Genomic DNA, 57,333 nt, shown 5'->3' with positions numbered 1-57,333 from the left:
CGACCGCCGACCACGGCATCGTAAAATTTCATTGGCTGACCTGTACTATCTAAAAACAGTTCAGGTGTGGCGTTGAGTGGCGCGGTTTCGCGGCCATCGAACGTAGTGAGCGCTTTTTTCTTGGCATCCCAGTAGACCAAAAACGATCCACCGCCAATGCCGGATGATTGAGGCTCAACTAGGCCCAGCATCAGTTGTGTCGTCACCATGGCATCTATCGCGTTGCCGCCTTGGCGTAAAATCGAAGCCCCTGCTTCGCTCGCCAGTGGGTTAGCCGCCGTGACCATCCAGTTTTTGGCTTTGACTAACGATTTGTGCTCAAAGCCGGTGGCTTGTTCTGGCGCAACCGCATCGGTGGCTTGATTCGGGGTAGCTTGTGCAGCCATCGCAAACATCAGCGCAGGAAGCGCCAAAGGGGTATGAGTCCAATTCATGCCCATCTCCATTTTCGTTGTTATGAAGAGGTCATGTTAACGTTGGGTTAAAGTTTTGTTCTAGCGGCTTGTTGGCTAATTCGATGATTTATGCAGCAATGTCTCAGGATTGAACGAGTTAGACGAGGTGGAATAGGGAGGTAAGCCGGGATCGCTTACCTCGGTAGCGAGCTCTAACGTGCACGCCGTGCGGCGTGTCCTGCTTTTAACCCATCAACACTGAAGATGACCAAGGCACTCCAAATGAAAGCAAAGGTGATCGCTTTATCGCTGGTAAAGGCTTCACCGTAGACCAGAACTGCGAGCAAAAACATCAAACTCGGGCCGATATATTGGAAAAACCCAAGCGTTGAGAGTTTGAGACGCGCTGCGGCTCCGGTAAAACAGAGCAGGGGCAAGGTAGTCACGACGCCCGCGCAAACCAAGAGCAGATTGAGCTGCCAAGTGTTGAGTGCCATATCACTGGTTGGTGTATCGGCGAGCCAGATTAGGTAGATGGCGGCGGCGGGCAGCATAAACAGGGTTTCAAGGAACAAGCCTGTTTGCGCATCGACTTGGATCTTTTTACGCAGCAGACCATAAAAGCCAAAGCTGGTGGCAAGGGCAATGGCCACAATCGGCACTGAGCCAAACACCACTAACTGAATGCCCACGCCAATGGCGGCAAGCGCGACCGCAAACCACTGCAATTTACGCAGGCGCTCGCCGAGAAACAGCATGCCGAGCAGCACATTGAGTAGCGGATTAATGTAGTAGCCCAAACTGGCATCCAGCATATGGTTAGCGTTGATTGACCAGATAAAAATCAGCCAGTTACCCCCCACGAGCAAAGCGGTCACTAACAGCAGCCAAAATTTGCGCGGAGTGTGTACTACGCCAACGACGCTGCGCCAGCGACGACCAAGGTGAATCAGTACTGCGAGCAACACAAATGACCACACGACCCGGTGGCTAAGGATTTCCAGCGCCGATACGGCGCCAAGTGCTTTGAAATAAATCGGCGCAATGCCCCACATGGTGTATGCGCTGATCGCGAGCAAAATTCCTTTTTTGGCATCTTGTTGGTCGGGTGTCATGAACAACTTCTCTGGTTATGGTGATGACCGCTTTGGCGGCGGTAGCAGCGAAGTATAACCTGAGAATCGTACACTGTACGTATTTTGCGGTTTTATTCACCGAGTAACCCCTCTACAATAGCCAGCTTGTTGGCGACCCATGACTCTTACTTTGCACTCTATTGATATGACCGCGACTTTAATGGCTGAATCTTCTGCTCTCTTTGCCACTCCTGAACGTGTTTTGCACGAGGTGTTTGGCTATCAGCAATTTCGCGTCGGTCAGCAAGAGGTGATTGAGGCGGCGCTGGCTGGGCGTGATAGCTTGGTCATTATGCCGACTGGCGGTGGTAAATCACTCTGTTACCAGATCCCTGCGTTGGTGCTGGAAGGGGTCACGTTAGTGATTTCTCCCCTGATTTCGCTGATGAAAGATCAGGTTGACCAGCTTAAAGCCAACGGTGTCGCCGCTGAGTGTGTCAATTCCACCTTGGCGCGCGAGGAGCTGATCGCGATTTATAACCGCATGCATGCTGGCCAGCTCAAGCTGCTGTATGTGTCGCCAGAGCGGGTATTGACCGCCGAGTTTATCGAACGGCTCAGCCATCTGCCGTTAGCCATGATTGCGGTTGATGAAGCGCACTGTATTTCGCAATGGGGACACGATTTTCGCCCGGAATACGCCTCATTAGGCCAGCTTAAGCAGCGTTTCCCGAATGTGCCGGTGATGGCGCTGACGGCGACTGCGGATGACGCGACCCGTCACGACATTATGCAGCGTTTGCAGCTCAATGAGCCGCATCAGTATCTGGGCAGTTTTGACCGCCCGAACATCCGCTACATGCTGGTGGAAAAACATAAGCCGGTTTCGCAAGTGATTCGTTATCTGGAAACGCAGCGTGGGCAGTGCGGCATCATCTATTGTGGCAGCCGTAAAAAAGTGGAAATGCTCACTGAAAAGCTGTGCGGCAACCACATTCGCGCCGCCAGTTACCATGCCGGGATGGACGCCGATGAACGCGCTTGGGTGCAAGAGGCGTTTCAGCGTGATGACCTGCAAATTGTGGTGGCGACCGTGGCGTTTGGCATGGGGATTAATAAACCCAACGTGCGCTTTGTGGTGCATTTTGATATTCCACGCAACATTGAATCCTACTATCAGGAAACTGGCCGCGCAGGGCGTGATGGCCTGCCTGCTGAAGCCATGATGCTGTACGACCCTGCCGACATGAACTGGCTGCGCCGCATGCTGGATGAAAAGCCCGATGGCGCGCAAAAACAGGTTGAAAGCCACAAACTCACCGCCATGGGCGCGTTTGCTGAAGCGCAAACTTGTCGCCGCCAAGTGTTGCTCAATTATTTTGGCGAATATCGCGATAAGCCATGTGGTAACTGCGATATCTGCCTCGACCCGCCCAAGCGTTTTGATGCCACGGAAGAGGCGCGCAAAGCGCTGTCGTGTGTCTATCGCGTCAATCAAAACTTCGGGATTGGCTATGTGGTGGAAGTGCTGCGCGGGATGCAGAACATCCGTATTCGCGAGCATGGCCACGACAAAATCACCACCTACGGCATCGGCCGCGATCACAGCCACGATTACTGGGTGAGTATTTTCCGCCAACTGATCCACAAAGGCATGCTCTACCAAAACATCACGCGTAACTCGACATTGCAACTGACCGAAGAAGCGCGCCCTTTGCTGCGCGGTGAAATGAATATTGAGCTGGCGGTACCGCGTTTAGATACCGCGGCGCGCGCGGCAAAATCCGATAAGTTGTCGGGCAAAAACTACGACAAAAAGCTGTTTGCCAAACTGCGTAAGCTGCGTAAATCGATCGCCGATGATGAAGGCTTACCACCGTATGTGGTGTTCAGTGACGCCACCTTGATTGACATGGCGGAGATCATGCCAACCTCTTACGGCGAAATGTTGGCGGTGAATGGGGTTGGGCAGCGCAAGCTGGAAAAATACGCCGACCCGTTTTTGGATCTGATTCAGGAGCATTTGACCTATCATGGCTGAGTTTGGTTTAGGTGAATACCTTGCCGCGGAAGGGCGCTTGATTGTGCGCGCCGAAAACTTCGATTTTGAGGCTTTTGCTGAAACCGCTTTGCGTTTGGTGAACCTGCTTTCCGCTCGGGTGTTGGAAAAGCAGTGCGATGCGGATCTGCACACTTGGCTGATCGATTTCGAAGGTTGCCATTTGCTGCTGCGCGGCGAGCATTACAGCCAATCATTGTGGCTGGAAACCCTAACCGCAGGTCAGGGCGATGAGGAGCTGGCGTTTATTGCCAAGCTCTTACCGCCGACCTGCAACGCCAAGTAGTTTGGGTATAGGTATCACATTCAACGCATCTGGCGAATGTCGGAAGAAATGTCATCGATCAACTGCCGCGCGGACGTTTCACGCTGCTGAGTGAGGGTGAGAAAAATCAGGTCGGTCAGCACGTTTTGCGCGGTACGCGAAGCAATCGCAGAGCTGCGGTGCTGCGTTTCATCGGCAATCGTATCCAGCGCCAGATCGGCCAGTTCACGTAAGCGATTTTTGTTCGGTGTGGTCAGGGCAATCACTTTCGCACCTTGCTGTTTGGCCGCTTGTGCTGCAATCAGAATTTCGCGCTTTTCTCCCGAAAATGAAATCGCAATCAGCACATCTTGGCTATGTAAGGTGCGAGCGGTCGCGATCTGCACATGGCTATCTTGCTCCGTGAGCGCGGTAATACCGAGCTTGAGCAGCTTAAATGCGAGATCTTTGGCGACCAGTGCTGAGCCACCAATCCCGATGATCTGTACCCGCACCGCTTGCTGAATCCAGCTGATCGCCTCACTAAACTCATCCAAACGCAGGGCATTGGTCGTGTGAAACATGGCTTCGGTTTTGGTTTGCACCAGTTTTTGGGCAATTACGGCGACGGGGTCATCGGCCAAGATGTTGCTGTGTAAAGGCTGGTTGACCATGACTTGTTTGCGTCCCAGCTCTTCGGTGAGGGCGAGTTTAAATTCGCTGTAGCCTTTAAAACCAAGCCGTTGGGTAAATTTGACTATGCTCGATTGGCTCACATTGGCCCACGCGGCCAAATCTTGGCTGGTCATTGCTGCCGCCTGCGCCGCATTGGCGAGAACCCAATCACCAATCTGGCGGCCACTCTCGGAAAGTTGGGTGCGACGGCTGACGATGCGTTGTAGTACGGACATTTTTTACACTCCTAATGAATAAATTATTCCATTGTAGGAATAATGCCTGCCACGCTTCACTCTTTCTCAATCAATAGCTTCATGGTTGAACATTTATTTTTCTTGATGCTTTTCACGATTATTCCAAAAAACGACTGCTTAAAGAATAACCTTAATTGTGATTCTTATCACCAAAATGGAATATTTTATTCCATAGAATCGCCTCAATTCGAAATTTGCCGAGAAGCCTTATGAAGATTGATTTAACCCGCTTAGTGACCGAAAGCCGTAATCCAGCCAGTGAGCAGATTGATACCTTGTCCACGTTGGACATGCTGCAAGTGATTAACCGACAAGATCAGTTGGTCGCCTTGGCGGTCGCGCAAACCTTGCCACAAGTCGCGCAAGCGGTGGAAGCGATTACCGCTGCTTTTGCTCAAGGAGGACGCTTGATTTATATGGGTGCAGGCACGTCTGGTCGTTTAGGGATTCTGGATGCGAGTGAATGTCCGCCGACCTACGGTAGCAAGCCTGAGCAGGTGATTGGCTTGATCGCCGGTGGACATACGGCGATTTTGAAAGCAGTCGAAAATGCTGAAGACAACCGCGAGCTAGGCCAAAGCGATCTCAAGTCCCTGAACCTTAATGAAAAGGATGTGCTGGTTGGCATCGCGGCCAGTGGCCGTACCCCTTATGTGATTGCGGGAATGGAGTACGCACGCTCAGTCGGTGCCACCGTTGTGTCACTGGCGTGTAATCCGGGCTGCCCGATGGAGGCGTGCGCGGATATTGTGATTACCCCGGTAGTGGGTGCGGAAGTGGTTACTGGCTCATCACGCATGAAAGCGGGCACTGCGCAGAAACTGGTGCTCAATATGCTGACCACGGGAGCGATGATCAAAAGTGGCAAAGTGTTTGGCAACTTGATGGTGGATGTGGAAGCGACCAATGCCAAGCTCATCCAACGGCAAACCAATATTGTGGTGGAAGCGACGGGGGTGAGTGCTGAGCAAGCGGAAGCGGCATTGGCCGCGTGTGGTCGCCACTGCAAGACTGCGATTTTGATGATTTTGGGCGGTTTTAGCGCAGAGCAAGCCGCACAAAAACTGGCGCAGCACCAAGGCTTTATCCGCGCAGCGCTCAACCAAGAATAAACAGCAGAGAGAAGGAGCCGATGATGGCCAAAATAACCCAAACCATGATGGCACAAGTGCTGTCTCTGGTGGGCGGCAGTGGTAACGTCGCCAAATGTGGTAACTGCATGACTCGCTTGCGTTTAACGCTGAATAATTCTGCGCTCGCCGATCATGCGGCGTTGAAAAAAATTTCCGGAGTGATGGGTGTGGTTGAAAGTGACGCGCAACTGCAGATCATCCTCGGTCCCGGTAAAGCACAAACGGCCGCGGATATGATGAATGCCTTGATTGAATCGGGCGACAACGTGGCACCTTCAGTGAGCGAGGCGGATCTCTCCACGATTGCCGCGCAGCAGAAAAAGCAGATGAAGAGCAAGCAAACCAGTGCGGTACAACGCTTTTTGAGCAAGTTTGCCACCATTTTTACCCCGCTGATCCCCGGATTTATTGCCGCAGGCTTGCTGCTGGGCATTGCGACTCTGCTTGAGCAAATCTATGTGGTTGGCCAAACCCCGAGCGAGTTTATGCTCGATCTGGTGGCTTACCTCAAAGTGTTTGGCAAAGGGCTGTTTGCGTTTCTTAGTATCTTGATTGGCTATAACGCGCAGCAGGCATTTGGCGGCTCTGGCGTGAACGGAGCGATTCTGGCTTCGCTGTTTGTACTCGGTTATGACCCAGAAGCAACCAAAGGCATTTACTCGGGGATGAGTGAGTTCTTCGGCTTTGCAATTGACCCGCGTGGCAACATCATCGGGGTATTACTGGCGGCAATTTTAGGCGCGCAAGTGGAACGTAAAGTGCGTGAATACATGCCGGATGATTTGGATATGATCCTGACATCGGTGGTGACTTTGCTGATCATGGGCGCGGTGACTTTCCTTATCATCATGCCTATCGGCGGTGAGCTGTTTAAAGGCATGTCATGGCTGTTTTTAAACCTCAATGATAACCCACTCGGTGCTGCCATCTTGGCCGGTTTGTTCTTAATCTCGGTGGTGTTTGGTATTCATCAAGGTTTTGTGCCGGTTTATTTCGCGCTGATGGAAGCGCAAGGCTTTAACTCATTGTTCCCGATCCTTGCCATGGCAGGCGCTGGGCAAGTGGGTGCTTCACTGGCGCTGTACGCGAGAGCCAAAAAAGAGACCACGATTCGCACCCAAATTAAAGGGGCGATCATCTCGGGCATTCTCGGCATTGGTGAGCCACTGATTTATGGCGTGACGCTACCGCGGGTGAAGCCTTTTGTCACCGCCTGTATTGGCGGTGCGGCGGGCGGCTTCTTTATCGGTCTCATCTCTTATTTGGGGCTGCCGGTTGGCCTCAATACGGTGTTTGGCCCATCCGGTGTGGTGGCGATTCCTCTGATGACGTCAGCCGAAGGTATTTTTGCGGGTATGGCGGTGTTTGTCGGTGGTTTGCTTATCTCGTATACCGTTGGCTTTGCGGCTACCTACTTCTTCGGTTGTAAAGACATCGATCTGAGCTAAGTGGGTTCCCTGTAGGTTATCCCCTCATCAAATTGGGGATCGCAAAAGCGCCCAATCTAGGGCGCTTTCTTTTCAACGATTCAAGCTTTTCAACGATTCAAGACGCTACTTCTTGGTGATTTTATCTAAGTAGCCCATCGCAAAAGCCGATACCACAAAAGTAATGTGCAGCAGCAAGTACCATTTGATTTTGTCACTTTCGATGTTTTCGGTATTCATAAACACTTTGAGCAGATGAATGGATGAGATGGCCACAATCGAAGCAGATACTTTGTTTTTCAGCGAGCTGGTATCAAGCTTGCCTAGCCAACCGAGTTTATCTTCGCTCTCATCGACATCGAGTTTAGACACGAAGTTCTCATATCCGGAAAACATCACCATCACGATAAGGCCGCCCACCAGCGACACATCAATCAAAGAGAGTGCGACTAGGATTAGGTCCACTTCTTTGATGGTAAAAATGTTTGGCAGTAGGTGGAAAATTTCTTGGAAGAATTTAATACCTAGCGCGAGCAGCAGCAGGCTTAAGCCAAGATAAATCGGCGCCATAATCCAACGTGAAGAATAGAGAAGTTTTTCGATCAAACGTTCCATAGGTTTCCAAGTACTAATAGCTAATAGGTTAGGGGATTAAATAAAAGCCCCGAATCAACGAGGCTTTAAGGGTTATTCGATGTTTTGGATCTGAATATCTAATTATAGTTAATTTTTTATTATTTATCATAATCTTATTTTTTGTTTTGTTGCTTTTTTTCATTTATGTAACCAATTATGTAACCAGTCTGTAGATGCGTATCTCTGGATAAATATGGCGATAATTTAAATAACAGCAATATCAATTAGCCCTGCTTTCTTATAATTGAGTTCATTCTTAGCTAAGTTTAAGATCGATTCGACTTTATCGTGTCTGCCTTTTTCATACCAAATGGCTGTGATACCAAGGCGTAAAAGCTCCGCATTCCTTTTCACTAGGTCTTCTTGCGTTTCTGGTGCCTGCTCGATTGCAAAGTGCTGAGGGAAGAGAAAATCACCCTCCAGCTCCTTTACATGCTTGAATACCTGGATGGTTCTGTCATTGCTTAGACTGCATCCAACAAACAGCAGACTACTGTTTTTGAAGTAATATCGCAGTACTTTTGGAATCGGTCGCTGCAAGTCTAATTCTTCTTCGCCATAAGCTGTATCGTATTGTGCCTTACCCAAAATGCACCTTTGGGGGTACTTGATGTCTCCATGAATTTTGATGATGGTTACACTTTCTGGATTAGCTTTATCCATTGCAGTCATTCCATTGATGACCTGTAGGCTGCCCTCTGAACCAGTATCGAACACCTGCTCCAGTAGGCGATCATAGTTCGTTGTGATTAGAGTGTCCGAAAAAAGTTCAGCGATACGCAATGTGATATCTTCAATACTGCCTGTTTTAGAGAAAACATCTCGTATTTCTTGAGCAAATACATCTGGCCCGCAGGTCTGCTCAATATGTTCAATTACTTGTTCATATTGACCAGCAGAAAGCCAGCTTTCTATCTGATCAGCTGCTATACCTGCTGTTTTTCCTTGTTGGCGCAGGTGGTTTGCCCATGTAGGGAAACCTCCAGCTACAGACACACCTGCACCTACAAAGGGAACAACTATTTCATCACAAAGCCTTTCAACTAGCTGGTTAAAGTGCTGTTCATTCCGCTCGAACCAATGCTCACCGTCAACGTAATTTTCTTGGAAAAATTCCTTACTCAAAACGTCATGACGGCAGTCTAAGCGATATGCCCTCAATGCTTGATCATAAGCTGCTTTATCACCTGCGTAGAATGCTTTACTTGGATGAGATAGATTACCTATGCCTAATTGTTTCAGTAGTGCGCTAGATACTTCTGCACTGCCTTTATCAATCCATTCATTAAAATCGCTAAATAACTCAAATAAGTGATGTTTGTCATCTTTACACCAGCCTTCCATTTGCTCAGTCATAAAAACCTCTAACTCAAAGACTGATAAGCTATTGCGTCTGCGATATCTAACTGAGTACTTTGTGCACTGTTAATTCGCTTTATCAGTGAATCGCAAATAGATAAAAGCTTTTCAGATTGAACAGCAATTCTCTTTTGCTCTTCAATTGGACTTATTGGAACTAAAAGTTCCTCCCACTTTCCTCTATTAAGGATTGGAGTAGCAGAACCCGTTGCCTTATCCAAAACGGATTCATAAAAATATTTTGTAGATAAAGCAATATTCAAAAAAGTTGGGGATATAAATAAAGGGCGAATTGCATTTATTTGTTGATTAAAAGCTATTCTTTTTTTAGAGATTGTACTTTTACCTATAGAGCCACCTATACAAACCATTAAGATATCACCAGGTAAAGCCTCGGTGCTGTTTTCCATTCCAAGTTCAGAAATATGCTTCTCCGACTCTAACATTTTACCATTTGGTGTTATTTGCCCAGGCCCAATAAATTCAATGTTTCCATCGAAATATTCAGGGTTCTTAGTGCTTGGGGTTTTTCCTGTTGCTCCAATTCCTAAACTACCGAGCCTAGCCCATTCCCACCCAGAAGGTAGTGGAAAAGGTTTCTCGTCTTCTGTAATTTCAGGCAATTGTTTTTGTTTCTTTATTTTTTTTTCTTTGATTAATTGTGCTTTTTCGGTGGCTATTTTTTCTAACAGTACAGATGCTGGTTCATCGTTTTGTTCTTGTTGAACAAGTTTACCCATTACAGCTAGCTGCAAGATGGTTTGTTTGAGCTGTTCGACGCTGTTCTCTGTAGTGAACAAAACATCGAAATTTTCAGAAATTCGCTCCCAAGCTTGTTGGAATTGTTCAGCACCATTTTCACTGCTAGACGCACTATCGATAAGTGCTTTGAGCAGTGTTGAAACTAATATTTCATGGGCATCAATGCTAGCATCAGTTTGTTGTTCAAGCTGATCACAGAGAATATTCAGAGATTCTAAGCAGTTAACAATTTTTATTTGCTCAGATTTTGGTGGCAACCCGACTACAATAGGATAGATTTTTCTTCCAGAAATCACAGGTTGTGCTGTAGCATTTTCATTTTCTTTTAAATTCGTACCTTTTAACAGCCAGAATAAAAATTTTATATCAATGTTCTCTTCAGAAAATGTTGTGATAAATGCGTTATCAGTTACCCACGCTTCCTCAGGTGTGATATGGATAGAGCCACAATAAAAACCAACGCGTCCTATAACAATTGTTTGTTTATCTACATTACCTGAGTCATGGTAACCAGTAATCCCATTTCCCCCAAAAACTGGGATGCTCCCTTCATTATTCATCTGTGCAGCGGTCAAGCCGTTACCTGATGATATTTGAATAATATCATTAAGACGAACAAACTCCCAGCCTTGAGGCTTCTTATATGGCATTTCATCTTCTGATATTGTTGGCAGTTTCTTTTGTCGTTTTAATTTTTTTTCTTTTATTAATAAATCCCTTTCTTCAGATATCCTAACCAGAAGTTCACTTGCTGGCTCGTTGCTTGAGTCTTGTGGCACTAATAAGCCGCGAACTGCTAACTCTAATATCAGTTCTCTAAGTTTTTTTATTCCGTATAGCTCAAGTTTTGCACTACTTCCACGTCCCGCTGATGACTTTGTTTTTATCGCTGAAGTCCAAATATCGATCTGCTCAGTAATTAGGTTTTCAACTTTGTTCATTAAGCATCAGCTCCTTCGCTAGAAAGAGCATCTGACAAAATGTTTTTTAGTTGATCACGCAGTGATTGTATCTCATTTAATTGTTCCGCATATTCTTTCAAAAGTTCTTCAGGATCGTGATTAACTTGTTCACCAACATGAGGGTTCTTTATATCCAAGTTGTAGTTTCGAGTGATGATATCTTCAATACTCACTTTCCAAGCTTGCTCGGTTTCAACTCTGTCTTTGAAATTGTCTTCTTCGTTGCCCCACCAGTCAATTTCAGTGATGAATTCCTCAAACTTCATTGGCTTTGACTTATTGTAACTAGTCACGCCATCAGGGTATGGATGTTCATAAAACCAAATGTGGGGAGTAGCAGGATGCTGAGCTTCGGGCTTTTTAGTGAAAAATAGAATATTAGTTTTGATACCTGTGTAAGGTGCGAATACACCATTCGGTAAGCGAACAATGGTATGCAGATTACATTTCTCGACTAACTCTTTCTTAAGCCGAGTTTTCATACCTTCGCCAAATAAAAAACCATCAGGTAAAACAACGGCAGCACGACCATTGCTTTTTAATAGTTTTACAACTAGTGCCATGAATAAATCAGCAGTTTCACGGGTTTTGTATGTCGTTGGAAATTGATTTTCTACACCATCTTCTTCCATTCCACCAAATGGTGGGTTAGTTACAATAATATCTACACGATCTTTTTCCCCGTAGTCTTTATATGCTCTTCGGCTAAGCATATTGTCATGCTCAATTTGAGTCGGAGTGTCAATGCCATGTAAGATCATATTGGTAGTACAAAGCATATGAGGCAAAGCTTTCTTCTCGACTCCATAAATACTTTTAGCAAGTATTTCCTCATCAGCATTCCCATTAACGTAATTTTTCCGCTTATGGTCGATTGAACATGATAAGAAACCACCTGTTCCGCATGCTGGATCTAGTACGCTTTCATCAAGCTTAGGGTCAATACGATTCACTATAAACTGGGTTACCGCTCGTGGTGTATAAAATTCACCTGCGTTACCTGCACTTTGTAAATCTTTTAGTATTTGTTCGTAAATGCTGCCAAAGGTATGGCGGTCTTTAGTATTGTTGAAGTTAATCTCACATATCTTATTGATAACCTGACGCAATAGTGTGCCAGACTTCATATAGTTATATGTGCCTTCAAACACATTACGTATTACTTTCGCTCGTTGTACTTTAATAATTTCAGATTCATCTTCTGACGTAGTTTCGATGGCTAAGGTTTGAAGCTTAGGGAATAATTTCTCATTAACTAATTTACTTAGCTCGTCACCAGTTTCTCCTTCAGGGTCTGCTGCCCAGTTTCTCCAACGCAAATCTTCTGGAATAGGAGACTCAAAATCATCTTCCAGTAGTTCTAGCTCAGCTTCTCTATCATCATAAATTTTTAAGAAGAACATCCACACGAGTTGACTGATACGCTGCGCATCACCGTCTACACCGACGTCTTTTCGCATAATATCTTGGATTGACTTAATAATACTGCTTACATTACTCATGCTGTTTGTTCCTGACTAAATAGCTCTTTTTCAAGTTCTTGTACTGCGTCTTCGTAGTTTGCCTTGCCACCAAAAACGTCATTAATTATTTCTACAGGGGTGCCAACATTATCGAAAGGCTTCAACTTCAATACTTTAGGGCTTTCAATAGTGGTAATGCCTTCATCAGCATACTTCTCTAGTAAGCCCTCTATGACCGCTCTCGCTTTATCGCCGTACTTAGTAAAGTAGTTACGCTTCTTAACATTATTAGCACGCTCAGCTCGCGTTAAAGGTGGTTGGTCGAAGGCTATATGGCATATAAGATCGAAGTCGTCATAACCTTTGCCAATTTCCTGAGCTAACTTAGGAAGTTCGATGCCATACTCTTCCAGTTCTTTAATAATGGCTTCCTTCTTTTTTGTTTCATTCCACTTTTTCAAGAAGTCATCCAGTGAAGTGTATTCTTTCAATATGCTTTTTCGACTGTAGTCTCTATACGATTCGGTAAAAAGTTTCCCGTCTTCCCCCAGAACCTCTACACGTTCGCCCTTGATTTTTACTTCAAGGCCGCTGACTCGAATTTTTTTAACACCTTCGCTTTCACCCGCGTCATCACCGCTATTATCGTCATCATCGCTTGGCTCTGGATCAGGCGGAACAGGATCATCATCATCGCCTGGTTCATAAATTACTACTGGTTCGCCATCAAAATCAGGGTCTCTAAATAGCTCTGTAGCATTTTTAAAGTCCATAATGGTAAAAAAGTATTTGTTTTGTTCTTCTTCAATGCGAGTACCACGACCAACGATTTGCTTGAAGGTTGTCATGGACTTTATGCTTTTATCTAGAACAATAAGCTTACATGTTTTGGCATCAACACCTGTTGTCAAAAGTTCAGACGTTGTAGCAATGACAGGGTACTTGCTTTCAGGGTCAATAAAATTATCTAGTTCAGCTTTACCTTCCACACTATCCCCTGTAATTCTCATTACGTACTTATCATTTTCAAGCGCAAGAGGGCCTGCTGCATTCCGAATAGCCTTACGCATACGCTCAGCGTGGTCTATGTCTTCACAAAAGATAATAGTTTTTTGGTATGGGTCATTTGTCGCTCTGAGTAGTTTCATAACTCGTTCTGCGACTAATTTCGTTCGTTTATTGAGTACCAATATACGATCCATATCAGCTTGGTTGTATTCACGCTGCTCGATTTCATTTCCTAGGTCATCTTTCATACCTGGAGGAGGTGTCCACCCATCAACGTCTTTGTCAATATCGATACGAATGACTTTGTATGGTGCTAAAAATCCGTCTTGGATTCCTTGCTTTAAAGTGTATGTGTAAATCGGTTCACCAAAATAGGTGATGTTTGATACGTATTCTGTCTCTTTGGGTGTTGCGGTTAAACCTAATTGAACTGCGCTTGAGAAATAATCAAGTATCTCTCTCCATGCTGAGTCATCGGCTACGCTTCCGCGGTGGCACTCATCAATAACAATTAAATCAAAGAACTCAGGGGAGACATTCTTGAATATTTTATCTTCTTCATAGGGGCCAGTAAGTGCTTGATATAGACCTAAATAGACTTCGTAAGAAGGGTCTATTTTGCGATTTTTAATTTTAGTCATGACGGAGCCAAAAGGCTTAAAGTCATTAACTAGAGTTTGATCGGCAAGGATGTTTCTATCAACCAAAAATAGAATGCGCTTAGCCTTCTTGGCTTTCCATAGACGATAGATTATTTGGAAAGTGGTGTAAGTTTTTCCAGTTCCTGTTGCCATAACTAACAGCAGGCGCTTTTGACCTTTGGCAACGGCTTCAATTGTTCGATTGATTGCTTCCGTTTGGTAGTAACGTGGAGATTTACCAGACCCGTCTTCATAGTAGGGTTCAAGTACTAACTCTTCTTCATCATCTTCGATATTTCGATAAGTTTTGTATCGCTTCCAAAGTTCTTGTGGTGAAGGGAAAGCTTCCATAGGAAACTCGCATTCGATATCTTCGCCAGCTCTGGGCACTTTATTGCTTGACGCAAAGGCGTCTCCGTTGGAGCTAAATGCACTTGGTACATCTAGGATTTCAGCATACCCTAATGCTTGTTGCATTCCATGACTAACGCTGTAGTTATTTTCTTTTGCTTCAACAACAGCAACTGGAACGCCCTTTTCCCACTGAAGGACATAATCAGCAAATTTTTTCTTTTTCTTGTTTCGTGAAGAAAGATTGCCTCGAACGACAACAGGGCCTGGAGTTAAGGTCACTTCTCGGCGAATTTGCGTCATTTCATCCCAGCCTGCTTTCACTATTGCAGGAGTAATGAATTTAGCTTTGATATCAGATTCACTGAGTTCTTTTTTTTCTTTATCGTCCATTAGTTATCCTTTTATCAAAGCGAGCTTTTCTTTTGCTCTTCAATCCAAGCTTCAAGATCTTCACGCTTGAAACGCCATGCACCGCCTACTTTAAAGCCTGGCAGCTTGCCTTCGGCAGCCAATCGATAAGCAGTTTTTTCAGCTAACTTTAGATACTCTGCGACTTCCTGGAGCGTTAATATTTGATCAGTCATAAAACTACTCTCATATGGATTAATGGGAGTATATGAGAAAATTGAGGAGCCGACTAGAAAATAGAGTCGAATTTGAGAGCTAATTTAGCTCTCTTCTTGATTAGTCATCCGTTAATATTGGTTTAATTCAGCCGTAGGCTGGGATAAATCAAAGCTTCTAGATTTAAAGCTCTAGATCTTCTGTTACTTCACGTATACCCATGATATATCTTTCTGGAACAAGCTCAGTAGCTAGTCTTGCTGAGTTCTCTCTCGACATCATAGCAGCTAAGCAGAGTTGTCTTTCACTTTCGTTAATTGCTCTTCCAGTGTCATTCACGCCAAGTCGCTCATCAATTTCTCGGCGGTTACAGAAAAAATGAGATTCGTCTTTATGACGGCTTGCTGCAACGTAGGTATTCGCTCTATCCATGCCTGCGGTATAGTAAATAAATGTATTACCATCGATGGTAGTGCCCTGAGCGCTATAAACAGTAAGCGCATACGCTAGGCACAAGTTGGTTCCTAGTTCATCACGATATTCCGATGCTAAGAATGTAACGACTCGTTTATCATCGGTTGCTATAGTAAAGCGAACATCACCACCAGGGCATCTCTGAAGCTCTTGTATTGTACCCAACGTCCCATTTGACACTTTTAAGTGTCGGTAGTCATTTCGACAAAACTTAACACGATCACCTTTTGAGTATTCAAACTCAAACTGTTTGTCGCTGACGCTACAAACCAAGGACAAATTTTCCTGTCCGACTCTACCTTCATTGATATGTATGTTTCGAATCAACATGCTCAACTCTTTAACATCTCTCCATCGTTGAGCCATCACTAGTGTCGATTTTTCAGGATTATTCTTCTGATATTGATACCAGTGGGCAATTAAAGTATTTTTGACTACGTCACTGGAGTCTTCCCAATGAAGGCAGTCATGTGCCTTGAGAGATTGGAGAGCTTGAACACTTTTGCCATCTCTAAAATCGGCTACTGTTTGTCTAGCCCAGTTGAGGCGCTGTCTTCTAATGTTCTCAATTCTCTGCGTGCCAATAATTTCAGGCCTAGACAAGTATCGTAATGCTCCGCCTCGAGTGATTGCGTCAAGCTGTTTATCTTCTCCACTCAAAATCAACTTGCAGTTAGCCTTGTCTGCACAGTACAAAAGCTGCTGTAAGTAATGGCTTGGAACTTGACCAGCTTCATCGACTACTAAAACGTCAGTATTAGAAAGAGGGTTGGTACCACTCTCGATTTTAGTCAACAGACTTGAGATTGTGCATGATTCTATACCAGTTTCCTCATATAGGTTATCTGCGGCTTTCTTTGCAATACAAGTACCTAGCACTTTATATCCGAATGAAGCATAAGCATATCGAGCGGCAAGCATCAAAGTCGTTTTTCCCGCACCAGCACTTCCTTGAGTTATGTTTAGATCTGGCCCACTTAAGGCAGCAAATATTGCTTCCAACTGTTCTTCATCAAACCCAAATCCCAGTTCATCCTCTGCCGATTTAACGGCTGAATATATTGCTTTTTTACTGATATTTTTACTCGTAGTTGTAGCTAATTGCTTAGCCAGCTTAATCATTGATTGCTCGTTATCTAGAACTGTTAATGTTGTATATATTGGTTCATCAGGGCTTTTTGCAGTTAACTCAACGACTTCACTACTTTTAATTATTTGTCCCACATATTGTTCTGCTTCTTTGGCGCTTAGCCCTGCGGCTACTGCATTAATTGCAACTTCATAGCAAAGATCTTGAGGCCTAAAAGTTGCTGTTTTTTCAGTCAGATCTTCGAGTATCAAGTTCGTTTCGATGAATTGTGAAGTCTGGGGTGGCTCATTAGATCTAATCGCTTGTAACAACTGCTCGTTGCAACCTAATGCCGTTAACTCAGCCTGCCAATTCGAAATAAGCTTCTGATGATTAACAGGTTGTTTATGCCGACGTGTCGCTAACTTCAAGTGGCTACCCGCTTTACTAGCACTGCTATTAATGCCTCGATTGGTTAGTTCCTTGCTGATGGATTCCGAGCGTTTTGAAAAGAAATCACACAAGCTCTTACTAATCCCTTTCACGTGGAATGAATCACCATCTTGCTCTAGTTGAAATCCTAATGATCTGACTTGTAATGCAAGTTCAGCACGATAGATTGCGCCAGCAGCTTTTTGCCATCGATATATCTTCCTAGAGTCAATACTTCCCCATGAGCCATCAGTTCGAGGAGCGAGATTGCACACCAAGTTATGTGTGTGTATCTGAAAATCAAGCTCTCTTGAGGTGCAATGGTCAAAACTAGCAACAACCAAGCCAGCGGTACTTTCTGTGCGTTCACCTGCTTTACCTCTTCGAGTAACCGCTGCATTACGCTCAATAAAATCAATGGATGCTCTCACTGCCAACTTCTGAGCGTTTTGTATTTTCTGTCTCATCTCTTCATTGCCGCGGGCCCATAACAGGCTAACGCTTTTAGGTGCACTTAGGCATAAATCCCACGCGTAACGTCTTTTGTCGCTGCCAGCATTTTGTACTAGCGGCTTTCCTGTAGGGGAGTAGCCATGCATTAGGTTTTGATAATCTGTTTTGGAAACCAGTTTATCTTGTAGGCTTAACTGCTGAGCGCCAAGACCATACCAAACACCAGGAGGTTCACCACCGTCAACGTAATAATCTTCTTCGGTTAAGTTGCTGTAATACTCAAGATTGTTTACTGGGCTGATTGTTAGCATTTTAGAGTCCTTTTGGTTAGTCTGTTTTTCTTCTCCTTTACTTGAATGCTTTTTCGTTTAGATATCCATGCCGCAGGAATGTGTTCCTTTGCTACGGATGCGCTAGAAAATAAGGGCCAGCGAAGCTTATAGGTAGCATTCCAACCTGGTATAAATAAATACCCATTCACACCTTCCCATCCAGCAGGTTTTAGCTGAGTTAGCTCAAATTCTTCAACCAGTGGTTCTTTACTCCGTTGCCAATTCGAGTTCGGCTCTAATGATGAAGGACGTTCAACGATTCGCTCTCCAAAGATTTTGGCTGTATGTCTCGCATCCTCACCAGCAGGCCCAATGCGTAGTGATATAACGGTAGACAAAAGGTTCAGCATAGCGTCAGTATTATTTTGCGAATAAAGGTCTACCAACCTTGATATAGACTGAGTTGAGATGATAGAACGTGCTCCTTTGGAACGGGCAAGTTCAAGCCACTTTAGTAACATCGGATTCACTGGGAGATTTGCCGCTTCATCAATAACAAGCCAAGTTCTTCTCGTTTCATCATCACTTTGAGCCAAGTAGTAACGAGTCATAAGTGATATCAGTGCATTACAAAGAGGGGCCCCAATAGCTTCATATCTGCTATCAGATTGGATAATAATGATTTTTTTATCCGTTTGTTTACCAACCCATTTTTTAATAGAAAAGCCTTTACTATCAATGTTAGGCCAAGCGGCAGCCAACGCTTCAAGCCAACTTAATTCAGTTATTAGATTGACGTAGAAGCCTTGCGTTGTTTTACTTTTTTCAACAATGAAAGACTTTGCTATAGGAAAGTATCTCGTAAGATTTTCCAGCATATCTTCTTGAGGTAGTGACAATAACTGTGCTAATTCCACCCAACCCCAAGGTTTCCTTTGACCGATCAGGCTTACCAGCATCCCCACAAAAATTAATCTGGCACCTTTCACCCACATCTCATCTTTCGATTTGTTGGTTGGTATTAGACAGTTCGCAATAAGGTAAGCGTCTTGTTGAGTTAAAACGTCAGCACTAATGAACCATTGCGTTCCTCTTGAATCCCAGGGGGCGATAAGAACCGTAGAGTTTTCATGATAGAAACTACGTGTATACTCCTTTTTTTCATCAAAAATTAGTGCACTATCACCTCGATTTATTATTGAATCCAACATGGGCTTAACTACCATTGATTTCCCAGCTCCAGTTGTCCCGAGCACTAAAAAGTTTGTCTGTTCTCTACTACTGCTAATAGCTATTTGAGGGTGAATATTGATGCCATCCGCAGTCCGCTTATCACGCTTCAAATCCTGTTTGTGATTACTCGTTGCGTGCTTTATCGCTTGCTTCCCGTGATATAGCTTAGGGCCTTTTATGTGAACAAGGTTTTCCCTACCACCGTCAACCCAAAGTAGTTTCTTCGTTAAGTAGCAGGCGACAATCGCAGCAATAATTAATGGCAGGGAAATATGGATATAGAATTTGGTGCGTAAACCGTACTCATCAAGTAGGTACCAATACTGATTCCACCCATCTGTAGATTGAACTGGAAATAGCAACCAAAATGCATGTTTAATTGAAGAGAAATGCATGTCGAAGTGACCCCAGCTTGCATCCTCTCCCCAAGTCCAGGTTAATTGAACTAAGCCGCAGAACAATAGTCCCCAGAATATCAAATACAAAATAACCATCTGGGGCCAAAGTTGATATCTTGAGTTTGGCGAATGACTCATCTAGTCCTCCCTCAAGTTCTTATTGATCTTCTTAGCTGCTATACGACGTTCTTGATCATCTAAATTTGCAACCGCAGCTACGATCTCAAAGCTCTTCTTCATCATGCGTTGTTCAAGTTCGCGAAGTTTTGTATTTATATCCTCTTGCTGTTTGTGATTGTTCCAAGCAATACGAACCATCTCTGCTATTGCTACGTTGTTTCGTTCTGCATCGCGAAGAAGAATGAAGTAGTCATTTAGACTGAACCTTACGGTCACTGATTTAGTAGTATTTGAACTCATTTTCTTCTCCAAAGTGAAATCAACGAGTTCACTACCTTAGATATTGAAAAAACTTGGTTTTTTCTTTTACTATGTCTTCGCTGCGCACCGCTTGAGATTTCGGCCTCTGTTTCCCCAGTATTGTGGCTTAGCAGTGAATTCACTTTACTACCGTGCTGCACCCCACGATGCGTTAGGGTCTGTTGTCCTCCTAATTGAGGAATAGCAAACTCTCGGTAACGTTGAATTGCAGTCAAAACCAATGGCATTTGCTTGTACGTTGGATTTCCATCTGGTCGATTGACCAACATATTTGCAGCTTCAGAAGCTACGCTTGATATATCGGAATCTGGTACATAAAAGCTATATTGATGTTCTGCATAACAAATAGCTCCTGCGATCATGTATGCAATTTCTTTAACGTGCACTTCAGACACTAATGCGAGTTCAGCTTGGTTATTTTCAAGTAAGATCGCGCAATACATTTCACAACGTTTTGAGGAGTTCATAGCTTGACCTCCTGAGTGCGTTTGGACTCTAGCCATTGTTCGATTACGGTTCTTTCCCAGGCAATGATGCGCCCCAATTGCAAGGGTTTTGGCATTTCCCCACTTCTACACCATCTCCATATAGTGCTTTTACTTACACCGAGTTCTTTTGTCAGATCTCCGCAACGGATTAATATTGTTTTATTGGACATATCTTTAATTCTCCAAACTGATTTCTTTGAATTCATTGTCACTAGAATCGAATAAAGTTAATATCCATAAGAACAAAGAAAACTCTATTGACGTCATGTAAGGAGTAGGGGATGGAGCTTGATGCAACGCAGTTTCAATCAAATGTTAATCAAGCACTGATGCAGTTAAAGCAAGAAGCTAAAGAAACTGGGAAGAGAATTTCGTCAAAACCCAAGAAAGGCTATGTTTGTGTGCTGAGTGTCTTAGAAGAATTAGAGTTAGACGCTGAATTTTTAAGTGATTTTCAAAAATTATTTCCCCCTATAAAGGCTCATCGTGGAAAAATAATTAGTTCTTTTTCACTGTTTGTTCGTTCAAATGGAGGAATAAACTACTCAGTTGAGAGAGTGAGAGAGTACTTAAATATCACAGTCATTGATGCAACTGATCCTATTTCAATTTATGCAAATGCAGTCTATGGCTCTTTACTTGATTTGCAATCTTGCACTTCACGTCGCTATTTAAGGGCAACATCTTTCTCGATGCCATACTGTGCATTTTGTTGGAGGAGAGTTGAGGATTCAGCAGGTTATTGTCAAATTCATCACCCCAACCAATCAAAAAGGTCATTTTACAAAGCTAAATCAGCTCTAGAATCTGCATTAAAGCATACTGAATCTGAATATTTAGGTGAACTTCAGAAAATTAATGACTCAAAACCTAAAGAGTATAAATACTCGACGTATGCTTTTAAGTGGACAGCATCTTTTGCTAAACATCCGAGGTATATCAATAGAGACTTAATAGAACGCGGAGTGAATAGTGAAATAAATGATGAAAATTTAAGCATCATTGCTGACGTCGTTCTTAGGTTTATCAAAAAAGAATATCCCCAAACTTATATCAGACTTCCGAAGTCTGCCCCTGATGATTTTGCTTCATGGCAAGACTTTACTTTATTTGTATTGAAGGCTCTTGACCCAATAGAAGCTGTGTTTTGGGAAGCAAAAGATATAGAAGCTTGGATGAATCCAGGAGTCGGGCATCCTAACATTTTTGTATTGTTAATGGTGGCATATCGACACGAAGCTTTTCAGGTCATCAACTCTTTTGAACGTCCCCGAGGGCCCAAAAAAGGAGCGGAATTAGAAAGTAAAAACAATGAATTACGAAAAAAGATAAAAGACTTAGCGAAGTTGCAACTATCTATTAGCGGAAAGATTAACAGAGCCGAAATAGGTAGAGAGCTTTCTATAAGCCGTCAAAGGGTCAGCGTTTTGATGAGTGAAATCACAATCGACTGAGTTTAGCTAATCCATTTGAAAGACTCTTTGATTTCTAGATCCGACTAGGATAAAGCTTCGATAACTTTGGATATTTCAGGTGATGGGCTTCCTACCAGTGGAGCTATCTGAACAGCTAGTAATTCAAGAGCAGCTTTACGCTCTTTGAAGTAATCATAGCGATCATATATCCCTTCTACTCCACGAAGTTTATGGTTCAGGCAACGTTCCGCGACATGACTAGGAACATTGTTTTCAGCCAATAGACTTCGGCATGTTCTGCGAAGATCGTGAATTATAAAATAATTCACACCTGCCTCTCCCAAAATATTAGGATATGGTTCTTTCTTTGAATCAACTTTTCGGCCAAATAATTTTGCCAATGCATGATTGAGAGTGTCATCAGAAATGTAACCTCTTCTCTTGCTCGATCTCCTTGAGGGAAATAAGTATTCAGAGCCATTCGCCCTAATAAATAGTTCTCCGAACCATGCTAAGCATGGCTCAGGGATTGGGATATCTATTCTTAGACCATTTTTTGCTCTTTCTGCTGGAAGTTTCCAGACCAGATTAGTAAAGTCGAACTCTTCCCATTTTGCGGCGATTAGCTCGCCTTTTCTTGTTGCTAGTACAACGAGTAGGGCAACTGCCAATAAATTTTCTCTCGTGAAAATGTCGGAATTTTCTCTGAAGACTTGGAAAGTAGTCTCAAGCTCCTCAAGGGAAAGAACTCGTTCTCTAGATTTCTCTATGCCGCCTGCGTCTTTGACATTAAATGCTATTGCAGGGTTGTGTCTGATTAAGCCTAATTTGATTGCATGATTAAAAAGTTGTTTTAGATAAGTTAAGGCATCATTTGAAATTGTCGGTCTGCCAGATTCGTTGATTTGTCTAATAACATCCAGAACGTCTCTAGGGTTAACATCTTCTACAGGCAGTTTGCCAAGCTTTGGGGAAATATCTTTGGAGTAAACTCTCTGTGGTATCTGAGGGTTCTTGAGGTGCTTGTTCGTTTGAGAAAGCCAATCATTAGCCAACTCATCGACTATCTTTAACTTAGAAAGCTTTGCTCTATTTTTTTCTACAAGTGGGTCAACGCCCCTCTTTACCATCGCTTTGAGTTCTAATGTACGTTCCCTCGCTTCACTCAGTGACATCCCCAGTGGCGGCTTCCCGTACTGAGACATTGACATTTGTTTGCGTTGGCCGCCATGAGAATATCGAAAAATCCAAAAGGGGGTTCCCTGAGCTGAAATGCGGAAATATAGCCCATTATCGATGGCAACCCGACATGGCTTCCCTTTCTTAACAAGTGATTTGAGCTGAGCGTCATTCATGAAACATCATTTCCCCAAGTGGTTACATATTAGAATGATAATACACAAATCTAGGATTTTGTGTATCCATTTCTGTAACCACTTAAGTGCAACTTTAAGACATTCAATGCAACGTTATGAAATTTATCTTTTGATTAAGTTGTTGTTTTATATATAATTTGGTGGTTTTTGGTTTGTTGTGATATATCACTCAATGTTCTGGATCTGCTCCCTCATCTGCTCGATGAGTACTTTCAGCTCCACACCGGAGGCGGTGATATCGGTGGAGATGGATTTCGAAGCCAAGGTGTTCGATTCACGGTTGAACTCTTGCATCATGAAATCGAGTTTTCGGCCACATGAGCCGCCTTTTTTCAGCACTTCACGCGCTTCTTTGACATGAGAGTCGAGACGATCCAGCTCTTCGGCCACATCCGATTTTTGTGCCAGCAGGATCAGCTCTTGCTCTACACGGCTCGCATCAAGCTCGATTTTCGCCTCTTCAAATTTGCTGAACAGACGCTCGCGTTGCCATTCCAGAATTTCTGGCATGCGAGCGCGTACTTTGACCACTTCGGCGCTGATCGCTTGCAAACGCTGCTCAATCAGCGCTTTCATGTTATCGCCTTCACTACCACGCGCGGCGATAAATTCGTCCACGCCTTCATCAAACGCACTGAGTAGTGCTTGGTTGATGGCGTCCATATCCTGCTCAGGCGTTTCCATCACGCCCGGCCACTGCATCACTTGGAATGGGTTAATGCGGCTGAGTTCACCGGTCATGTGCATGATCTGGTTAGCGGCATTAATCACTTGCTGGGCGAGTCCTTCATTGATGGTGAGGTGGCTTTGCGCGGCTGGATTCGCTTCAAAGCGCAAATGACACTCGATCTTACCGCGTGACAGGCGCTGACGAAAACGCTCGCGCAGCAGTGGCTCTAAACCACGGAACTGCTCAGGCAGGCGGAAGTACGTTTCTAAATAGCGTTGGTTAACCGAGCGAATTTCCCACACGGCGCTGCCCCAATCGCCTTTGACTTCTTTGCGTGCGTACGCAGTCATGCTGTAAATCATCAGGATGTCCTTTGCTTTCATCTCTTTGTGACTGGCGCTAATAGTAGCAAAGCAGGCAAAACGGCGCTACCGTGCTGAATTCGTTAACCTAGCGCCTGTAGGGGCTTTGGGCTATAATCCTGCCCCAACCGAATTGATACAGCCACAAGAAGGTCGAGACCCTATGCGTCCAGATAACCGCGCTGCGGACCAAGTTCGCCCCATCAAAATCACCCGTCACTACACTGCGTACGCAGAAGGCTCGGTGTTGGTGGAATTTGGCAACACCAAAGTGTTGTGTAATGCCAGCATTGAAGAAGGTGTGCCACGTTGGTTAAAAGGCCAAGGTAAAGGCTGGGTGACGGCGGAATACGGCATGCTGCCGCGTGCAACCCATTCACGCACGCGCCGCGAAGCGACCAATGGTAAGCAAGGCGGTCGTACCATGGAAATCCAGCGTCTGATCGCGCGCAGCCTACGTGCTGTGGTGGATCTGGAAGCGATGGGCGAAATCATGATCACCGTTGATTGTGATGTGATTCAAGCCGATGGCGGTACGCGTACCGCTTCGATTACTGGTGCAAGCGTGGCACTGGCCGATGCTTTTGCCCATCTGATCGCCAAAGGCCAACTGAAGAAGAACCCGATGAAAGGCCATGTGGCTGCGGTTTCGGTTGGTATCCTAGGTGAAGATGTGCTGTGCGATCTGGAATATGTCGAAGATTCTGCCGCTGATACGGATATGAACGTGGTAATGACCGAAGAAGGCAAGATGATTGAAATTCAAGGCACTGCTGAAGGTGAGCCGTTCAGTCATGAGCAGTTGCTGGAATTGCTGGCTGTCGCGAAAAAAGGCATTGCCGATATTGTCGCAGTGCAGAAGGCATCGTTGTTAGATTGATTGAGTAGCTCCCAATTGGGGGCTATTTTTTTGCCCTCATCTTCGTCGGTATTGACGCGATGGCTGCGTTAGCAAGTACTTTTTGCCCTAGTCACTTACTTCAGTAAGCTCCTAGGGACTCAAAGTTTTGCTGCCTTGCCCTCACGCCAATATCTTAGAAGATGAATTGTTCTTAAATCGTAAATTTAGAGAAGATGTGATGAAAGCTTACCAGCGTGAATTTATTGAGTTTGCCCTAGAAAAACAGGTGCTGAAGTTTGGCGAATTTACTTTGAAATCAGGCCGTAAAAGTCCTTATTTCTTTAACGCTGGTCTGTTTAATACTGGCCGAGATTTAGCGCGCTTGGGCCGTTTTTACGCGGCAGCGCTAGTGGATTCTGGTATTGAGTTTGATGTGCTGTTTGGTCCTGCTTACAAAGGCATTCCGATTGCTACCACCACAGCAGTAGCATTGGCTGATCACCACGATGTGGATACGCCTTACTGCTTTAACCGCAAAGAGGCCAAAGATCATGGCGAAGGCGGTAATCTGGTGGGCAGCAAGTTAGAAGGGCGCGTGATGCTGGTGGATGATGTGATCACCGCCGGTACGGCAATTCGTGAATCGATGGAGCTTATCCAAGCCAACAAGGCTGATTTAGCCGGCGTTCTAGTGGCTATTGATCGCCAAGAGAAAGGCAAGGGCGAGCTGTCTGCGATTCAAGAAGTGGAACGTGATTTCGGCTGCGCGGTGATTTCGATTGTGAGCCTGACCGATCTCATCACCTATCTTGAGCAGCAAGGTAACAACACTGAGCATCTAGAAGCGGTGAAAGCGTACCGCGCGCAGTACGGCATTTAAGCGCATTCATCCAACTAAGCCTAAAACGAAAAAAACAGCCTCAAAATGAGGCTGTTTTTCTAGCATTAAGCTCAAGAACAAAACGCTTAGCTTTGATCGCCATGATGGGAGTTGTCGTAAATCTCTCGTCCATCACGCTGAGTTTTCAGCAACGACAAGTTCCACATGTACTGCTCCGGCTGTGGCGTGACCAGCGCTTCAATCGCACGGTTCATCGCCAGTGCATCGGCTTCTTCATCGCCAGTTGGGAAGTTTTGCAGCGCAGGCAAAATGTGCACTTCATAACGGCCTGAATCACTGTTGTAACATGACATCAAAGGCACCACGTGCGCTTTGCACAGCTTAGCCATTTTGCCAAACCCTTTGAGCGTGGCTTTTTCAGTGGCAAAAAACGGCACAAACACCGAGTTTTGCGGGCCGTGATCTTCATCCGGTACCCAGTAGCCAACATAGCCGGATTGAATGGAACGCAAGAAAGGTTTAATGCCCGATTCACGAGTGAAAATACGGCCACCATACTGCATACGTTGGACGTGCATCAGCCAATCGGCAATCGGGTTGCGCTGCGGTTTCATGATGTTGGCGACTTTGTAGCCGCGAGCCGCCAGCATAACGGCGGCGTAATCAATGGCCCAAGAGTGCGGGACTAACAAAATCACGCGCTCGCCGCTATCTAGCAGCGGCAGCAAGTTCTCTTCGCCAATCAGTTCGCCCCGTGCGTTGTTGTAGCGGGTCGAGCGCACCAACAGCTCTGAATAACCGAGCATAAACTGCGAGGCTTTCACAAACGTATCGTGCAGGATCTGCTCGCGCTCTTGCTCGCTTTTTTCAGGAAAACAGTAGGCGAGGTTAACCCGAGCGCGGCGGACTACGCGGCCATTTTTCTTAATGATAAATGGCACCAAGGGCTTGGCTAATCGATCTCGTATGCGCCATGGAATAAAGGCCAACAGTGCCGCGAAAGCGATGCCGATCCAAGTGCCCCAGTGTTTGGGGTGCAGAAAGCGCCACTCAAATTGCGGGTTATGTAGATGGCGTGCAATGCCGTTGTCTTGATCGCTCACAAATTCACCTTTACTGATAGCGCGAGTTGGTCAGTTCGTAGTCCGGCAAGGATTTGAAGCGTTTGTGCAGCCACATCCATTGCTCGGGGGCGCGCAGTATAATCTCTTCGACAAATTTATTCATGTAAGCCGCGGCAGCGGTTTCATCTTTTTGTGGGTAGTCCGCTTCAATTGATTTATCAGCCATGATCTCATAGCGCCCTTGCGCGTTACGGAAACCGGATCCAATCACAATCGCGCAGTGGCTGGTATAAGCCAAAATACTGGTGCCGGTGGTGGTACAAGCTTCTTCTACTGCAAAGAAAGGCACAAACACCGATTTATTGTGGCCATAGTCTTGGTCTGGCAGGTAGAACAGACGCTCGCCTTGGCGTAACACGCGGATCATCTGCTTGATATCGGTTCGGTTGATAAGCTGATTGCCATTGCGTGTTCGACCACGGTACTGAATGAACTCATAGGCAGGATTACTGTGCGGACGATACACGCCATAGCCCCCGATGCCTAGCACAGCAAACGCGCGTGCGGTGATTTCCAGATTGAGTGCATGTACGCAACACAGCAAAACCCCTTTGCCTGTTTTTGCATGTTGGCGAATGGCTTGGGTATCTTTATCAATAAGGATGCGCTTAAAGCGCCACGTTGGCCAGAACCAAGTGATGCCGGTTTCAATCAGGGCCGCACCGGTGTTTTTGAAGTTTTCCAAGACAAACGCATCGATCTCGCTTTGGCTCATGGTTGGGAATGCGAGTTCCAGATTACGTCTGGCGATATGGACACGCTTTTTACCAAAGCGCATCGAAAATTGGCCTAAACTGCGGCCGATTTTTAACAGCACAGAATAAGGCAGCAGGTTAACCAGCAGGGCGAGTAGGCCAAAACCAAGCCAGACTCCCCAGTATTTTGGGTGCAATAAAGAGAAGGAGAATTCAGGTTTGCTGTATTTATCTTGACTCATTGTACTCACTTAATCTGTGCACTTAGCAGCGCCCAGTATTCATCAAAATTCGCGGTTGGCAGGTATTTGAAATCAGAACGCACAAAGCGATTCAAACTGCCTTCCACCTGACCGAGCAGCTGCGCAGCGAGGATATTTTCATCCACCGGGAAAGATTTACCTTCGCGGAGTTTACGTTCACGCAGAATTTGGCGCAAAGAGGTTTCAATCCGTTCAAACAACTGATTGATGCGATCGCGCAAGCGCTCATTTTCAAACATTAAAGCATGTCCTGAGAGAATGCGTGTCAAGCCTGGGTTACGTTCGGCAAAGGCGAGCAGCAGTTGCATCACCAAACGAATGCGATTGAGCGTGTCTTTTTCTTCATCAAAGATGCGGTTGATACGCGACATCAAGGATTCTTCAATAAACTCAATCAAGCCTTCAAACATACGAGCTTTGCTCGGGAAATGGCGATACAGCGCGGCTTCGGACACGCCAACTTGCTTAGCGAGTTTTGCGGTAGTGATGCGTGAAGCCCCTTCATTGGATTCAAGCATCTCGGCTAGAGCTTGCAGGATTTCTTCGCGTCGATTGATTTTTTTATTGCCGGCCATGCCCCGTTTTTCCTTTTGGTTATCACTGCTGATGAACAACAACTACGTCGCAGACTCAGCGCCTGCGACAAAGATGAAACCTTTGAAGTGTAACTAAGCTCAGAGGTTGTTCGAAGCGTGTTGATAAAAATGGTTGAAGTAGGTGGCGAAAATAACGCCTACATTTGCTCATGAATCAAATGCATTACTGCGCTAGCGAGCGCGTCTTTACTGGTTAAAGGTAGGCTGTGTTGCCCTTCTTTCCAGAATAGGGTCAAGGCATTGTCATTGCTGTTAAAGCCTTGGCCTGCAATCGAGACGTCGTTAGCGCAGATCATATCCAGATTCTTGCGCACGAGCTTGCTACGCGCATAGGTCTCGACATCTTGCGTTTCTGCCGCAAAGCCAACGGTAAACGGTCGATTCTCAGTCAGAGCCGCAACGGACGCCACGATATCGGGATTTTTCACCATCTCAATGGTCAATGTGTCGTTATCACGGCTCTTTTTGATCTTCTGCTCGGCCACGGTTTGTGGGCGGTAGTCGGCTACCGCGGCGCACGCGATAAAGATCTGGTGTGAGGTTGCCTCTTGCATCACTGCGCTGTGCATCTCTAATGCGCTTTGCACATCAATGCGATTGACGCCCACCGGCGTTGGCAGATGCACCGGCCCGCTGATCAGTGTGACGTCAGCGCCGAGCTGCGCGGCGGCTTTGGCAAGCGCAAAGCCCATTTTGCCTGAGCTGTGGTTGGTGATGTAGCGTACTGGGTCGAGCGCTTCACGAGTGGGACCCGCGGTGATCAGCACGCGTTTACCGACAAGAATTTTCGGGGCGAAGAAGTTTTCGCAGTGCGCCACTAACTCCATCGGCTCCAACATACGACCTGGGCCGACATCTCCACAGGCTTGTTCGCCAGCCGCAGGACCCCAAGTCAGATACCCACGGCGGATAAGCGTTTGTAGATTTTCTTGGGTCGCGAAATTGCGATACATCTGCTGATTCATGGCCGGAGCAATCGCCACTGGCGCGTTGGTGGCCAGAATGAGCGTGGTCAGCAAATCATTGCCCATACCAGCGGCCATGCGCGCGATGAGATCGGCAGTCGCCGGGGCCAGCAGCACCAAATCGGCCCATTTAGCGAGCTCAATATGCCCCATCGAGGCTTCTGCCGCAGGGTCAAGCAAGCTATCCGACACGGGACGTCCGGAAACGGCCTGCATGGTCAGCGGGGTAATGAATTCTTTGGCGGCGTGGGTCATCACCACTTGCACGGTCGCACCGCGCTCCACCAATCGACGAGTCAATTCTGCACACTTATACGCTGCGATACCGCCACTGATACCGAGCAGAATCTTTTTGCCTGCCAATGATTGCATTTGGGATCCCTCAAAAAATCTGCGCGCTATGTTAGCACAGCTCGAGCTAAAAGTTGGAGTCACAACCGCCGCTGCGCATCGCGCTACTGGTCGAGCTGCAAAGCATCGGTCATTTCACAGACAATAGACCATGAATATGAGATAAGTCATTCACAAAGCTAACAATAATGAAAGGGAATCTTATGCTGTCTTCTCTACGAAGCCGTACCAAATTACTGCTATTGACGGTCATTCCTCTGATCGTCATTACCGCCTTGGTCATGGCGGTGAATTATCAGAGTGGGTTATCTACCTTACAAAAAGAGCTAGAAAACTACCGCACCGATCTGATTGATGCCAAGAAAAAAGAGCTGCAAGCCTATCTCATGATGGGGGTGACTGCGGTGAAACCTTTATATGAGAGTGATAAAGCCGGTGAAAACCAAGCGCAAGCCAAACAAATCCTCAAAGCGATGCGTTTTGACAGCGATGGCTATTTCTTTGCTTACGACTCACAAGGGGTCAATACCCTACATGCGATTAAGCCTGAATTAGAAGGCAAAAACCTCTACGGCATGAAAGATGAAAATGGTGTGGCGGTGATTGCTGGCTTAATTGATGCCTCGAAAATGGGCGATGGATTCCTCTATTTCTCTTGGCACAAACCGACGATTAATGCTCAAGCGCCGAAACTGGGTTATGCCGAATACCTACCGAAATGGGATTGGGTATTGGGGACGGGCATCTATATTGATGATGTCGATACCCAAGTGGCAGAGTTTCGCGCGCAGCGCGAGGCGGATCTCTACGATCAAATGATCTCCGCGATTGGGCTTTCGGTTGTCGGTTTGGTGTTCACTATTATTGCGGTGAGTGTTTTGGTGTCTCGCGGCATTGCACCACTGCAACATGTGGTGAGCTCATTACAGGCGGTGGCTGCGGGTGGCGGCGATTTAACCGCGCGAATTAAAGTTGAGAGCCAAGATGAGATTGGCGATGTGGCGAAAGCGTTTAACGCCTTTATGGATAAGCTGCATCCGCTCATGACCGATATCCGCGCCTCGGCCAATACGGTCGAAGCGGCTGCGCAGGAATTGGATCAACAAACCTCGCAAGCCAGCCATAAGATGGACGGTCACTGTTTAGAGACCGATAAAGTTGTCGCGGCGGTGACTGAAATGAGCGCCACGGCGCGCGAAGTGGCGAGCAACACTTACTCGACCGCGCAAGCGATTGAGTCGGCTAACAGCCAAATTGCTGTCGCGCAGAAAGAGGTGAATCTGGCGATTGATGGGATTGGTGAGTTGGTCAACGAAGTGAACCAAACCTCTGCCGCGGTAGGCGATCTCAGCCAACAGGCGGCGAAGATCACCCAAGTGCTGAAAGTGATTGGCGATATTGCTGAGCAAACCAATTTACTGGCATTGAATGCGGCGATTGAAGCGGCGCGAGCGGGTGAACAGGGGCGCGGCTTTGCTGTGGTGGCCGATGAAGTACGCTCACTGGCGAGTCGTACTCAAAATAGCACTAAAGAGATTGGTGAAATGCTCAATGCGCTGCACCAAGGGGTCAGTAAAGCGGTGCAGAGCATGAACATCAGCCAAGAGCGTGGTGAGAAAACCGCGCTGGAATCGGTGCAGATTAAAGAGAGCTTAGCGGGGATCTCCAAAGCGGTAAGCCTAATTCATGATATGGGCATTCAGACGGCTTCTGCGGCTGAGCAGCAAAGCGCCGTAGCAGAAGACATCAACCAAAATCTGGTCGCGATTCAGCAGATCGTCAATGAACTCAGTGAAAGCTTTAAACAGACCGAAAGCGTGAGCGCAAGTTTGTCCCATTCTGGGCAACAGATGGGCACTTTGGTTGGGCATTTTAAGCTTTAATCAACAGTGAAATTGCATCGCCGCTTGAGGTGATTCGAAACTTGAGAAGGGCCGCTTGCGGCCCTTCCTTTTCTCTGGCTTGAGTAAACAAAACCGACGCCGAGAAAAGAGATGAGTCTGAAAGAGTTACCCACCGAATCGATGCCGCGCGAAAAATTGCTGCAACGCGGCCCGCAATCATTAAGTGATGCGGAATTGTTGGCGATTTTCCTACGTACAGGCACGCATGGTATGAATGTGCTCGCCTTGGCGGATCTGCTGCTGCGCGATTTTGGATCACTGCGCGCACTGTTCTGTGCCTCCAAGGAGCAGTTTTGTCGCCACAAAGGGTTGGGCGAAGCCAAATTTGTCCAGTTACAAGCGGTATTGGAGATGACGCAGCGTTATCTCGCTGAAACCTTAAAGCGCGGTGATGCACTCACCAGTCCGCAGCAAACCAAACTTTATTTATCGAGCGTTTTGCGCGATCGCCAACGAGAAGCCTTCTATATATTGTTTTTGGATAACCAACATCGTGTCATTCGTGATGAGATTTTATTTGAAGGGACGATTGATGCGGCGAGCGTTTACCCACGAGAAGTGGTTAAGCGGGCGCTGCACCATAATGCCGCTGCGGTAATACTGGCACACAACCACCCATCGGGTGTTGCGGAACCGAGTCAAGCCGATCGAAGGATCACCGATCGCCTGCGTGATGCACTCGGTTTGGTTGAGATTCGTGTGCTGGATCATTTTGTCGTCGGTGATGGGGAAGTGGTCTCTTTTGCTGAACGTGGCTGGATATAGTCAACACTTATGGTTTGCGGCATTTTTAAGCTTGTGAGTTAGCGAGAATCTGCTAATATGCCCCGACATTTTTTAACCCTGATTCAGCTCGCACCGTAAAAAGATCAGCAAATCCTGCGAAAAGGATCTGTTCGGGTCTTGAGCAATGTGCGGCAAGTTAGTATAATGCGCGACCTTTGATAGCCTTGTATGGGTATTCCATAACGGTTTTTAACCTCAACTTCTGATTTTGGAAAGAGAGAGGTTCGGCCACCAAGGTTGATATCGAGCTGAAACGATTTGGAGAAGACATTCATGTCACGAGTATGCCAAGTAACTGGTAAGCGTCCTGCAGTTGGTAACAACCGCTCACACGCAAAAAATGCTACTAAGCGTCGTTTTCTGCCGAACCTACAAACTCATCGTTTCTGGGTAGAGAGCGAAAAACGTTTTGTTAAACTACGTCTAACTGCTAAAGGTATGCGTATCATCGACAAGAAAGGCATCGATGCTGTTCTTGTAGAGATCCGTGCACGTGGCGAAAACGTTTAAGAGGAATTGAGCAATGGCTAAAGGCATTCGCGAAAAAATCCGCCTAGTATCATCTGCAGGTACAGGTCACTTCTACACCACTGATAAGAACAAGCGCAATATGCCTGGCAAGTTCGAGATCAAGAAATATGATCCTGTAGTTCGCCAGCACGTTGTGTACAAAGAAGCAAAAATCAAGTAATTGATTTAGCTCTTGTTTACAGTGTTGTAAAAAAACCCAGCCTTTGGTTGGGTTTTTTTCTGCCTGTTATTTGGGTTTTGGCTGCCAATAACAGAAAGGCCAAGGTATAGAGCTCCTCTTATACTCAAACTACTTGGTGTTGCAGCTTCAAGTAGCAAGGGGATGACTAGGATCTCACTAAGCACTTTGTTAATCTCAAAACGTTTGCTTATCGCAAGGAGTGATTATGCGCGTTTCTCCCAATCGACGTCGCCGTTGGAACAACATTCTGATTTTGTCAGTGATTGCTTTTATCGCGGTGATTAATCTGCCGACCGTGATTAAAAGCTATTTATTGCCCGATCCGGCGAGCCAGTTTCCAAGCTTACTGAGAGCGGACGCCACCTTACAGGCGTTGCATTTCCCTGCGTTTTCATTAGAAAAAAGCCGCGAAGAGTGGCAGTCGGAGCCTGAGTTGAGTGTTGATGGGCAAGAATTAGTGCAGCGTTGGCATGCACTCACTGGGACAGAAGTGGATGAGGCGACGTATCGCGCCCTGCAACCAACGTTGCCAAACGCACAAACGATAGAAGTGTGGTATGCCGATCGCGAAGAGCCACAAAGGATCACCTTCTATCAAACCCCACAATTTTGGTTGCTAAAAAACTGGCAAGATCGTTGGATTGCGGTCTCGGCCGAAGCGAGTTATCTATTCCCTGCGCCATTGTAAGAGGTTGTCATGCCTGAATTACCTGAAGTTGAAGTCAGCCGTTTAGGGATCTCCCCACATTTGGTCGGCGGCACCATTCAATCCTTAGTGTTACGTACGCCCAAGTTGCGCTGGCCTATCCCTCAAGAGCTGAAACAGCTTGAAGGGCAGACTATTCTCGCGATTCATCGCCGCGCTAAATATCTTATTATTGAAACCGCCGTCGGCAGTGCTATTGTGCATTTGGGTATGTCTGGCTCGCTGCGTATTTTGGATGGCGATTTTCCTGCTGCGAAACACGATCATGTGGATCTGGTGATGACCAGCGGCAAACGGCTGCGCTATAACGATCCGCGTCGCTTCGGGGCTTGGTTATGGTGTGCGCCTGATGAGAGCCATGAAGTGCTCGGGCGTTTGGGGCCTGAGCCGTTGACCGAAGCTTTTAACGCTGAATATATGATGGACAAAGCGCGCAACAAACGCATTGCAGTAAAAGCTTTCATCATGGACAACGCAGCGGTCGTGGGGGTGGGGAATATCTATGCCAATGAATCGCTGTTTACATCACGCCTCCATCCACTGCGCCCCGCTCATTCGCTGAGCTTAGAGGAGTGGCAAACCTTAGTGGCGAACATCAAACAAGTGCTGCAAGTGGCGATTAAGCAAGGCGGCACCACGCTGAAAGATTTTACTCAAAGTGATGGTAAGCCGGGCTATTTCGCGCAAGAGCTGCAAGTGTATGGCAAAGCCAAACAGCCTTGCCCCCATTGTGGAGAGCCGCTTTGCGAGCAGAAAATTGCTCAGCGCAATACCTTTTTCTGCCCGCAGTGCCAGCATTGATATACCCAAACGACTTAGAGTTGCAGGTAGCCAACACCGCTGCAGCTTCAAGTAGGAAGGGGATCGAGGGATGCGAGCTTGCATCCTTTTGAAGCGCTAGATTTTTTTCTTTTGATGTAGAGCGTTAGCGACAATAGTGGGCACAAACTCATCCACATTACCGCCGTGGATTGCCACTTCCCGCACTAAGGTCGACGAGATAAACGCGTGCTCTTCGGCGGGCGTTAAAAACACACTCTCTAAGCCCGGCATTAAACGGCGATACATATTGGTGAGACCAAATTCGTATTCAAAATCGACTGTGGTACGCAAGCCGCGGATCAAGACATTCGCTTTTTCGGCTTTGGCAAAATCAACTAACAATCCGGAAAAGCCTTTAGCGCTGACGTTATCCAAATGTGAGGTGACTTGGCGCGCGAACTCGACCCGCTCTTCGAGGGTAAACAGAGTGTTTTTACTCGGGCTGGCGGCCACGGCGATGATCACTTCATCAAACATTTGCGCGGCGCGCTCAATCAGATCCAGATGACCGTTAGTGATGGGGTCAAAAGTGCCGGGGTAAATCACTCGGGAAAGACGTTTTTGGCTCACAATCCGTTACTCATCAATCAGGGAAGTGGCCTCATCCTAACAAAAAGCCTCACATTTACCTATGAAGTCGGTATGATGAGCACGCAAAATTTCACACCTTATCGAGCACAATGAAAAAGTTACTGGTTATTCGCAACGATAAAATTGGCGATTTTATGCTGGCTTGGCCAAGTTTCGCCATGCTGAAAGCTTCTCTGCCGGATTGTCATATCACCGCGCTGGTGCCGAAATACACTGCCGCACTGGCTGAGCTTTGTCCATGGATTGACGCGGTGATTATCGACCCTGGCCAACAGGCGGATAAAGCGCAGCATAAGCAGTTGGTGCAAAGCTTAAAAGCGCAGCAGTTTGATGCTTCTATTAACCTGTTTTCGACCATGTATAACGCGCTCTTAGTGTGGAAAGCGCGCATTCCTTACCGTTTAGCTCCGGCGACCAAATTGGCGCAGATTTTTTATCAGCACCGCATTAAGCAAAAGCGCTCGCAATCGGCCAAGCCGGAATACGAATACAATCTTGATTTGGTTCGTGCCTTTTTGCGTGATATCGGCCAGCCGATTATTGAGCCGAACCCACCGTATCTGACCTTTCCTGCTGAGCAGTTGGCGGCGCAGCGCAGCAAACTCGCTGAGCAGCTAGAGCTTAATCCGGCTAAAGCGTGGCTTTTTGTCCACGCCGGCAGTGGCGGCTCCGCGAATAATCTCTCTTTGACGCAATACAGTGAGTTAGTGACAGGCGTGATGGATGAGCACAAACAAGTGGTGCTCACCGCAGGACCCGGCGAAGAAGAGAAAGCGGCGCAATTGCAAAGTTTGCTTACTGAGCAAGGAGTGCCGGCAGCCTTGTACGCCAAAAATGACGGGCTGGTGGATTTCACTCGCTCGCTGGCGTGCGCGCAGCTTTTCATTGCGGGCTCGACAGGCCCTTTGCATATCGCAGCAGCCTTGGATGTGCCCACGGTCGGATTCTTCCCAGCCAAGCGTTCAGCAACGCCACTGCGCTGGCGACCACTCAACTCGCAAGGTAAGCACATCGCTTTTTGTCCGCCGCCTGCAGACGATAAAGCAAACCAAGAGAACATGAGTCGGATTGATATGAAGAGCGTATTGACTGAGCTTGCGCCTTGGTTGCGTAGTGTGCAGCTTTAATCATGAAAAAAGGGAGCTGCGGCTCCCTTTGTCTTTGTTACTTTACTCGATAGATATCGACTTAGCGTTTGTAGTGCTCGTCATTATCACGTGCCCACAAATCAGCGTATTTTACAAAGGTGGAGTGTGCAGAGAGCAGTGCAATTAAAAATCCCTGTTTTCCATCTAAAAAACCGCGCTTGAGCAGATACATTTTCAAAAAGCAGCCCACAGCATGGACGATGCCTTGAGAAAGGGAAGCCTTCTTGCCTTTCGCTTGACGTTGATCCGCCCACGCTTTGGCGTAACCCGCGGATTTCACCAGATAGTGATGCACATCGTTATAGGTGTAGTGAATCGCATCGCCCGCTAAAGTTTCGACTTTCATGCTTGGTTCAACGTGCACCTTTTCATGCACTAATGCGTCATTGTAGCGAGTCAGTTGAGTTGGATAGAGGCGCAGTACGCGATCGGGGTACCAACCGCTATGGCGGATAAAGCGACCAAACACCCAACTCAAACGCGCGAATTGATACAAAGTATCGGGCTTATTGGCTGCAACAGCCTGCAAAATACTCTGCTTGAGCTCAGGTGTGACTCGCTCATCGGCATCCAGCCACAGCACATAATCGGACTGTACATAAGATTGTGCCAATTGGCGCTGCAGGCCAAAGCCCGGCCACTTTGCATTCACGTAAAATTTTTCAGTGTAACGACGCGCGACCTGCTCGGTTTCATCGTGACTGCCAGAATCGAGCACTACGATCTCATCAACCCAGTCGTGCACGGTTTGTAAGCACTCATCCAGATGACGCGCTTCATTTTTTACTATCAATGCGACAGCAAGCGTTGGTTTACTCACGAAAAATCCTCGTTACGAATAAATCTGGGTATAAAAGGTGTATCAATCGTTCACCTGTGTGGCCATGATGTCAGCAGCGGCACGCTCAAACATCGCAATCACTTGTTGCGCAGTGATGCGCTGCATCGCATAGGGGTCTTTAACCCGAGTGCGCCAATCAACCTGCTGCGGCGTTTTACCGGTTTCCGCAAGTAAAGCTTCTTGGTAAGCGGAAACAACATAGTGGCGATAATGGTATGGACCTGTGCGCTCAGGATTATGGTGAGCGTAGAGACCAATGATTGGTGTATTCATGGCATTAGCCATATGCGCTGGGCCTGTATCGGGGGCGATCACCAAATCTGCCTGTGCGAGCAGTGCGAGCATCTGTTGCAGCGTGCTTTTTCCCACCAAGTTTAAGACGGGGTGAGCGAGTGCTTGCTCCACTTGCGCGGCCAGATCGCGCTCAACTGGTGCTGGGCTTCCGGCCAAGATCACTTGCCAGCCTTGCTGTTGGGCATGTTCAATAACTGCTGCATAGCCCTCTGTCGTCCAATTCTTATAAGCTTTGCTTGCTCCGGGCACCACAACTAAGCGAGGCTGCTCGGGCTGAAAGTGCGCCTCAGCCCAAGCCAGATCGTCAGGCTGGCAGGTGAGTGACCACTTAGGCTCAATATCGCGAATACCTAAGTGCTCAACAAACGCCAATAAACCATCTAAGACGTGCATTTTGTCCGGTGAGGGAACTTTGACATTGGTAAACCAAGTTTGAAAATCTTGGCTGCGCGCTGCATCAAAACCCAGTTTATAGCGCGCTTTGATCCCCAAAGTCGCAATGCTGGCGCGAAAAGCGTACTGCATGTGCAGCAGCGCATCAAAACGCTCGGACTTTAATTGCTGCCAAAGCTGAGTATAAGCACGCCATCCGAGTTTTTTATCAAACACGATGACCTGAATATCGGGCAGAGATTGGATCAGTTCTGCTTCCAGTTTACCCGTCACCCAAGTGATACGTGTTTGCGGCCATTGGCGTTGAATCGCTTGTACGGCAGCAATCGTATTACAGACATCACCAATCGCCGATAAACGCAGGATACAGAGGGAGTGTGGGGCTGATTGAAACAATGCCATAGCCAAGCCTATTCGATAAAACTATTCGATAATTGAGCCAGAATTATGCAGAGCTGACCAGAAAATGTAAAATGCAGCACGCCAGATGCAGAGCAAAACTGCAAAACTACCGGATAACGATAGGAATCGCCCCTTGATACAGACGTTCAACGACGCGCAGCAGAAAGTTTGGTTTGACGACGCGCTTTTGCATGAAGACCCAAGTCAATGTTGTAACCCCGAGTTTTGGCAGCAAAATGGTAAAGTGCTCGGCAGCGCGACAGGGCGAGGCACCACGTGGTTTGTACAGTTGCAACAGACACAAGGTGCGTTGCGTCATTATCGCCGCGGTGGTTTATTTGGCAAACTAGTGGCTGATTCTTACGGGTTTACTGGTTGGGAAAAGACCCGAAGCTATCAAGAATTTATGCTGCTCAATCACTTGCGCGATGCTGGCGTTAACGTGCCGCGCCCGATTGCCGCTCGCGTACAAAAACATGGACTGCTGTATAAAGCCGATCTCTTAAGTGAAAAAGTGCCGAATGCCCGCGATCTGGTGAGTATCTTGCAAGAAAGCCCGATCAGCGATGAACTCTATCGTAAAATCGGCCGTGAGATCCGCAAAATGCACGATGCGCAAGTCAACCACACCGATCTTAATATTCATAACATCTTGATTGATGACCAAGAGAAGGTATGGATTATTGATTTTGATAAGTGTTATGTGCAATCAGGTCATAGTTGGAAACAAGACAACTTAAATAGATTAAAACGTTCGTTTGAAAAGGAATTAATCAAACGGAAAATCCATTGGACCAAAAAGCATTGGGAATTAATGCTGGCTAGTCAATAAGTAGAATTAAATGAGTAATCTGAAATATAGAGCAGATATTGACGGTTTGAGAGCGATAGCCGTTTTGATGGTGGTTTTATTCCACATGAATGCTGATTGGATCCCTGGAGGATTTATTGGTGTTGATATTTTCTTTGTTATCTCTGGCTATATCATAACGTCAGCGATTTATACTCAGATTGTAAATAAAGAATTTTCGTTTAATCAGTTTTATGTAAAACGAATCAAAAGAATCCTACCGCTATTTTATCTGGTAGCGATGACAAGTCTTGTTTTTGCATATTGGCTTTATACTCCGAATGATTTTATGGGCTTTGCCGATAGCTTACGGTATGCAAGCACATTTATTGCTAATGTTTATTTTGAAAAACACTCCGGTTATTTTGCTCCAACCTCAGAAACGTTGCCATTACTCCATACTTGGTCATTATCGATCGAAGAACAATTTTACTTTGTCTGGCCGATGGTCTTAATCCTCGCTGCTCGTTACCTCAATTCGCGCTTTTTCTGGGGAGTAATGTTTGCGACTTTAGTTGGATTCATTGGGTATTCTGAATATATGGCCAGATTAGGAGGCAGCTCTGGTTATTATTTAATTCAAAGTAGAGCTTTTGAACTCTTGATGGGAGCGCTGTTAGCAATAATGGTTTACCCAAAAAGCCAAAACAGCAGGGAATTACCAAGAGGCTTTTATCATCTTACTGGGATTGTCGGGATGGTTAGCCTAGTTTGGCTCTCTTTCTCTTTGAATGAAAGTGATGTGTTTCCCGGTATTCATGCGCTATTTGTGACTATAGCTTCCGCTTTAGTCATTGTCTCTGGGACGTCAAAAACCAGCACTATTTCGTACGTATTGAGTTTACGCCCCATGGTGCTCATCGGTCGTTTGTCTTACTCATTGTATCTATGGCATTGGCCGGTATTGGCTTTTTATCGTTACTATTTCATTAGCTTTACGATTGTCGATGCCATCATTTGTGGAGTGCTCACGGTTATTCTCTCTTTTGCCTCTTGGCTGTGGGTAGAAAACCCTTTGCGGCATGCGCAGATTGGCAAGCGATGGGTTTACTTGTTTTATTTGATTTTGCCGATTGGATGTTCGGTCGTGGTTGCTAAACAGATTGTTGCGCAAGATGGTTATCCAACACGATTCAGTGAGTCAGTCCAAGCGATATTTAGCCAATCCGCTTATACGTTTGATGATAATAAGAATCATCGTATGCAGATTGTGGATTCGTACCCTTTTGAATCACCAGTGATAGGAGACATCGAGCAACCGATTACAGCTTATATCTGGGGGGATTCACATGCAGGCCATTTTAGAAGTTTTGTTGATGTTTTAGGCAAGCAAGAGGGGTTTGCTGCACTGTTTGGAGGTTTAGGTGGCTGCCCTCCTGTTATTGGAAGCGATTTGATTAAACATGGAAAGCCAGAGCAAAAGTGTTCTGAACGTAATAATGAAATAGCCCTTAAGTTAGCTGAGTTGAAGCCGGATGTGGTTTTTTTAGCTGGACGTTGGACTATGTATGTAGAAACAACACGTTCTGTTGGAGAGAAAGGTAGTCGTGTCTACTTAGGCGATGAAACGGATTATAGCGAATCGATTGATAATAGCCGTAGAGCTTTCAAAGAAGGTTTAGAACGGACAATTAAGCATTTGGTTGAAGCTGGTATCAAGCCTATTTTGTTTGAACAAGTGCCAGATTATGACTTCAATCCTAGCAATTGTTTAGTTAAGAAAGCTACCTATGGATGGATGAAAGATGCATCCTGTGATTTGCCTTTAAGTGTAATGCTTGAACGTCAGGAGATGACAAATACAATTATTGATGAGATAGCAAAAAAATATCCACAAGTTGAAGTTATCCCAATCTTATCAATTATTTGTGATGAGGTTAGTTGTAAAAGTCAGCTAAATAGTACTCCCTTGTATATGGATAACAATCATCTTAATTATGAAGGTGCGAGAGTATTAGCAGAATACTGGTTAGGGATAAATCAATGAAATTTCAGTAAGGGGCTAGCTGATCCATCTGAACTGAGAGATACCTAAACTAGCTTAATTCTCTATTCTTAGTGATTGATATATTAAAAAACGCAATTGGCTGACGATTGCGTTTTTTGTTTTATGACCAAAACGTAGGGCCTGATTGATGGGAATACATTAGTCCAGTGGCATATGCCTTGTAGGCTAAAGCACAGGTCAGCTAGCTTAGATGAATTTTTTCTGGTGTATATGGCTTAAGTTTTGGGAGTTGTTGGCCAAAATAGTCACACAGCTGTGCACCTGAAAAATTCAAATCCATACCTACAAAATCTTTATAGTGATAATTCCACCATTTCAGTTCTAGGAGCTGACAAATTTCACTTTCAGAGAAGCGATATTTAATCACTTTGGCTGGAATACCACCGACAACCGCGTATGGTGGGACATCTTTGGTTACGACTGCATTGGCTGCGATCACTGCACCATCAGCAATCTTTATCCCTGCCTTTAAAGATACATTCTGGCCAATCCATACATCATTACCTATGACCAATCTTTCTGCTGTTTTGAGCGGTTTTAGTGCGAATGGCTGGCGCTCACCACCCAAAAAATCATACTCATAAGTTAATGGCGATGTTGTAAAGGTGTGGAGAGGATGCTCAGTACCGATTATTTTTAAACCGCCAGAGATCGAGCAGTATCGACCAACGATTGAATCTACTGGCAATGCAGAATGGGAGTATGAAAATGCCCCCATTTGCCACAAATGATTTCTTGAGATACTAAAGTGTGTGTGTGGCTCAATCGCGAGTGGCTCAGCGATCTTATAGGCTTTCTTAAACCACTTTTTGAGCGTGATATGGGACTTTTTTAACTGAATAAGCTCATTAACAGTTAAAAAGCGTTTTTGGGTTTTCATAGTCAATTAATCTTGTTCACTCGCTTTGCTATCAATTGGAAACTCTTATTTTGTCACTCGGGTTGGATGGATTTTCTTAATCATCAATCCTGTCCATTTTTTATATGCTCTATAAATACGCTTTTTATCGATTAGAGTATTTTTAGAGATCAAACCGTTAAGATACAGCCAATCCTTAAGGTCATATTCAAGCGCCAGATTACCTCGTTTATAGAAGCGCTCAGTAACATCCAATCCAATATTTTCTGGACAATCCATGAGTAAGTTATTGGCCATAAACTGTGGCCAAAAGTTTTCACCTAAGCCTGCGTGATCGCAGGTTTTACTCTCGATATGGTGCTCTTCATCGAGTAATACGGAGATCCAATTCAGACATAAAACTTGCTCAGTTGCTGGGTGGCGAGCTTTGTAGCCCGGTTTAAGCGTGAAGTGTAATTCTGGTATCCAGCGATCAGACCAAATAGTCAGGAGATCTTGGGTCAGGCCAAAGTCAAACAGATCGCTTTTATGAAAATGCACCGGGTGTCCGTAGTGGCTCGAAATAAAAAACGTACTGCTGGTGAGCACTCGCTGAGTCAAAAATTGATAATTCTGAGCTCGGGGGAGATCGGCATATCGTTCATATAACTCAACAAATTGGCGACCCGTCAGTAGGTTATCGGTACGTAACTTAACCGCATAAGGCGTTTTTACCGCTTTCAGCCCCATGTGGGTGCTGTACATCTGACGGTTATTATTGAGTTTAATTGGCTGACCGTCATAAAAAACGGTATTTGCGCCGGGATCATCCAATTCCAACACTTGGTCGTAATCGAGCCCATCCAACGGCTGCCCTTTCCAAGTAGACAGAATGATGGTCGATTTAGGAAAAAAGCGCCGTATGGAGTTCAAACATTGCTCGGTGATACCCGCGATTTGCTGACGACTGGCGCTGGCTTGCACCGGTCCCTGTACAACAAAGGTGATCGCTTCATCATCAATCTTGATCATGGTTGTGGCTGCCTCAAAAAGTCAGTGTACTCATCTGGCACGCCACAAAAAATGACCTCATGGCGCGCGATCAAGTGGTAGTGAATATTTAACCCTTTTTGAATGAGTAGGTTGTAGAGTGGCGCAATGTATAGCTCGCCTCGCTCCCATTCTTGGCTAGGTCTGGCAACGTATTCGCGATACGCCTCCAAGTAATCCTCTTTACGATGAAAGTGATAAAGCCCAGTACTGCAGAGATCGGAAATCGGATTTTTCTCGGCTGTCTGAATCACTTTGGTGCTGCCAGTATGCTCTGGTTTGGCGAAAGACCAGTTGTCACCGCTGCCCTGAAACACTTCTAGGTAGCCATCGCTGTGTTGGCTAATGTCAGGGAATACAAAATTCGGGCGGAATGTGTCGATGTTAAACACCGTGATCGAGCCTTGATGGTCCACGCCTTGCTTTGCTAATTCCTCTAACCCCAAAGTCACCGTTTCTGCTTGGCCGCGAGTTTCGGTATGCAATTCAGCAATGTAAAACTGTTTAATGCCAAGCTGAGTCGCTTTTTCGCGCACAAAGGCTGCAGTGTCGTAAACATTGCGCACAATAAACAGAAACGGAGTGCTAGCAAAATAGGCGGCAAAGCTGTTGACCGAGTGTTCAAACAGGGTTTGACCATGGGCTTCAAGCATATATTTAGGCTGGGTATAGCCGGCTTTAAAGAAACGAGAACTCATTCCCGCCATTGGGATCACAATCATTGATCAAGCCTCAGTAAAATTTGATGGAGACGAAATGCATTTGCAAACAAGGCATCTTGGCGGCGACGATCATCGGCATGCAAAGGCAACATTGAGAGGAATAGTTGAATTTGCATCGCGTAGAGATTTTTCGCCGTGAGACCGAAGGTCTGTTCAATCAGTTCGATAAAACCTTGTTGCGTCTCTTTATGATGGCTCTGTTCGGCAATCTTTAATTCGATCGCGTTATCGGCAATCTCAACATGGTAGTAACCGGCAATAATCCAGTCATATAAACCAAGAATCGAATGACTCAGCTTAGCGAGATCGTAGCGGATATCACCATATAGTGTTTTCTGTCCGTCAGGCGTCATCCCTCTAGGGTCAATTGTCTTAATCTTGTTGGCTCGGAAGTCATACAAAATGTTGCTAAAGCAAAAGTCACCGTGCAAGACCCCTAACAAGGGTTTGCCATCAGGCAGATGTTTTTGGCTATCACGCACAATTTGCGCTAGCGAAATATCTTGTCCAGCAAACTGCCATTGATCTTCTAAAGTGATGTGTCGCGCTGTACAGAATTCGTTAAGGCGTAGAGCGGTTTTATCGGCAAACAGTATGTCGAGAGTATTGATAGGAGCATTGGGCTCGACCGCTTGCTCAAGGCATAGACTTAAAAACTCCACTGCGCTAGCTAAGATTTTCTGCCAGATTTGGCTCGGTAATCTGGAAAAAACGAATAACTCGTTCAGTGCTGTTAGGTAGAGATACTCTAAACGATAGGAAATTTTCCCCTCGCTGTTTTGGCTGCCTAAATATTGTGGAATGAAACCACGCATCGCCATCGGCAGATTGTCAAACCAGTAAGCCTCAGCGGCGATTTTTTGGTTTTTGATGCTCGACTTTTCAATCCATTTAGCGGTGATAGTTAGTTCATTAAAGGCGCGCTGAGTGGTGAATTCAGCTTTGGAGTGATAGTAAGTATTCACATGGCCAAAATCGAGCCAACCGATGGAGTTGACCGCACTTAAGCCGACGCTTTTATGATAGCGATTGAGGCCTGCAATAAACTTCCATTCACTCTGTGTGATACAACGAACCAGTTCCCGTGGGCGGCTGAATTTGAAGTAACCATCGATAATTCGCTGACTTTCGTGACTCATGGGCGTATTGGCATCTTGTAGCCAATCGACTTCATCATTAGTTAATACGGCCCAGTTATAGCTGTCTTTTGCCGTGGAAACGCTGACGATATCATCGCCAACGGGCAGTTGGTTAAATAGCGTATCACCGTAGAGGATGTGCAGTGGTGCATTGAGTGAGTGCCCACTAATATTGAGTGCCGCCACCAGTGATGCCCCTAAGCTGAGTCCATCCGGCGTCGCGATAATTGTCACCTGGTGTTGTTCAAGCCATTGGCGGTCAATCTCTGAGACAGCATAAGATTCAGGCAAAGAGAGATAGACTTTTACGCCTTGTGGTGCCAAAGCGACTTGATGCTGAAACAGGCGACGATTGCCTAACGGCAGAAAACTCGGAGGAATACGCCCAAATTCAGATTCCAACTCTTGGCCAACATAGGCACCAGACATAATTAGGAACATGATTTTTCCTTCTCAAAGAGTTGGTGGATCTCTTCCAAACTCATCGAGGCAAATTCGGAAGGGCGCACGGCGCGATCATCAATGTAAAAGCCATCGTGCCCACACCAAGGTTTTCCTACTAAAATTTCATCATAAGGCACTTGGTGTTTATCCAGCCACTCAGTAATGATAGGAAGCGTGTGGATATTGATTTTGCCGACGTTACCTTCATAAGTGCGCATATTACGCGCCGTCGAAATCACAATCTCAAACCCTTGTTGGTGGTACTCGCGAAGCTTTTCAATCACATCAAGCCGAGGTAGCACGTTACGATAATCGGAAGTATTGGCTTGGGTGAGAGTGCCGTCGAGGTCGACGATCAATTTTTTCATTGGGCGAATTCCTTAGTAAAACCTAATTCGGTCAAGGTGTTTTCGAGAGCTCCACGATTTTGCATCACAATCGCTAAGGCATTTTTTCCGCACTGCTGCCGTTCTTGAGCATCAGAAAACCAATGGTTCACCTGTTTGGCAATGGTTTCTGGTTGGTCAGCAATCACACAGGCATGTGCATTCATGAGTGCGTGGGTGATATCGGTAAAGTTGTAAAAGCTAGGGCCTGTAATGATGGGTTTTGCCAGTGCGGCAGGTTCAAGCAAATTATGCCCACCGACTTTTTTACCCACTAAACTGCCACCCATAAAGCACACATCAGAGGCGCCGAGCAATACCAGCATCTCCCCCATGGTATCGCCGAGATACACTTGAGTGTCGGAGGTTATGGTTTGTTGGCTGCTACGAGTTTGCACTGAAAAGAGGCTGGCCGCGAGCTTATGCACCGCCGCAAAACGTTCAGGATGGCGCGGCACTAAAATCAAAAGAGTATCAGGATGCTGCTTGAGGATCGCTTGATGTGCCGCTAAGAGGATTTCATCTTCGCCTTGATGCGTGCTTGCGGCTATCCAGACTGGACGATGGTTTCCTAAAGCTGTTCTGAGCGCTTCACCTTGAGCAATCACCTCATCGGTGATGCTGATATCAAACTTAATCGAACCGGTAATTTTGATTTTTGTCTCAGCTACACCGAGCTTAATAAAACGCTGCGCATCGTCTGCAAATTGACATAACACTAGGCTGAGAGGTTTCGCCATACTGTTAAAGAACGGGCGAATACGCTGATAGCCGCGATAGGATTTTTCCGAAAGTCGTGCATTCACGAGTGTAATCGGCAAACCCGCTTTGGCAACGGTATGCAGAGTATTTGGCCACAGTTCTGTTTCCACTATGATCAATTGGCAAGGTCGGACACGACGCAAAAAGCCTCTTACTGCAAACGAAAAATCAATCGGGGTATAGCGATGCTCAACCCAATCCGCCAACTTTTCCGCTTGTTCTGCACCCGTCGGGGTCGTGGTAGTCAGCAGAATTGGTGTATTCGGTGAACGTTGCTTAATTTGTTTTATGAGTGGCGTTACCGCTAGGGTTTCACCCACCGACGCGGCATGGATCCAGATCGGTGGGGTTGTGGTTTTTAGTGGTGGGGTAATGCCGAAATGCTCTTTCCAACGTTTTCCAACATTGGGTTTTCCCTGTTTATGGCGATAGAGGCCATACAGTAAAAACGGTGCAGCTAAAGTGAGTAAAAGCGTATAAAGCGTACGGAGCAGCATTATTTTTTCACGAGATCTTCGGGATTGATGTGTGTCCATTTACCACGAGGTTTATCAATGTACTGGAAGTGTTCATTGGTAAAGGTGCCCTGAATACATACGTATTTACGATCTTGGGTGTGAATCACCGCTTTAGCAGACAAGATGTTATTGAGTACCGTTGGCCCTGTGGAGTGATATACCCCCATGGAAGGCTCGTAGTGATTCACGTTATAAACCACCTGTTCAATGGTGGCCTGCAGATCGGGATTGTTTGGTGCAGTCGCAATGAAGTAGTTAGTGATCTCGGTATTATTTTTAATGCGAATATACAGCTCTTGTGAGTCGCCGAGCAGCTTATCGAGCGGCCATACCAGCGTGGCATCAATATCCATATACACACCACCATAGGTATTGAGTACCACTAAACGCCATAAGTCAGCTTGGGCTGCACCGTTAGTAAGGCGTGAATAAGCATCATAAACTTCTGGTGATGCATGTTCTTTTAAGAACTTACCACGCGCTTCGGTACTCACATAGCGATAGTCACAGTTGAGCGACATTAGGCGGTTAAACAGATAGTTAAGGTAAACCGGCAGTGAGGCTTGATCGGTAAAGTTGGTTTGCCAAATAGTGCGTGGAATGGTGGCATTAGCGCGCATTTTTAGCTTAGCTGGTGAATAAGCGGGAATCGTAAAACGCAGCTTTGGAAACACCCAATGAAACGGGTAAGAGAGCATCTTAAACAGGTTGCCAGTCAGGCGGATCAGTCGGTTGGCAATCACTTTAGCGGTGTTGTTCATAAGTGTTTATATCTCATTAGCGAGTGCCGATTTCGCATCGGGCACGATAAATAGGTTTAGCGCTTCAATGACACGAGAAGGCAATAGAGAATTGAGGCAATCCATATGGCCTAGCGGGCATTCTCGTTTAAAGCAAGGGCGACACTCAATCTCGGTATGCACCATCGCCAGTTTATCGGTCAGTGGTGGCGTATATTTGGGGGAGCTAGAGCCGTAAATGGCGACAATATTACACCCGACTGCTGCAGAAACATGCATTAATCCTGAGTCATTACTCACCACCGTATGACAAGCAGCAAGCAAGTCAACCGCCTCAATTAACGAGGTTTCGCCAGCAAGGTTGGCACAGTATGCTTGTTGCTCTGAGCTTAATGCTTGTTGTATTTGGGTTGTGACCGGATGATCTTTCGCTGAGCCAAACAACCACACCTGAAAACCTTTTTCAATCACATAACGAGCGACTTCGGCATAATAGTGATCGGGCCAGCGTTTAGCTGGGCCAAACTCTGCACCTGGACAAAGACCAATAATTGGCCGCGTCGAATCTAAGCCAAGTCTCTGGCGCGCCGTCTGTTGCGCTGTATGGTCAACGGTGAGTTTTGGTCTTGGACAGTGTTCCAATGCAACGTCTGCACGCATTGTCGCTTTTGGATGAGCTAATGCGACGTACCTTTCAACCATGTATTGAAAAACACGTTTGTCCGGACGTAAGTCATTAAGCAGCCCATAACGAAATTCACCTTTCCAGCCAGTACGGCGTGGGATTTTGGCGAATACCGGAATCAGAGCAGATTTTGCTGAATTGGGTAGCACATAAGCCTGAGTGTAGTGTTTGTCTCGTAGCTCATGGCCAATAGCCCGACGCCCTAGTAGGTTGAATGCACCGTGTCCGATCGTCATTTCAATCGCCTGATTGACTTCGGGCATGCGTTCTAAAATCGGTTTGCACCAAACTGGCGCTAAAACATCAATCTGCGCGTTAGGGTGTAGCTGCTTTAGGCGTTGGTATAAGCTCTGTGACATCACCATATCGCCTACCCAAGAAGGGCCTACAATCAGTAACTTCATTTTTCACCGTCATTCTTATTTTGCGGCTATTCTAACACAGCACTAGTTTGATAAAACTCACTTGCGTTCAACAAATGCATTCAAATGCCAGTCAAGATATGCTCTAATCTGACCCAGTTTGATAATCAGCATTGTGTAGCGCGTTGGCGACTATTCTTATAAGAATTCGAGTTTTCCCTGATGAAAATCTACGTAATTAGCCTTAAAAACAGCTTAGATAGACGTGCATCAATTGAACAGCAAATGGCCTCTTATGGTCTGAAGTTTGAGTTTTTTGATGCGATTGATGGACGAATCGATCCTCCCCATCCACTCTTTGCCAATTATGACTATACCAAGCGTCTTTGGTTGACGAGTGGCAAAATGCCTATGCGAGGAGAGCTTGGTTGTTACGCAAGCCATTATTTGATGTGGCAAAAATGTGTCGAATTAGGGGAGCCGATCGTTATTCTAGAAGATGACGCTAAAATTCTTCCTAGTTTTATTAATTACCTCAATATCATACGAGTAAAAACGCAAGAGTATGGATTTCTTCGATTGGAAGAGGCTTACGATCGTAGTCGCCTGTTTTTAAAAGAAAAAACAAATGACTTTGAGGTCTCTTTTCTTACAAATAATTTTGGAGGTGCGAGAGCTTATTCGTTATCTCCTGAGAGTGCTAAAAAATTAATAAAAGGTTCTCAACGTTGGTCTATGCCCGTTGATAATTATATGGGGTCGTTATACCTACACGATATGCCATCATTTGTATTTTATCCCAGTGTTGTAGAAAACCCAGATCATTTTGAAACGACTTTCCAAAATGATAGGCAGCCGAGTGCTCCATTATATAGAAAACCTACAAGGGAATTATATTCATTATATAGAAAAATAAAGATGGCATTAGCAAACAATGTTTATAAAAAATAAACACATAGCAAAATTAGAATCTGCATTTTTTTTATCTCCTTTAGCCATACTACTTATGGCTATTTTTAATGTTCCTGATACAAAGTTTATTCTCTCTAGACTTATCCCTGTAGTTTGTCTTTATGGATTGATAAGGTATGGAAGGGAAATAAAGGATAATTATAATTCACAATTGAAAAGCTTTCTGATTTTTGGCTTTGGGGTTGTCGTTGTGTATTCTATTTATCACGTTATTCGAGGAGATGGATTCAGTTTAGCGAGAACATTAATTACAAGTCTGGTTTATTTGATTTTTGTACCTTGGAAAAGAATCAATCCCAAAATGGTATATTATATCATTGTAATTTCTGCCATTGTTTGCGGTTTGAATGCATTTTATGAACGTTATGTTTTAAATATCTACAGAGTTGGCATTGCAACTAATTCGATACCGTATGCATTATATGTCTCATTTTTAGTGCTGTCTTGTGTTTATCTATTATTAAACTCGCAATCAAAAGTATTAAAACTACTTGCGTCTATTGGTGGTGTACTTTCCTTAGCTGCGATTATTATGACTGATGTGCGAGGAGTAATACTCTTTCTTCCAGTTGCCATCATCTATTTGGTGATCACCACAATTAAACCGATATGGAAATATTATATTGCTTCGATATTATCGATAATATTGTTGTTAGGTGTTTTTTATACGATTTTTCAACCGGAGATTAATGCTCGTATTGTGCAGACTCAAAATGAGATTGCTTTGATAAAACAAGGTAATTTAACGAGTTCGATCGGTATTCGTTTGGATTTGTGGATGCACGGAGTTGAGATAATTGCTCAAAATCCACTCTTTGGCGTCGGGGATAGTGGTTTACAAGCTAGCATTTCAAAAATGACGAATCCTGGTGCAACAATGCAGCCTCATCTACATAATCAATATTTAGATCTTTTAGCGCGCTATGGCATAGTGGGTACTCTGGTAATCTTTTTGTTTTGCTTAGCTCTGATTTTTAATTTAAATAATTCGGCTTTTGAATATATTGGTAATCCTCTAGTTAATAGTATGCTTATGATGCTGATATTTGCTGGCTTAACCGATGTGCCTTTGCATCATACACATCTTATTTATTTGTTGACGATCTTGTGTGGCTTGTTGATTCGTTTTTCAGAGAGAGGAATGAATAAAAATATTCATCTTTTTAAATGCTGATGGTTATTCTTATTTTTTTGTTTTCTATAATAAATTCGGCCTTTTTATTTTTACAAGGCCGAATTTATATTTTTATTGGAAAGCGTGTGAATATTAATTTAAAAAGTTAACTCTTCCTGCCAAGTAATAGAGTCTGCGATCACTCGAGCTGGATTGCCTGCTGCTGCTGAGTTATCGGAAAAAGAATGTGTTACGGTTGAGTTAATGCCTACTATCGAACCACTTCCAATTGATACGCCTTTTAAGATGGTAACATTATCCGCAAGCCATACATGAGAACCTATATAAATACTTTTAGCCGGATTAATCCTTTTTCCATCACGTAAAATATCATGTCCATCACTGGTCATTAGTTTTACATTGCGCGAAAACATGCATTCGCTACCAATAATTAATGTAGTGTCAGATTCTCGGCATGATAAAAAACAGTTTTCGCCAATTACGCAGTTTTCGCCAATTTCTAAGAGGCAATTGTTGCCATTGAGCTCGATAGAGACGCCTTTTAAATTTGCGCCATCACGAATGATGAGTTGATTATTTTTGCCATTAACATAAATATCGCAATAGCGGATACGAGTATTTTTACCTATTTGGATACTGTTGTTAGTTTTTATCCGAATTTTATTGCGCAGTTTTGAAATTAATCCAAAGCCAGCCATCTGCAACCTCTTATGATTTTTTGTTCATTTTTCTAAATAGATAATTCCCTTTCACTTTTCGCCACAGACCGAAAGTATCAGTTCTTGGAAAAATCGCAATCCGACGTATTTGATAGGGATTTTGATGCATCACAAGTGGACCACTGTTGGTCGCTACGGCAAATGGGTAACCTAACTCCTGAACCAATTGTTTAGAGGTTGCATCATGGTCACCATAAGGATAAGCAAAGGAGGTCAGTTTCTCTCCGATTAGCGCTTCAAGTTCGAGTTTGTTGCGCAATATCTCTTCGCGTTGTTCTGATTCGCTGAGCTTACTCAAAAAGGGATGAGTCATCGTATGACCACCAATCTCTACTAATCCAGAGTCATGTAACGCCTTAACTTGCTCCGGTGACATCAAAGGGACCACTTTTTCAGGGTTGTCACTGACTTCGACATCCCAACGATTAAAATTCTCGCCAGTCACCACATACACCACGGCTTTAAATTGATACTTGTTGAGCAGCGGAAGTAACAATTCATAGTTGTCTCGGTAGCCATCATCCACGGTAATTATGATAAAACGCTTACCCGGTTGTAAGCGATGAATAAATCCCTTCTCAGAGAGATCTTTGAAGGTCAGAGTTTCAAAGCCCATCTTTTTAAGCAACTGAAAATGTTTCTCAAGCTGCTGAACATGCAAATAAGTACCATGTACTCCTTTTTCGCTGTCATCACGGATAAAGCGGTGGTACATGATGATGGGAACTTCTCGCTGTAACTTTTTGACGTAAACCGTTTGATAAAGGCTTTCAAGCTCATTCACAATCACTTGTAAATCATAGTTAAGCTTGATCTGTTCAGTAATCTCTTGAGCGCAGTGTTGTTGACTTAGACCTTGCTTAATCAAAGCGGGGAGCTGCTGGAAATCTATCGCCAGATCGTGTGGGCCAATATCGCCAAAATTAGTTGCCATGGCTTGGTTTAGATTATCCAGTTCGATAATCCCCACGCAGCTTGCTTCACCAATCGCAAGGGTCGGTCGACCACATAGGAGTGCCTCCATCGCGACTCGTCCTGCACCAATCACCAAATCTGATTGAGCCATGATCTGTTCAACGTTAGCGGAGTAGCCGGGAAATGAGACTTTATCTTGCAGTGCGCTAAAACGCGCGCTCAATGGTGTACCTGTGATCACTTGAACTTGGTAGAGGTCGAGATCTAAACACTCGGTTAGCAACCTATAGCAAAGTTCACCTTTCGGGCCACTGAGTCGGCCAATGATAGAGATAACTGGCTTAGGATTATTGGGTGCTGCGCTGCGTTTAAAGATACTTGTTTCTATCCCATTACGGCTTACGTGCAGTTGGCTCGTGGGTACATCGAGATCTTTGATTAATTGCTCTCGTATCGCTTCACAAACCGGAAGCGCTTTATCTCCCATTGCATGGAATTTTTTGCGCGAAGCATGTACCGGTTGACGACCATGGACCGTGGTCACCATTGGAGTATTAGTCAAACGGCAGGCAATATGGCAACTCCAACTTGATGCTCGTGAGTGAGCATGGACTAACTGGATCTGATGTTTCTTGATCAGGTAAACCAGATAGGCGACATGCCAAAAGCGCCGCGGGATGCTGCGTTTATTAAAGCGCAGTTTAAAAAACAGGCCATCGTGAGCTTTGGTGAGCGTATCGGAAACATAAAATACCTGATGGCCACGTCGAGTGAGCTCATTACCTACACTAGTGGCATACACCTCGGCTCCCGTTACTTCGAGTTGGGATAGGGCCATCAAAATATTCATCTAAACTCCAATTTCCACATCTGGTTATACGCCCCTTTAGGAGCCAGTTTTTTATCCCCCCCTTCAAAGGGGGGGAGTTAGGAGGGGGACATTCTTTACTTACGATTAATCAGCGCCATATATTCAGCGACACCTTCAGCCACTGTTTTGAACTGTACATCACAGCCCGCGGCACGAAGTTTGGTAAGGTCAGCCTCAGTGAACTCTTGGTAAGCACCTTTAAGATGGTCTGGGAATGGAATGGTTTCGACTTCGCCGCGACCATGGAATGCGATCACTGCTTTTGCCACTTCGTTGAACGATTCCGCTTTACCTGTACCACAGTTGAAAATGCCGGATACACCATGATCTAAAAACCACAAATTGACCGCTGCGACATCGCCAACATACACGAAATCACGTTTGAAGTGCTCACTGCCAGCAAACAGTTTCGGGTTTTCACCCGCATTCATTTGATTGTTCAAATGAAAGGCAACCGAAGCCATCGAGCCTTTATGCTGCTCACGCGGGCCGTATACGTTGAAGTAACGAAAACCCGTTATTTGGGATAAGGTTTCGTCGTGCTGTTTTGCATCTAGCCATAGGCGGCGTACATAGTTATCAAATTGCTGTTTCGAGTAACCATAAACGTTGAGTGCACCTTCGTATTGCGGTTCTTCAATAAAGGTATCGGTTTCGCCATAAGTGGCTGCTGAAGAGGCATACAAGAAAGGAATTTCACGATCTAAGCAGTAGTGCAGCAGCTCTTTAGAGTATTCATAGTTGTTGAGCATGACATATTTACCATCCCACTCTGTGGTCGCAGAGCAAGCTCCCTCATGGAAAATGGCGTCAATGGACCCAAAATCATCACCGGCCATGATCTGAGCTAGGAAGTCATCTCGATCCATATAGTCAGCGATCTGTAGATCAACCAGATTTTTGAACTTACGACCATTTTTCAAATGATCGACGACCAGAATGTCAGTGATACCACGCTCATTAAGCGCTTTGATAATGTTGCTGCCAATCATGCCAGCGCCGCCAGTTACGATAATCATTATGAATTCCTATAGATGCGAACAGTTGCACGCATTATAGCCTGACATATCTGTACTGTAATCACAAAATCTAAGCTCCGACTTCTGAAGGCTCGCCCTGTAAGATTTTTTGGTTTAGACTTCGCTGCAAAATATAGGCTGTATAACATAACGCTATTGGGAGCGAGACCTAAGGGCGGTAGCATGTCAAAATACTTGTACTTCTATACTGCAGGAGCAATCAGTGAGTTCATTAGCCAATACCTCTCCCGTTCAGTCGCCACAATACCCACATTACACCTATCCTGCGAATGATGAAATTGATTTAAAAGAGCTTTTTGCTGCTCTATGGCAAGGAAAGTGGCTAATCATAATGACCACATTGCTGTTTAGTGTGGCCGCCATAGGTTATGCATTAACCGCCCAAGAATGGTGGAGTGCCAAAGCAACCGTTAGCCAACCGCAATTGCAAGGTATTGCTAGCTACCAACAAGCAGTAAAGCGTTATCAGCCGCTGTTTGATGTGTATCAAGAAGATGGCACTATTATTGTCAGTAATGCGTTAGATAGCTTAATTGACCCTAAGCTCATTTTTCAGCAATTTATTCAAACGTTTAATGCTAACGGCACCAAACGCCGCTTTATGCAAACCAACCCTACTTTTTTAACTTTGCAAAAGCAGATGCTGGGACAAACCAATGATCCGGAGGTTATGCAGAAGCTATACGAAGAGTGGTTTGAGCGCATTCAAGCTTCAGCGGTAGATAAAAAAGCTAACGATATATTCACCTTAAGCTTTCAGTCTGTAGATAAAGCCAGCAGCCTAACCTTACTTAATGACTATATTCAGTTTGTTAACCAAACCCTCAATCAGCAGCTCAATGCTAATTTGATTAGCATCTTGACGGTTAAATATGGTGAGTTGGCACAGCAAGAGAAGAACCTATTGCAACAAGCGCAATTACGTTTATACGTTGAGTTAGAGCGTACCCAATATGCATTAAACATTGCTGAGGCAGCTGATATTAAACAGCCAGTACAAAATTTAGGTGAACAAGAGCTTTTCGCGATTAATATTGGTAGCCGCGCCTTAAAAGCCAAAGTGGATGCTTTAAAATCAATCAAAGATTTAAGTGTATTTGAGCCAAGACTGGCAATTTTACAAAGTAAGCTGAGCCAATTTGATTTAGAAACTTTGAGTGCGGAAACGAAGTGGTCGGTAAACGGTTTTTACTATTTAGACCAACCGGAACAACCACTCACCCGAGATAAACCCAAGCGTGCTTTGATTGTGGTGCTTGGTGCTTTACTTGGCGGAATGCTGGGTGTGGCGATAGTGTTAGTGAGGTTTGCGTTTAGAAGAGAGGATTCAGTTGAAGCCTTACGTTGAAAAAAGAACGAGAAAAACAATAGCTATTTGAAACTAGTTCAAATGTTTCAGGTTGTGTTAAAGGTTGAAATAAAAGTACAAAAGTTATTACTTTATATTAAGAGAATCATTCAATGAAATTTGATGTCGAAAATGTCAAGCTAGCCATCATTGGTCTTGGGTATGTTGGTTTACCGCTTGCGGTAGAGTTTGGTAAGCAACGCCCAACGATAGGATTTGATATTAACCAAACTCGAATCGATGAGCTCAGTTCTGGACATGATTCTACGTTAGAGTGCTCAGACGCTGAACTAGCACAAGCGGCCCAATTAATCTACACATCCTCACTTGAAGCACTTCAAGGATGTAATGTGTTTATTGTGACGGTACCAACACCAATTGATCAGCATAAACAACCTGATTTGACCCCACTGTTCAGAGCGTCTGAGACACTTGGCAAGGTAATCAAACAAGGCGATGTGATCATTTATGAATCCACTGTTTACCCAGGTGCTACAGAGGATGATTGTATTCCTGTGGTAGAGCGTGTTTCCGGCTTGAAGTTCAACAAAGATTTCTTTGCGGGTTATTCGCCAGAGCGCATCAATCCTGGTGACAAAGAGCACCGCGTGACCAATATTTTAAAAGTCACCAGTGGTTCTACTCCTGAGGTCGCTGAATATGTTGATCAGCTTTATAAAACGATCATCGTAGCGGGGACCCATAAAGCTTCTTGCATCAAAGTGGCTGAAGCAGCCAAAGTGATTGAAAATACTCAGCGTGATGTGAATATTGCCCTAATCAACGAGCTATCCATAATCTTTAACAAACTTGGCATTGATACCTTAGAAGTGCTAGAAGCAGCGGGTACTAAGTGGAACTTCCTCCCATTCCGTCCAGGTTTAGTTGGTGGCCACTGCATTGGTGTGGATCCATATTACCTGACGCACAAAGCGCAAAGCGTAGGCTATCATCCAGAGATGATCTTGGCAGGTCGTCGCCTTAACGACGGTATGAGCCAGTATGTGGTATCACAATTGGTTAAAAAGATGCTGAAAAAGCGCATTCACGTAGAAGGCGCAAATGTTTTGGTTATGGGGCTTACTTTTAAAGAAAACTGCCCGGACCTTCGCAATACCAAAGTCGTGGATATTGTCCATGAGCTTAAGGAATACAATATCAATGTGGATATTGTTGACCCTTGGTGTTTGAACGCTGAAGCGCAGCATGAATACGGTTTATGCCTGTGTGAACCTAAACCAAACCATTACGATGCGATTATTATGGCGGTGGCGCACAATGAGTTTCGTGAAATGGGTGCAGAAGCGATTCGAGCTCTCGGCAAAGAGACACACGTTTTGTACGACCTGAAGTACGTGCTCGAAAAACAAAACGTCGATATGCGTCTCTAATATAAAGACAACTAGTTGCTCTAGGAGGAACTTGATAAGTCTGACCTCCTAGACCCTAGACCCTA

Annotated in this window: 55 protein-coding genes (1 of these 55 only partly in view); 21 read left to right on the top strand and 34 right to left on the bottom strand. The window is 45.3% G+C overall.

The features are described from left to right. Both ggt and rarD read right to left on the bottom strand, forming a co-directional pair. On the bottom strand, positions 1-434 hold the 5' end (the start) of the coding sequence (gene ggt, locus GOU96_RS04325) for a gamma-glutamyltransferase (RefSeq protein ID WP_162810232.1). Its footprint begins 1,321 nt before the window's first position; only the first 434 of its 1,755 coding nucleotides appear in the window; its start codon is at positions 432-434; its stop codon lies beyond the left edge, outside the window. A gap of 173 nt (positions 435-607) precedes the next feature. Next, positions 608-1,450, bottom strand: coding sequence for an EamA family transporter RarD (gene rarD, locus GOU96_RS04320; protein WP_001889839.1), 843 nt, complete (start codon positions 1,448-1,450; stop codon positions 608-610). 226 nt (positions 1,451-1,676) lie between these two features. Here rarD and recQ point away from each other — a divergent pair, with 226 nt between their 5' ends. Further along, on the top strand, positions 1,677-3,512 hold the full coding sequence (gene recQ / locus GOU96_RS04315) for an ATP-dependent DNA helicase RecQ (RefSeq protein WP_001918120.1): 1,836 nt from the start codon (positions 1,677-1,679) through the stop codon (positions 3,510-3,512). Next, positions 3,505-3,816, top strand: a complete 312-nt coding sequence (locus GOU96_RS04310) for a DUF3630 family protein (protein WP_001913811.1) — start codon at positions 3,505-3,507, stop codon at positions 3,814-3,816. The genes recQ and GOU96_RS04310 overlap by 8 nt, the downstream gene beginning before the upstream one ends. Positions 3,817-3,836: 20 nt before the next feature. Here the strand turns inward: GOU96_RS04310 and GOU96_RS04305 are convergent, their stop codons facing one another. Beyond that, a complete protein-coding gene (locus GOU96_RS04305) occupies positions 3,837-4,685 on the bottom strand; it encodes an SIS domain-containing protein (protein ID WP_000114972.1) in 849 nt (282 codons plus the stop codon). Between the two features lie 230 nt (positions 4,686-4,915). Between GOU96_RS04305 and murQ the strand changes: the two genes are divergently transcribed. Together murQ and murP are read left to right on the top strand one after the other, a co-directional pair. Beyond that, positions 4,916-5,818: an N-acetylmuramic acid 6-phosphate etherase gene (gene murQ, locus GOU96_RS04300; RefSeq protein ID WP_187372185.1), complete on the top strand. Its 903-nt coding sequence runs from the start codon at positions 4,916-4,918 to the stop codon at positions 5,816-5,818. A 23-nt stretch (positions 5,819-5,841) separates the two neighbouring features. Further along, positions 5,842-7,287 carry a PTS N-acetylmuramic acid transporter subunit IIBC gene (gene murP / locus GOU96_RS04295; RefSeq protein WP_267781380.1) on the top strand — a complete coding sequence of 482 codons (1,446 nt, stop codon included), beginning with the start codon at positions 5,842-5,844 and terminating at the stop codon, positions 7,285-7,287. Positions 7,288-7,392: 105 nt separating this feature from the next. Here murP and GOU96_RS04290 read toward each other — a convergent pair whose 3' ends face one another. The 11 genes from GOU96_RS04290 to GOU96_RS04240 all read right to left on the bottom strand — a co-directional run bounded on the left by GOU96_RS04290 (position 7,393) and on the right by GOU96_RS04240 (position 20,445). Further along, complete coding sequence (locus GOU96_RS04290; protein WP_000440285.1) at positions 7,393-7,881, bottom strand: TIGR00645 family protein; 489 nt, start codon at positions 7,879-7,881, stop codon at positions 7,393-7,395. 225 nt (positions 7,882-8,106) lie between these two features. Continuing rightward, positions 8,107-9,258 (bottom strand): SIR2 family NAD-dependent protein deacylase, encoded by a 1,152-nt coding sequence (locus tag GOU96_RS04285; protein ID WP_267781378.1) that lies wholly within the window; start codon positions 9,256-9,258, stop codon positions 8,107-8,109. Between the two features lie 8 nt (positions 9,259-9,266). Beyond that, on the bottom strand, positions 9,267-10,964 hold the full coding sequence (locus tag GOU96_RS04280; RefSeq protein WP_267781376.1) for a restriction endonuclease subunit S: 1,698 nt from the start codon (positions 10,962-10,964) through the stop codon (positions 9,267-9,269). Then, on the bottom strand, positions 10,964-12,487 hold the full coding sequence (locus GOU96_RS04275) for a type I restriction-modification system subunit M (protein ID WP_267781374.1): 1,524 nt from the start codon (positions 12,485-12,487) through the stop codon (positions 10,964-10,966). The genes GOU96_RS04280 and GOU96_RS04275 overlap by 1 nt, the downstream gene beginning before the upstream one ends. Continuing rightward, positions 12,484-14,841 carry an EcoAI/FtnUII family type I restriction enzme subunit R gene (gene hsdR / locus GOU96_RS04270; protein ID WP_267781372.1) on the bottom strand — a complete coding sequence of 786 codons (2,358 nt, stop codon included), beginning with the start codon at positions 14,839-14,841 and terminating at the stop codon, positions 12,484-12,486. Before hsdR ends, GOU96_RS04275 begins: the two co-directional genes overlap by 4 nt. Before the next feature lie 14 nt (positions 14,842-14,855). Continuing rightward, positions 14,856-15,035 carry a methylation-associated defense system helix-turn-helix domain-containing protein MAD1 gene (mads1, locus tag GOU96_RS04265; protein WP_267781370.1) on the bottom strand — a complete coding sequence of 60 codons (180 nt, stop codon included), beginning with the start codon at positions 15,033-15,035 and terminating at the stop codon, positions 14,856-14,858. Positions 15,036-15,198: 163 nt separating this feature from the next. Next, entirely contained in the window at positions 15,199-17,754 is a 2,556-nt protein-coding gene (mobF, locus tag GOU96_RS04260) for a MobF family relaxase (protein WP_267781368.1), read from the bottom strand. After that, positions 17,748-19,484: a type IV secretion system DNA-binding domain-containing protein gene (locus tag GOU96_RS04255; protein ID WP_267781366.1), complete on the bottom strand. Its 1,737-nt coding sequence runs from the start codon at positions 19,482-19,484 to the stop codon at positions 17,748-17,750. Before GOU96_RS04255 ends, mobF begins: the two co-directional genes overlap by 7 nt. Then, positions 19,485-19,766 carry a hypothetical protein gene (locus GOU96_RS04250; RefSeq protein ID WP_267781364.1) on the bottom strand — a complete coding sequence of 94 codons (282 nt, stop codon included), beginning with the start codon at positions 19,764-19,766 and terminating at the stop codon, positions 19,485-19,487. After that, entirely contained in the window at positions 19,763-20,254 is a 492-nt protein-coding gene (locus GOU96_RS04245; RefSeq protein ID WP_267781362.1) for a hypothetical protein, read from the bottom strand. Before GOU96_RS04245 ends, GOU96_RS04250 begins: the two co-directional genes overlap by 4 nt. Next, positions 20,251-20,445 (bottom strand): helix-turn-helix transcriptional regulator, encoded by a 195-nt coding sequence (locus tag GOU96_RS04240; RefSeq protein ID WP_108186122.1) that lies wholly within the window; start codon positions 20,443-20,445, stop codon positions 20,251-20,253. The genes GOU96_RS04245 and GOU96_RS04240 overlap by 4 nt, the downstream gene beginning before the upstream one ends. Before the next feature lie 111 nt (positions 20,446-20,556). On the opposite strand from GOU96_RS04240, the gene GOU96_RS04235 reads away from it, so the two are divergent. Beyond that, positions 20,557-21,729, top strand: a complete 1,173-nt coding sequence (locus tag GOU96_RS04235) for a hypothetical protein (RefSeq protein ID WP_267781358.1) — start codon at positions 20,557-20,559, stop codon at positions 21,727-21,729. A 44-nt stretch (positions 21,730-21,773) separates the two neighbouring features. Here the strand turns inward: GOU96_RS04235 and GOU96_RS04230 are convergent, their stop codons facing one another. Further along, the gene (locus tag GOU96_RS04230; protein ID WP_267781356.1) at positions 21,774-23,045 is read right to left on the bottom strand and encodes a tyrosine-type recombinase/integrase; all 1,272 of its coding nucleotides are present in this window, start codon (positions 23,043-23,045) and stop codon (positions 21,774-21,776) included. A 186-nt stretch (positions 23,046-23,231) separates the two neighbouring features. Then, entirely contained in the window at positions 23,232-24,098 is an 867-nt protein-coding gene (locus GOU96_RS04225; RefSeq protein WP_000640570.1) for a YicC/YloC family endoribonuclease, read from the bottom strand. 163 nt (positions 24,099-24,261) lie between these two features. Here GOU96_RS04225 and rph point away from each other — a divergent pair, with 163 nt between their 5' ends. Further along, positions 24,262-24,978, top strand: a complete 717-nt coding sequence (rph, locus tag GOU96_RS04220; RefSeq protein ID WP_001247175.1) for a ribonuclease PH — start codon at positions 24,262-24,264, stop codon at positions 24,976-24,978. Positions 24,979-25,177: 199 nt separating this feature from the next. Next, positions 25,178-25,819, top strand: coding sequence for an orotate phosphoribosyltransferase (pyrE, locus tag GOU96_RS04215; RefSeq protein ID WP_001924404.1), 642 nt, complete (start codon positions 25,178-25,180; stop codon positions 25,817-25,819). An 86-nt stretch (positions 25,820-25,905) separates the two neighbouring features. Here the strand turns inward: pyrE and lpxN are convergent, their stop codons facing one another. The 3 genes from lpxN to slmA are packed head-to-tail and all read right to left on the bottom strand — an operon-like array spanning position 25,906 to position 28,437. Beyond that, on the bottom strand, positions 25,906-26,883 hold the full coding sequence (lpxN, locus tag GOU96_RS04210) for a lipid A biosynthesis myristoyltransferase LpxN (RefSeq protein ID WP_001283376.1): 978 nt from the start codon (positions 26,881-26,883) through the stop codon (positions 25,906-25,908). Positions 26,884-26,893: 10 nt separating this feature from the next. Further along, positions 26,894-27,841, bottom strand: a complete 948-nt coding sequence (locus GOU96_RS04205; RefSeq protein ID WP_002156736.1) for a Kdo(2)-lipid IV(A) acyltransferase — start codon at positions 27,839-27,841, stop codon at positions 26,894-26,896. Between the two features lie 5 nt (positions 27,842-27,846). Then, positions 27,847-28,437 (bottom strand): nucleoid occlusion factor SlmA, encoded by a 591-nt coding sequence (gene slmA / locus GOU96_RS04200; RefSeq protein ID WP_000918350.1) that lies wholly within the window; start codon positions 28,435-28,437, stop codon positions 27,847-27,849. Here slmA and GOU96_RS04195 point away from each other — a divergent pair. After that, entirely contained in the window at positions 28,393-28,530 is a 138-nt protein-coding gene (locus tag GOU96_RS04195; RefSeq protein ID WP_001889830.1) for a hypothetical protein, read from the top strand. The genes slmA and GOU96_RS04195 overlap by 45 nt on opposite strands. Positions 28,531-28,595: 65 nt before the next feature. On the opposite strand, the gene coaBC is transcribed toward GOU96_RS04195, so the two are convergent. Next, complete coding sequence (coaBC, locus tag GOU96_RS04190) at positions 28,596-29,795, bottom strand: bifunctional phosphopantothenoylcysteine decarboxylase/phosphopantothenate--cysteine ligase CoaBC (RefSeq protein WP_095481601.1); 1,200 nt, start codon at positions 29,793-29,795, stop codon at positions 28,596-28,598. A 182-nt stretch (positions 29,796-29,977) separates the two neighbouring features. Here coaBC and GOU96_RS04185 point away from each other — a divergent pair, with 182 nt between their 5' ends. The 6 genes from GOU96_RS04185 (at position 29,978) to mutM (ending at position 34,683) form a co-directional block, all read left to right on the top strand. After that, on the top strand, positions 29,978-31,657 hold the full coding sequence (locus tag GOU96_RS04185; RefSeq protein WP_042988059.1) for a methyl-accepting chemotaxis protein: 1,680 nt from the start codon (positions 29,978-29,980) through the stop codon (positions 31,655-31,657). A gap of 111 nt (positions 31,658-31,768) precedes the next feature. Beyond that, complete coding sequence (radC, locus tag GOU96_RS04180; RefSeq protein WP_000053459.1) at positions 31,769-32,443, top strand: RadC family protein; 675 nt, start codon at positions 31,769-31,771, stop codon at positions 32,441-32,443. A gap of 294 nt (positions 32,444-32,737) precedes the next feature. Further along, entirely contained in the window at positions 32,738-32,974 is a 237-nt protein-coding gene (gene rpmB, locus GOU96_RS04175) for a 50S ribosomal protein L28 (RefSeq protein WP_000091952.1), read from the top strand. A gap of 13 nt (positions 32,975-32,987) precedes the next feature. After that, on the top strand, positions 32,988-33,155 hold the full coding sequence (gene rpmG, locus GOU96_RS04170) for a 50S ribosomal protein L33 (protein ID WP_001051801.1): 168 nt from the start codon (positions 32,988-32,990) through the stop codon (positions 33,153-33,155). Positions 33,156-33,381: 226 nt separating this feature from the next. After that, positions 33,382-33,864: a hypothetical protein gene (locus GOU96_RS04165; RefSeq protein WP_033931555.1), complete on the top strand. Its 483-nt coding sequence runs from the start codon at positions 33,382-33,384 to the stop codon at positions 33,862-33,864. A gap of 9 nt (positions 33,865-33,873) precedes the next feature. Beyond that, positions 33,874-34,683, top strand: a complete 810-nt coding sequence (gene mutM, locus GOU96_RS04160; RefSeq protein WP_001114647.1) for a bifunctional DNA-formamidopyrimidine glycosylase/DNA-(apurinic or apyrimidinic site) lyase — start codon at positions 33,874-33,876, stop codon at positions 34,681-34,683. A gap of 96 nt (positions 34,684-34,779) precedes the next feature. Here mutM and coaD read toward each other — a convergent pair whose 3' ends face one another. Beyond that, positions 34,780-35,274 carry a pantetheine-phosphate adenylyltransferase gene (gene coaD, locus GOU96_RS04155; protein ID WP_000078890.1) on the bottom strand — a complete coding sequence of 165 codons (495 nt, stop codon included), beginning with the start codon at positions 35,272-35,274 and terminating at the stop codon, positions 34,780-34,782. 110 nt (positions 35,275-35,384) lie between these two features. Between coaD and GOU96_RS04150 the strand changes: the two genes are divergently transcribed. After that, positions 35,385-36,422: a glycosyltransferase family 9 protein gene (locus GOU96_RS04150; protein ID WP_267781353.1), complete on the top strand. Its 1,038-nt coding sequence runs from the start codon at positions 35,385-35,387 to the stop codon at positions 36,420-36,422. 61 nt (positions 36,423-36,483) lie between these two features. On the opposite strand, the gene GOU96_RS04145 is transcribed toward GOU96_RS04150, so the two are convergent. Further along, positions 36,484-37,263, bottom strand: coding sequence for a glycosyltransferase family 2 protein (locus GOU96_RS04145; protein WP_000042983.1), 780 nt, complete (start codon positions 37,261-37,263; stop codon positions 36,484-36,486). A 42-nt stretch (positions 37,264-37,305) separates the two neighbouring features. Beyond that, positions 37,306-38,373, bottom strand: coding sequence for a glycosyltransferase family 9 protein (locus GOU96_RS04140; RefSeq protein WP_267781351.1), 1,068 nt, complete (start codon positions 38,371-38,373; stop codon positions 37,306-37,308). Between the two features lie 85 nt (positions 38,374-38,458). On the opposite strand from GOU96_RS04140, the gene GOU96_RS04135 reads away from it, so the two are divergent. Both GOU96_RS04135 and GOU96_RS04130 read left to right on the top strand, forming a co-directional pair. Further along, positions 38,459-39,205: a 3-deoxy-D-manno-octulosonic acid kinase gene (locus tag GOU96_RS04135; RefSeq protein ID WP_267781349.1), complete on the top strand. Its 747-nt coding sequence runs from the start codon at positions 38,459-38,461 to the stop codon at positions 39,203-39,205. Between the two features lie 10 nt (positions 39,206-39,215). Continuing rightward, complete coding sequence (locus GOU96_RS04130; RefSeq protein ID WP_267781347.1) at positions 39,216-41,210, top strand: acyltransferase family protein; 1,995 nt, start codon at positions 39,216-39,218, stop codon at positions 41,208-41,210. Between the two features lie 202 nt (positions 41,211-41,412). Here GOU96_RS04130 and GOU96_RS04125 read toward each other — a convergent pair whose 3' ends face one another. The 8 genes from GOU96_RS04125 to waaF are packed head-to-tail and all read right to left on the bottom strand — an operon-like array spanning position 41,413 to position 48,919. Further along, a complete protein-coding gene (locus tag GOU96_RS04125; protein WP_000856959.1) occupies positions 41,413-42,111 on the bottom strand; it encodes a CatB-related O-acetyltransferase in 699 nt (232 codons plus the stop codon). Between the two features lie 45 nt (positions 42,112-42,156). Beyond that, the gene (locus GOU96_RS04120) at positions 42,157-43,101 is read right to left on the bottom strand and encodes a WavE lipopolysaccharide synthesis family protein (protein ID WP_267781345.1); all 945 of its coding nucleotides are present in this window, start codon (positions 43,099-43,101) and stop codon (positions 42,157-42,159) included. Continuing rightward, positions 43,098-43,841 (bottom strand): glycosyltransferase family 2 protein, encoded by a 744-nt coding sequence (locus tag GOU96_RS04115; protein WP_267781343.1) that lies wholly within the window; start codon positions 43,839-43,841, stop codon positions 43,098-43,100. The genes GOU96_RS04120 and GOU96_RS04115 overlap by 4 nt, the downstream gene beginning before the upstream one ends. Further along, entirely contained in the window at positions 43,838-45,421 is a 1,584-nt protein-coding gene (locus GOU96_RS04110) for a capsular biosynthesis protein (RefSeq protein WP_267781341.1), read from the bottom strand. Before GOU96_RS04110 ends, GOU96_RS04115 begins: the two co-directional genes overlap by 4 nt. Continuing rightward, on the bottom strand, positions 45,412-45,792 hold the full coding sequence (locus tag GOU96_RS04105) for an HAD-IIIC family phosphatase (protein WP_000734010.1): 381 nt from the start codon (positions 45,790-45,792) through the stop codon (positions 45,412-45,414). Before GOU96_RS04105 ends, GOU96_RS04110 begins: the two co-directional genes overlap by 10 nt. Beyond that, positions 45,789-47,069 (bottom strand): lipid IV(A) 3-deoxy-D-manno-octulosonic acid transferase, encoded by a 1,281-nt coding sequence (gene waaA / locus GOU96_RS04100; protein WP_267781338.1) that lies wholly within the window; start codon positions 47,067-47,069, stop codon positions 45,789-45,791. Before waaA ends, GOU96_RS04105 begins: the two co-directional genes overlap by 4 nt. Beyond that, positions 47,069-47,851 (bottom strand): glycosyltransferase family 32 protein, encoded by a 783-nt coding sequence (locus GOU96_RS04095; protein ID WP_267781336.1) that lies wholly within the window; start codon positions 47,849-47,851, stop codon positions 47,069-47,071. The genes waaA and GOU96_RS04095 overlap by 1 nt, the downstream gene beginning before the upstream one ends. Positions 47,852-47,857: 6 nt before the next feature. Beyond that, the gene (waaF, locus tag GOU96_RS04090) at positions 47,858-48,919 is read right to left on the bottom strand and encodes a lipopolysaccharide heptosyltransferase II (RefSeq protein ID WP_267781334.1); all 1,062 of its coding nucleotides are present in this window, start codon (positions 48,917-48,919) and stop codon (positions 47,858-47,860) included. 180 nt (positions 48,920-49,099) lie between these two features. Between waaF and GOU96_RS04085 the strand changes: the two genes are divergently transcribed. Then, complete coding sequence (locus tag GOU96_RS04085) at positions 49,100-49,828, top strand: glycosyltransferase family 25 protein (RefSeq protein WP_267781332.1); 729 nt, start codon at positions 49,100-49,102, stop codon at positions 49,826-49,828. Further along, the gene (locus GOU96_RS04080) at positions 49,812-51,023 is read left to right on the top strand and encodes an O-antigen ligase family protein (protein WP_267781330.1); all 1,212 of its coding nucleotides are present in this window, start codon (positions 49,812-49,814) and stop codon (positions 51,021-51,023) included. Before GOU96_RS04085 ends, GOU96_RS04080 begins: the two co-directional genes overlap by 17 nt. 98 nt (positions 51,024-51,121) lie before the next feature. Here the strand turns inward: GOU96_RS04080 and GOU96_RS04075 are convergent, their stop codons facing one another. From GOU96_RS04075 to rfaD, 3 genes are all read right to left on the bottom strand, one after another. After that, the gene (locus tag GOU96_RS04075; RefSeq protein WP_267781328.1) at positions 51,122-51,682 is read right to left on the bottom strand and encodes an acyltransferase; all 561 of its coding nucleotides are present in this window, start codon (positions 51,680-51,682) and stop codon (positions 51,122-51,124) included. A gap of 10 nt (positions 51,683-51,692) precedes the next feature. After that, positions 51,693-53,468 (bottom strand): polysaccharide deacetylase family protein, encoded by a 1,776-nt coding sequence (locus tag GOU96_RS04070; protein ID WP_267781326.1) that lies wholly within the window; start codon positions 53,466-53,468, stop codon positions 51,693-51,695. A gap of 95 nt (positions 53,469-53,563) precedes the next feature. After that, complete coding sequence (gene rfaD / locus GOU96_RS04065) at positions 53,564-54,508, bottom strand: ADP-glyceromanno-heptose 6-epimerase (RefSeq protein WP_188372305.1); 945 nt, start codon at positions 54,506-54,508, stop codon at positions 53,564-53,566. Positions 54,509-54,731: 223 nt separating this feature from the next. Between rfaD and GOU96_RS04060 the strand changes: the two genes are divergently transcribed. Next, entirely contained in the window at positions 54,732-55,877 is a 1,146-nt protein-coding gene (locus tag GOU96_RS04060; RefSeq protein ID WP_267781324.1) for an LPS O-antigen chain length determinant protein WzzB, read from the top strand. A gap of 113 nt (positions 55,878-55,990) precedes the next feature. Continuing rightward, on the top strand, positions 55,991-57,268 hold the full coding sequence (gene tviB / locus GOU96_RS04055) for a Vi polysaccharide biosynthesis UDP-N-acetylglucosamine C-6 dehydrogenase TviB (RefSeq protein WP_142736913.1): 1,278 nt from the start codon (positions 55,991-55,993) through the stop codon (positions 57,266-57,268). Positions 57,269-57,333 lie beyond the last annotated feature (65 nt).

The sequence above is a fragment of the Vibrio sp. R-1 genome, assembly GCF_035615595.1.
GTDB lineage: Bacteria > Pseudomonadota > Gammaproteobacteria > Enterobacterales > Vibrionaceae > Vibrio > Vibrio cholerae.
Note: the sequence above shows the minus strand (reverse complement) of the source record. Positions and strands in the feature narration are given on the sequence as shown.

What these genes read in the sequence shown, in the direction of transcription:
- rarD (WP_001889839.1), bottom strand. Translation starts at nt 1,450, where the DNA reads ATGTGGGGCATTGCGCCGATTTATTTCAAAGCACTTGGCGCCGTATCG.
- recQ (WP_001918120.1), top strand. Translation starts at nt 1,677, where the DNA reads ATGACCGCGACTTTAATGGCTGAATCTTCTGCTCTCTTTGCCACTCCT.
- GOU96_RS04310 (WP_001913811.1), top strand. Translation starts at nt 3,505, where the DNA reads ATGGCTGAGTTTGGTTTAGGTGAATACCTTGCCGCGGAAGGGCGCTTG.
- GOU96_RS04305 (WP_000114972.1), bottom strand. Translation starts at nt 4,685, where the DNA reads ATGTCCGTACTACAACGCATCGTCAGCCGTCGCACCCAACTTTCCGAG.
- murQ (WP_187372185.1), top strand. Translation starts at nt 4,916, where the DNA reads ATGAAGATTGATTTAACCCGCTTAGTGACCGAAAGCCGTAATCCAGCC.
- murP (WP_267781380.1), top strand. Translation starts at nt 5,842, where the DNA reads ATGGCCAAAATAACCCAAACCATGATGGCACAAGTGCTGTCTCTGGTG.
- GOU96_RS04290 (WP_000440285.1), bottom strand. Translation starts at nt 7,881, where the DNA reads ATGGAACGTTTGATCGAAAAACTTCTCTATTCTTCACGTTGGATTATG.
- GOU96_RS04285 (WP_267781378.1), bottom strand. Translation starts at nt 9,258, where the DNA reads ATGACTGAGCAAATGGAAGGCTGGTGTAAAGATGACAAACATCACTTA.
- GOU96_RS04280 (WP_267781376.1), bottom strand. Translation starts at nt 10,964, where the DNA reads ATGAACAAAGTTGAAAACCTAATTACTGAGCAGATCGATATTTGGACT.
- GOU96_RS04275 (WP_267781374.1), bottom strand. Translation starts at nt 12,487, where the DNA reads ATGAGTAATGTAAGCAGTATTATTAAGTCAATCCAAGATATTATGCGA.
- hsdR (WP_267781372.1), bottom strand. Translation starts at nt 14,841, where the DNA reads ATGGACGATAAAGAAAAAAAAGAACTCAGTGAATCTGATATCAAAGCT.
- mads1 (WP_267781370.1), bottom strand. Translation starts at nt 15,035, where the DNA reads ATGACTGATCAAATATTAACGCTCCAGGAAGTCGCAGAGTATCTAAAG.
- mobF (WP_267781368.1), bottom strand. Translation starts at nt 17,754, where the DNA reads ATGCTAACAATCAGCCCAGTAAACAATCTTGAGTATTACAGCAACTTA.
- GOU96_RS04255 (WP_267781366.1), bottom strand. Translation starts at nt 19,484, where the DNA reads ATGAGTCATTCGCCAAACTCAAGATATCAACTTTGGCCCCAGATGGTT.
- GOU96_RS04250 (WP_267781364.1), bottom strand. Translation starts at nt 19,766, where the DNA reads ATGAGTTCAAATACTACTAAATCAGTGACCGTAAGGTTCAGTCTAAAT.
- GOU96_RS04245 (WP_267781362.1), bottom strand. Translation starts at nt 20,254, where the DNA reads ATGAACTCCTCAAAACGTTGTGAAATGTATTGCGCGATCTTACTTGAA.
- GOU96_RS04240 (WP_108186122.1), bottom strand. Translation starts at nt 20,445, where the DNA reads ATGTCCAATAAAACAATATTAATCCGTTGCGGAGATCTGACAAAAGAA.
- GOU96_RS04235 (WP_267781358.1), top strand. Translation starts at nt 20,557, where the DNA reads ATGGAGCTTGATGCAACGCAGTTTCAATCAAATGTTAATCAAGCACTG.
- GOU96_RS04230 (WP_267781356.1), bottom strand. Translation starts at nt 23,045, where the DNA reads ATGAATGACGCTCAGCTCAAATCACTTGTTAAGAAAGGGAAGCCATGT.
- GOU96_RS04225 (WP_000640570.1), bottom strand. Translation starts at nt 24,098, where the DNA reads ATGATTTACAGCATGACTGCGTACGCACGCAAAGAAGTCAAAGGCGAT.
- rph (WP_001247175.1), top strand. Translation starts at nt 24,262, where the DNA reads ATGCGTCCAGATAACCGCGCTGCGGACCAAGTTCGCCCCATCAAAATC.
- pyrE (WP_001924404.1), top strand. Translation starts at nt 25,178, where the DNA reads ATGAAAGCTTACCAGCGTGAATTTATTGAGTTTGCCCTAGAAAAACAG.
- GOU96_RS04205 (WP_002156736.1), bottom strand. Translation starts at nt 27,841, where the DNA reads ATGAGTCAAGATAAATACAGCAAACCTGAATTCTCCTTCTCTTTATTG.
- slmA (WP_000918350.1), bottom strand. Translation starts at nt 28,437, where the DNA reads ATGGCCGGCAATAAAAAAATCAATCGACGCGAAGAAATCCTGCAAGCT.
- coaBC (WP_095481601.1), bottom strand. Translation starts at nt 29,795, where the DNA reads ATGCAATCATTGGCAGGCAAAAAGATTCTGCTCGGTATCAGTGGCGGT.
- GOU96_RS04185 (WP_042988059.1), top strand. Translation starts at nt 29,978, where the DNA reads ATGCTGTCTTCTCTACGAAGCCGTACCAAATTACTGCTATTGACGGTC.
- radC (WP_000053459.1), top strand. Translation starts at nt 31,769, where the DNA reads ATGAGTCTGAAAGAGTTACCCACCGAATCGATGCCGCGCGAAAAATTG.
- rpmB (WP_000091952.1), top strand. Translation starts at nt 32,738, where the DNA reads ATGTCACGAGTATGCCAAGTAACTGGTAAGCGTCCTGCAGTTGGTAAC.
- rpmG (WP_001051801.1), top strand. Translation starts at nt 32,988, where the DNA reads ATGGCTAAAGGCATTCGCGAAAAAATCCGCCTAGTATCATCTGCAGGT.
- GOU96_RS04165 (WP_033931555.1), top strand. Translation starts at nt 33,382, where the DNA reads ATGCGCGTTTCTCCCAATCGACGTCGCCGTTGGAACAACATTCTGATT.
- mutM (WP_001114647.1), top strand. Translation starts at nt 33,874, where the DNA reads ATGCCTGAATTACCTGAAGTTGAAGTCAGCCGTTTAGGGATCTCCCCA.
- GOU96_RS04150 (WP_267781353.1), top strand. Translation starts at nt 35,385, where the DNA reads ATGAAAAAGTTACTGGTTATTCGCAACGATAAAATTGGCGATTTTATG.
- GOU96_RS04140 (WP_267781351.1), bottom strand. Translation starts at nt 38,373, where the DNA reads ATGGCATTGTTTCAATCAGCCCCACACTCCCTCTGTATCCTGCGTTTA.
- GOU96_RS04135 (WP_267781349.1), top strand. Translation starts at nt 38,459, where the DNA reads ATGCAGAGCAAAACTGCAAAACTACCGGATAACGATAGGAATCGCCCC.
- GOU96_RS04130 (WP_267781347.1), top strand. Translation starts at nt 39,216, where the DNA reads ATGAGTAATCTGAAATATAGAGCAGATATTGACGGTTTGAGAGCGATA.
- GOU96_RS04125 (WP_000856959.1), bottom strand. Translation starts at nt 42,111, where the DNA reads ATGAAAACCCAAAAACGCTTTTTAACTGTTAATGAGCTTATTCAGTTA.
- GOU96_RS04120 (WP_267781345.1), bottom strand. Translation starts at nt 43,101, where the DNA reads ATGATCAAGATTGATGATGAAGCGATCACCTTTGTTGTACAGGGACCG.
- GOU96_RS04115 (WP_267781343.1), bottom strand. Translation starts at nt 43,841, where the DNA reads ATGATTGTGATCCCAATGGCGGGAATGAGTTCTCGTTTCTTTAAAGCC.
- GOU96_RS04110 (WP_267781341.1), bottom strand. Translation starts at nt 45,421, where the DNA reads ATGTTCCTAATTATGTCTGGTGCCTATGTTGGCCAAGAGTTGGAATCT.
- GOU96_RS04105 (WP_000734010.1), bottom strand. Translation starts at nt 45,792, where the DNA reads ATGAAAAAATTGATCGTCGACCTCGACGGCACTCTCACCCAAGCCAAT.
- waaA (WP_267781338.1), bottom strand. Translation starts at nt 47,069, where the DNA reads ATGCTGCTCCGTACGCTTTATACGCTTTTACTCACTTTAGCTGCACCG.
- GOU96_RS04095 (WP_267781336.1), bottom strand. Translation starts at nt 47,851, where the DNA reads ATGAACAACACCGCTAAAGTGATTGCCAACCGACTGATCCGCCTGACT.
- waaF (WP_267781334.1), bottom strand. Translation starts at nt 48,919, where the DNA reads ATGAAGTTACTGATTGTAGGCCCTTCTTGGGTAGGCGATATGGTGATG.
- GOU96_RS04085 (WP_267781332.1), top strand. Translation starts at nt 49,100, where the DNA reads ATGAAAATCTACGTAATTAGCCTTAAAAACAGCTTAGATAGACGTGCA.
- GOU96_RS04080 (WP_267781330.1), top strand. Translation starts at nt 49,812, where the DNA reads ATGTTTATAAAAAATAAACACATAGCAAAATTAGAATCTGCATTTTTT.
- GOU96_RS04075 (WP_267781328.1), bottom strand. Translation starts at nt 51,682, where the DNA reads ATGGCTGGCTTTGGATTAATTTCAAAACTGCGCAATAAAATTCGGATA.
- GOU96_RS04070 (WP_267781326.1), bottom strand. Translation starts at nt 53,468, where the DNA reads ATGAATATTTTGATGGCCCTATCCCAACTCGAAGTAACGGGAGCCGAG.
- rfaD (WP_188372305.1), bottom strand. Translation starts at nt 54,508, where the DNA reads ATGATTATCGTAACTGGCGGCGCTGGCATGATTGGCAGCAACATTATC.
- tviB (WP_142736913.1), top strand. Translation starts at nt 55,991, where the DNA reads ATGAAATTTGATGTCGAAAATGTCAAGCTAGCCATCATTGGTCTTGGG.